At 52.1% G+C, this 57,671-nt stretch carries 52 protein-coding genes (2 of these 52 only partly in view); 20 read left to right on the forward strand and 32 right to left on the reverse strand.

What is annotated here, in order from left to right; all coding sequences use genetic code 11:
* The 9 genes from EGT74_RS22855 to EGT74_RS22895 all read right to left on the reverse strand — a co-directional run.
* Nucleotides 1–65, reverse strand: partial view of a cryptochrome/photolyase family protein gene (locus tag EGT74_RS22855; protein ID WP_123848844.1) — the start only. 1,231 nt of this gene lie to the left of the window's left edge; only the first 65 of its 1,296 coding nucleotides appear in the window; the start codon lies at nt 63–65; its stop codon lies off the left edge, out of view.
* A 157-nt stretch (nt 66–222) separates the two neighbouring features.
* Nucleotides 223–1,053, reverse strand: a complete 831-nt coding sequence (locus tag EGT74_RS22860; RefSeq protein WP_123848845.1) for an aminotransferase class IV — start codon at nt 1,051–1,053, stop codon at nt 223–225.
* A 14-nt stretch (nt 1,054–1,067) separates the two neighbouring features.
* Nucleotides 1,068–1,724, reverse strand: coding sequence for a 3-oxoacid CoA-transferase subunit B (locus tag EGT74_RS22865; protein ID WP_123848846.1), 657 nt, complete (start codon nt 1,722–1,724; stop codon nt 1,068–1,070).
* Between the two features lie 11 nt (nt 1,725–1,735).
* The gene (locus EGT74_RS22870) at nt 1,736–2,428 is read right to left on the reverse strand and encodes a CoA transferase subunit A (protein ID WP_123848847.1); all 693 of its coding nucleotides are present in this window, start codon (nt 2,426–2,428) and stop codon (nt 1,736–1,738) included.
* 18 nt (nt 2,429–2,446) lie between these two features.
* Nucleotides 2,447–2,908 carry a DUF4296 domain-containing protein gene (locus EGT74_RS22875; protein ID WP_123848848.1) on the reverse strand — a complete coding sequence of 154 codons (462 nt, stop codon included), beginning with the start codon at nt 2,906–2,908 and terminating at the stop codon, nt 2,447–2,449.
* Nucleotides 2,909–3,829 carry a type IX secretion system protein PorD gene (gene porD, locus EGT74_RS22880; protein ID WP_123848849.1) on the reverse strand — a complete coding sequence of 307 codons (921 nt, stop codon included), beginning with the start codon at nt 3,827–3,829 and terminating at the stop codon, nt 2,909–2,911. It abuts the gene before it with no gap.
* Nucleotides 3,822–5,027, reverse strand: coding sequence for a bifunctional phosphopantothenoylcysteine decarboxylase/phosphopantothenate--cysteine ligase CoaBC (gene coaBC, locus EGT74_RS22885; protein ID WP_123848850.1), 1,206 nt, complete (start codon nt 5,025–5,027; stop codon nt 3,822–3,824). Before coaBC ends, porD begins: the two co-directional genes overlap by 8 nt.
* A gap of 77 nt (nt 5,028–5,104) precedes the next feature.
* On the reverse strand, nt 5,105–5,413 hold the full coding sequence (locus EGT74_RS22890; protein WP_232825935.1) for a DNA-directed RNA polymerase subunit omega: 309 nt from the start codon (nt 5,411–5,413) through the stop codon (nt 5,105–5,107).
* 1 nt (nt 5,414) lies between these two features.
* Nucleotides 5,415–6,248, reverse strand: a complete 834-nt coding sequence (locus EGT74_RS22895) for an outer membrane protein assembly factor BamD (protein WP_123848851.1) — start codon at nt 6,246–6,248, stop codon at nt 5,415–5,417.
* A gap of 275 nt (nt 6,249–6,523) precedes the next feature.
* Between EGT74_RS22895 and mraZ the strand changes: the two genes are divergently transcribed.
* From mraZ to ftsZ, 13 genes are all read left to right on the forward strand, one after another.
* Nucleotides 6,524–7,033 carry a division/cell wall cluster transcriptional repressor MraZ gene (mraZ, locus tag EGT74_RS22900; protein ID WP_246008282.1) on the forward strand — a complete coding sequence of 170 codons (510 nt, stop codon included), beginning with the start codon at nt 6,524–6,526 and terminating at the stop codon, nt 7,031–7,033.
* An 11-nt stretch (nt 7,034–7,044) separates the two neighbouring features.
* Nucleotides 7,045–7,953, forward strand: coding sequence for a 16S rRNA (cytosine(1402)-N(4))-methyltransferase RsmH (gene rsmH / locus EGT74_RS22905; RefSeq protein WP_123848852.1), 909 nt, complete (start codon nt 7,045–7,047; stop codon nt 7,951–7,953).
* 78 nt (nt 7,954–8,031) lie between these two features.
* Nucleotides 8,032–8,415, forward strand: coding sequence for an FtsL-like putative cell division protein (locus EGT74_RS22910; RefSeq protein WP_246008283.1), 384 nt, complete (start codon nt 8,032–8,034; stop codon nt 8,413–8,415).
* Between the two features lie 84 nt (nt 8,416–8,499).
* Nucleotides 8,500–10,551, forward strand: coding sequence for a penicillin-binding protein (locus EGT74_RS22915; RefSeq protein WP_246008284.1), 2,052 nt, complete (start codon nt 8,500–8,502; stop codon nt 10,549–10,551).
* A gap of 141 nt (nt 10,552–10,692) precedes the next feature.
* Complete coding sequence (locus EGT74_RS22920; protein ID WP_123848854.1) at nt 10,693–12,159, forward strand: UDP-N-acetylmuramoyl-L-alanyl-D-glutamate--2,6-diaminopimelate ligase; 1,467 nt, start codon at nt 10,693–10,695, stop codon at nt 12,157–12,159.
* A gap of 75 nt (nt 12,160–12,234) precedes the next feature.
* Nucleotides 12,235–13,428, forward strand: coding sequence for a phospho-N-acetylmuramoyl-pentapeptide-transferase (gene mraY, locus EGT74_RS22925; protein ID WP_246008285.1), 1,194 nt, complete (start codon nt 12,235–12,237; stop codon nt 13,426–13,428).
* A 77-nt stretch (nt 13,429–13,505) separates the two neighbouring features.
* On the forward strand, nt 13,506–14,870 hold the full coding sequence (gene murD / locus EGT74_RS22930) for a UDP-N-acetylmuramoyl-L-alanine--D-glutamate ligase (protein WP_246008286.1): 1,365 nt from the start codon (nt 13,506–13,508) through the stop codon (nt 14,868–14,870).
* Between the two features lie 17 nt (nt 14,871–14,887).
* A complete protein-coding gene (locus tag EGT74_RS22935) occupies nt 14,888–16,057 on the forward strand; it encodes an FtsW/RodA/SpoVE family cell cycle protein (RefSeq protein WP_123848856.1) in 1,170 nt (389 codons plus the stop codon).
* Nucleotides 16,058–16,129: 72 nt separating this feature from the next.
* Nucleotides 16,130–17,221, forward strand: a complete 1,092-nt coding sequence (murG, locus tag EGT74_RS22940; RefSeq protein ID WP_123848857.1) for an undecaprenyldiphospho-muramoylpentapeptide beta-N-acetylglucosaminyltransferase — start codon at nt 16,130–16,132, stop codon at nt 17,219–17,221.
* Between the two features lie 14 nt (nt 17,222–17,235).
* Nucleotides 17,236–18,603 (forward strand): UDP-N-acetylmuramate--L-alanine ligase, encoded by a 1,368-nt coding sequence (gene murC, locus EGT74_RS22945; RefSeq protein WP_123848858.1) that lies wholly within the window; start codon nt 17,236–17,238, stop codon nt 18,601–18,603.
* Nucleotides 18,604–18,681: 78 nt separating this feature from the next.
* A complete protein-coding gene (locus EGT74_RS22950) occupies nt 18,682–19,698 on the forward strand; it encodes a cell division protein FtsQ/DivIB (protein ID WP_123848859.1) in 1,017 nt (338 codons plus the stop codon).
* 15 nt (nt 19,699–19,713) lie between these two features.
* On the forward strand, nt 19,714–21,129 hold the full coding sequence (gene ftsA, locus EGT74_RS22955; RefSeq protein ID WP_123848860.1) for a cell division protein FtsA: 1,416 nt from the start codon (nt 19,714–19,716) through the stop codon (nt 21,127–21,129).
* A gap of 107 nt (nt 21,130–21,236) precedes the next feature.
* Nucleotides 21,237–23,009, forward strand: coding sequence for a cell division protein FtsZ (ftsZ, locus tag EGT74_RS22960; protein WP_123848861.1), 1,773 nt, complete (start codon nt 21,237–21,239; stop codon nt 23,007–23,009).
* A gap of 102 nt (nt 23,010–23,111) precedes the next feature.
* Here the strand turns inward: ftsZ and EGT74_RS22965 are convergent, their stop codons facing one another.
* The 3 genes from EGT74_RS22965 to EGT74_RS22975 form a co-directional block, all read right to left on the reverse strand.
* On the reverse strand, nt 23,112–24,842 hold the full coding sequence (locus tag EGT74_RS22965; RefSeq protein ID WP_123848862.1) for a DUF4091 domain-containing protein: 1,731 nt from the start codon (nt 24,840–24,842) through the stop codon (nt 23,112–23,114).
* Nucleotides 24,843–24,901: 59 nt separating this feature from the next.
* Nucleotides 24,902–26,869 (reverse strand): KUP/HAK/KT family potassium transporter, encoded by a 1,968-nt coding sequence (locus EGT74_RS22970; protein WP_123848863.1) that lies wholly within the window; start codon nt 26,867–26,869, stop codon nt 24,902–24,904.
* A 159-nt stretch (nt 26,870–27,028) separates the two neighbouring features.
* The gene (locus EGT74_RS22975) at nt 27,029–28,570 is read right to left on the reverse strand and encodes an OmpA family protein (protein WP_123848864.1); all 1,542 of its coding nucleotides are present in this window, start codon (nt 28,568–28,570) and stop codon (nt 27,029–27,031) included.
* 237 nt (nt 28,571–28,807) lie between these two features.
* Here EGT74_RS22975 and EGT74_RS22980 point away from each other — a divergent pair, with 237 nt between their 5' ends.
* The gene (locus EGT74_RS22980) at nt 28,808–29,773 is read left to right on the forward strand and encodes a polyprenyl synthetase family protein (protein WP_123848865.1); all 966 of its coding nucleotides are present in this window, start codon (nt 28,808–28,810) and stop codon (nt 29,771–29,773) included.
* A 130-nt stretch (nt 29,774–29,903) separates the two neighbouring features.
* Complete coding sequence (gene recJ, locus EGT74_RS22985; protein WP_123848866.1) at nt 29,904–31,607, forward strand: single-stranded-DNA-specific exonuclease RecJ; 1,704 nt, start codon at nt 29,904–29,906, stop codon at nt 31,605–31,607.
* 366 nt (nt 31,608–31,973) lie between these two features.
* Here recJ and EGT74_RS22990 read toward each other — a convergent pair whose 3' ends face one another.
* Both EGT74_RS22990 and htpG read right to left on the reverse strand, forming a co-directional pair.
* The gene (locus EGT74_RS22990) at nt 31,974–32,822 is read right to left on the reverse strand and encodes a carboxylesterase family protein (RefSeq protein WP_220392933.1); all 849 of its coding nucleotides are present in this window, start codon (nt 32,820–32,822) and stop codon (nt 31,974–31,976) included.
* A 130-nt stretch (nt 32,823–32,952) separates the two neighbouring features.
* Nucleotides 32,953–34,779: a molecular chaperone HtpG gene (gene htpG / locus EGT74_RS22995; protein ID WP_123848867.1), complete on the reverse strand. Its 1,827-nt coding sequence runs from the start codon at nt 34,777–34,779 to the stop codon at nt 32,953–32,955.
* Nucleotides 34,780–34,967: 188 nt separating this feature from the next.
* Here htpG and EGT74_RS23000 point away from each other — a divergent pair, with 188 nt between their 5' ends.
* From EGT74_RS23000 to EGT74_RS23020, 5 genes are all read left to right on the forward strand, one after another.
* Nucleotides 34,968–38,216: an Ig-like domain-containing protein gene (locus EGT74_RS23000; RefSeq protein ID WP_123848868.1), complete on the forward strand. Its 3,249-nt coding sequence runs from the start codon at nt 34,968–34,970 to the stop codon at nt 38,214–38,216.
* A gap of 163 nt (nt 38,217–38,379) precedes the next feature.
* Nucleotides 38,380–38,733, forward strand: coding sequence for a 30S ribosomal protein S6 (rpsF, locus tag EGT74_RS23005; RefSeq protein ID WP_123848869.1), 354 nt, complete (start codon nt 38,380–38,382; stop codon nt 38,731–38,733).
* Between the two features lie 4 nt (nt 38,734–38,737).
* Complete coding sequence (gene rpsR / locus EGT74_RS23010; RefSeq protein WP_119078554.1) at nt 38,738–39,004, forward strand: 30S ribosomal protein S18; 267 nt, start codon at nt 38,738–38,740, stop codon at nt 39,002–39,004.
* A gap of 6 nt (nt 39,005–39,010) precedes the next feature.
* Complete coding sequence (gene rplI / locus EGT74_RS23015) at nt 39,011–39,457, forward strand: 50S ribosomal protein L9 (RefSeq protein ID WP_123848870.1); 447 nt, start codon at nt 39,011–39,013, stop codon at nt 39,455–39,457.
* A 148-nt stretch (nt 39,458–39,605) separates the two neighbouring features.
* Entirely contained in the window at nt 39,606–40,022 is a 417-nt protein-coding gene (locus tag EGT74_RS23020; protein ID WP_123848871.1) for a hypothetical protein, read from the forward strand.
* A 262-nt stretch (nt 40,023–40,284) separates the two neighbouring features.
* Here the strand turns inward: EGT74_RS23020 and EGT74_RS23025 are convergent, their stop codons facing one another.
* From EGT74_RS23025 to EGT74_RS23110, 18 genes are all read right to left on the reverse strand, one after another.
* Nucleotides 40,285–41,559, reverse strand: coding sequence for an ABC transporter permease (locus EGT74_RS23025; protein ID WP_123848872.1), 1,275 nt, complete (start codon nt 41,557–41,559; stop codon nt 40,285–40,287).
* A gap of 123 nt (nt 41,560–41,682) precedes the next feature.
* Entirely contained in the window at nt 41,683–43,020 is a 1,338-nt protein-coding gene (locus tag EGT74_RS23030; protein WP_246008287.1) for an NADH-quinone oxidoreductase subunit N, read from the reverse strand.
* A gap of 69 nt (nt 43,021–43,089) precedes the next feature.
* The gene (locus EGT74_RS23035) at nt 43,090–44,535 is read right to left on the reverse strand and encodes a complex I subunit 4 family protein (protein ID WP_123848874.1); all 1,446 of its coding nucleotides are present in this window, start codon (nt 44,533–44,535) and stop codon (nt 43,090–43,092) included.
* Between the two features lie 24 nt (nt 44,536–44,559).
* Complete coding sequence (gene nuoL, locus EGT74_RS23040; RefSeq protein WP_123848875.1) at nt 44,560–46,458, reverse strand: NADH-quinone oxidoreductase subunit L; 1,899 nt, start codon at nt 46,456–46,458, stop codon at nt 44,560–44,562.
* A gap of 24 nt (nt 46,459–46,482) precedes the next feature.
* The gene (nuoK, locus tag EGT74_RS23045) at nt 46,483–46,800 is read right to left on the reverse strand and encodes an NADH-quinone oxidoreductase subunit NuoK (protein WP_123848876.1); all 318 of its coding nucleotides are present in this window, start codon (nt 46,798–46,800) and stop codon (nt 46,483–46,485) included.
* Between the two features lie 12 nt (nt 46,801–46,812).
* A complete protein-coding gene (locus tag EGT74_RS23050; protein WP_123848877.1) occupies nt 46,813–47,304 on the reverse strand; it encodes an NADH-quinone oxidoreductase subunit J family protein in 492 nt (163 codons plus the stop codon).
* A gap of 7 nt (nt 47,305–47,311) precedes the next feature.
* Nucleotides 47,312–47,827 carry an NADH-quinone oxidoreductase subunit NuoI gene (gene nuoI / locus EGT74_RS23055; RefSeq protein ID WP_123848878.1) on the reverse strand — a complete coding sequence of 172 codons (516 nt, stop codon included), beginning with the start codon at nt 47,825–47,827 and terminating at the stop codon, nt 47,312–47,314.
* 256 nt (nt 47,828–48,083) lie between these two features.
* Entirely contained in the window at nt 48,084–49,133 is a 1,050-nt protein-coding gene (nuoH, locus tag EGT74_RS23060; RefSeq protein ID WP_181954770.1) for an NADH-quinone oxidoreductase subunit NuoH, read from the reverse strand.
* An 8-nt stretch (nt 49,134–49,141) separates the two neighbouring features.
* Nucleotides 49,142–50,245, reverse strand: a complete 1,104-nt coding sequence (locus tag EGT74_RS23065) for a 2Fe-2S iron-sulfur cluster-binding protein (RefSeq protein ID WP_123848879.1) — start codon at nt 50,243–50,245, stop codon at nt 49,142–49,144.
* Nucleotides 50,246–50,300: 55 nt separating this feature from the next.
* A complete protein-coding gene (gene nuoF, locus EGT74_RS23070; RefSeq protein WP_123848880.1) occupies nt 50,301–51,668 on the reverse strand; it encodes an NADH-quinone oxidoreductase subunit NuoF in 1,368 nt (455 codons plus the stop codon).
* A 47-nt stretch (nt 51,669–51,715) separates the two neighbouring features.
* Complete coding sequence (locus tag EGT74_RS23075; RefSeq protein ID WP_123848881.1) at nt 51,716–52,213, reverse strand: NADH-quinone oxidoreductase subunit NuoE family protein; 498 nt, start codon at nt 52,211–52,213, stop codon at nt 51,716–51,718.
* Between the two features lie 215 nt (nt 52,214–52,428).
* Nucleotides 52,429–53,646, reverse strand: coding sequence for an NADH-quinone oxidoreductase subunit D (locus tag EGT74_RS23080; RefSeq protein ID WP_123848882.1), 1,218 nt, complete (start codon nt 53,644–53,646; stop codon nt 52,429–52,431).
* A gap of 27 nt (nt 53,647–53,673) precedes the next feature.
* On the reverse strand, nt 53,674–54,195 hold the full coding sequence (locus EGT74_RS23085; RefSeq protein ID WP_123848883.1) for an NADH-quinone oxidoreductase subunit C: 522 nt from the start codon (nt 54,193–54,195) through the stop codon (nt 53,674–53,676).
* A 17-nt stretch (nt 54,196–54,212) separates the two neighbouring features.
* Nucleotides 54,213–54,776 (reverse strand): NADH-quinone oxidoreductase subunit B, encoded by a 564-nt coding sequence (locus EGT74_RS23090; protein ID WP_123848884.1) that lies wholly within the window; start codon nt 54,774–54,776, stop codon nt 54,213–54,215.
* A gap of 37 nt (nt 54,777–54,813) precedes the next feature.
* Entirely contained in the window at nt 54,814–55,209 is a 396-nt protein-coding gene (locus EGT74_RS23095) for an NADH-quinone oxidoreductase subunit A (protein WP_123848885.1), read from the reverse strand.
* Between the two features lie 229 nt (nt 55,210–55,438).
* On the reverse strand, nt 55,439–56,572 hold the full coding sequence (locus EGT74_RS23100; RefSeq protein ID WP_123848886.1) for a peroxiredoxin family protein: 1,134 nt from the start codon (nt 56,570–56,572) through the stop codon (nt 55,439–55,441).
* Between the two features lie 97 nt (nt 56,573–56,669).
* The gene (locus EGT74_RS23105; protein ID WP_123848887.1) at nt 56,670–57,065 is read right to left on the reverse strand and encodes a hypothetical protein; all 396 of its coding nucleotides are present in this window, start codon (nt 57,063–57,065) and stop codon (nt 56,670–56,672) included.
* Between the two features lie 134 nt (nt 57,066–57,199).
* Nucleotides 57,200–57,671, reverse strand: partial view of a tetratricopeptide repeat protein gene (locus EGT74_RS23110; RefSeq protein ID WP_123848888.1) — the final stretch only. Its footprint extends 1,250 nt past the window's final position; the window shows 472 of its 1,722 coding nt (coding positions 1,251–1,722); its start codon lies beyond the right edge, outside the window; it ends in the stop codon at nt 57,200–57,202.

Genomic DNA, 57,671 nt, shown 5'->3' on the forward strand with positions numbered 1-57,671 from the left:
GCGTGGTAAAGGGCGGCCTGATCTGTCAGCCGTAAATCGCGGCGGAGCCAGCAGAGAACAACCATGTAACGGATTAATTTTAAGCGGATTTACTCGGGAAAGTTTGATGAAAAAGATGCCGGAATGCAGCATACGGTATTACGTACAGCAACCGCGATTTGTTAGTACTCACAATCATCAGCATTGCGGCCCTGACCTAACAGCCATTGCAGATGAGCTACTTCACAGCATCGACTCATACAACAAATCGTGCAGGATCACCGAAGCGGCATTGCCATAGCTGGTATCGCGGAACTGGCCTACCCATCGCACGCCGTAAATGGCGTTGGTGAGGAATACTTCATCCGCGCTTTCCAGGTCGCTGATGGTCAGCGGCTGTTCTTTTACCTTGAAGGGCATGTCGGTTTGCAGGAGGTGCTTGCGCATTACCCCGCAGACGCAGCCTTCGCTGAGCGGAGGGGTGATCACGTCGTTCCCCTTCACCACAAAAATATTGGCGATGGTAGTATCTGCAATGCGGCCATACTGGTTCAGCAGGATGGATTCGCTGAGCTGGTGCTCTTTGGCGTAAAGGGCCGCCAGCACGTATGGCAGGCAGTTGTTGGATTTAACGTTGGAAAACTTGTCACCGGGTTTGATGGCGTCCGGGAAAACATCGAGGGTGAGGCCGGCATCGTTCAGCTCGAAAATATGCCTGGGCAGTTTCCAGCACTGGATGATGAATTCCGGTGTATGATCAACGGGATCATATAAACCGGTGCCGCTCCGCCAGATGGTGAGCCGCACCCGTGCAAGGTCGCTTACGCCGCTGACGCGGCACAAATCGAGCACCAAGCCCGTAAAATATTCTTTGGTAAAATGCCGCGGAATGTGAAAATGAAGGAGGTGCAGGCTCATCATCAACCGCTCAAAATGAAGATCGGCCAGCAATAACTGCCCCTGGTACACCTTCATGGTTTCAAAACAACCATCGCCATACCTGAAACTGCGATTATCTACGGTCAGCAACGGTTTGTCGGCCGCCATGAATTTTCCGTTATAACACAATTGCATACTGTAAGTTACGATTATAAAACCATTTCAGGAACATCGCCTTTTATCACCAGCCGGCCCGCAGTTTTAGCCTTGATTTCATCCACACTCACTCCCGGAGCACGTTCCAGCAGCTGAAACCCTTCGGGTGTAACATCGAGTACGGCCAGTTCGGTCACGATTTTTTTCACACATTTAACACCTGTTAACGGCAGGCTGCATTGGGGCAGTAATTTGCTTTCCCCTTTCGGATTGGTGTGCATCATGGCCACAATGATGTTCTTGGCAGACGCCACCAGGTCCATCGCCCCACCCATGCCTTTGACCATTTTACCGGGTATTTTCCAATTGGCGATATCGCCGGTGTCAGACACTTCCATCGCCCCCAACACCGTCAAATCCACCTTACCGGCGCGTATCATCCCGAAACTTTCCGCGGAGTCGAAAAAAGCCCCGCCGGGCAATACCGTCACGGTTTCCTTGCCGGCATTGATGAGGTCGGCATCTACGGCCTCTTCATCGGGGTAAGGCCCCATGCCCAGCATACCATTTTCCGACTGCAGCATAATAGAGATCTCCGCGGGCACAAAGTTGCTCACCAGCGTGGGGATGCCGATGCCGAGGTTGACGTACATCCCGTCGCGCAATTCCCGGGCAATGCGTATCGCAATTCCATATTTATCGAGGGCCATAACAGTACATTTTAGATTTTAACGGTTTTGCGCTCTATGCGCTTTTCATATCCGCTCCCCTGGAAAATGCGGTGCACATAGATGCCGGGCACGTGAATGTGATCGGGATCCAGCTCCCCGGGCTGCACCAGCTCTTCCACTTCGGCAATAGTGATATTGCCGGCCTTGGCCATGGAAGTGCTGAAATTACGCGTGGTTTTACGAAACACCAGGTTGCCCATCGTATCGCCCTTCCAGGCTTTCACAATGGCAAAATCGGCGTGCAGCGCCAGCTCCATGAGATAATCCTTTCCGTTGAAGCGGCGGGTTTCTTTTCCTTCGGCGATTTCGGTGCCATAACCGGCGGGCGTAAAAAAAGCGGGAATGCCCATACCGGCCATCTGGATGCGTGTGGCCAGGGTGCCTTGCGGAATGAGGTCCACTTCCAGTTCGCCGGACAATAACTGCCGTTCGAACTCGGCGTTTTCACCTACGTACGACGACATCATCTTCTTAATCTGCCTGGTTTTCAGCAACATCCCCAGGCCGAAATCATCCACGCCCGCGTTGTTGGAAATGCAGGTGAGGTTGTTGATGCCGCTGCGCACCAGCGCCGCAATACTGTTTTCGGGAATGCCGCACAGGCCGAAACCTCCCAGCATAAGGGTGGCGCCGCTGGGTATGTCTTTGACGGCATCATCGGCGTTTGCAATTACTTTCTGCATGTTTTGGTGTTATATGGTTCAGGGCAAAATCAGTCGCATGCTGTCGGTCGGACAATACAGCGAGTCCCAGTGCGTTCTTTTTTCTATGCCGAATTTCCTGTCTGACTCTCTTTTCTCGATCGAATCCATCACGTCCCGCCTGCTTTTCACGATGTCCTGCATCTGTTTGTAGATGACTTCCAATTTATCGGAATGTGCTTCATAGTACCGGTAACTATGCATGAATTCGTCTTTCGAAACCTTGTGCAGTTGCAGTATCTGCACATAATATTTCTTGATGTTCAGTTCCCGTACGGAATCCGCCACCCTGGTGGTATCCACGCCGGGGTCGCGGCCGTAGATCTCCGCATAATTCATATCCAGCAAAATATCGCGCATCTTATCGGGCGGTATCACGTCTGCCGGCGTTTTATCCGCCTGTCCGCAGGCGAACAACACACTTAACAATACAACACCGGCTATCTTTCTGAAGTTCATCATTTATTTTAATTGCTGATATTTATTCGCATTCGGCACATCCAGTTGTGCGAGCATTTGCACCGCCCGTGCTTTTTCCTGCGGCGGCGCTTTGGAAAATATTTTCACCAGTTCATCATTCTTGGCATTGAAGAAAGCCGCCAGCAGCATGGAGTTGGGCAGTTCCTGGTGAATGCCCATCAGCAGGTTGAGGCAGTTCATGATCGATGCGCGGCCTTTGTTGGTGTCTTCATACATCTGGTCGAGGCCGAGGCGGTGATACTGGTACATCACATCATGAAAACGGGCGAACTTTACGTTCATCAGGTTATCCTGCAGCCAGTAGCGGTTACGGTTGCCTTCAAAGGCTTTCCAGCCGGAGATGTCTTTCCCGTCGGGCGCGTTATTGACGATATTGAGCGCCTTTTTGAAGAAATTATCGCCGCCGCGGGGTGAAAACGAATCGTAATCGAGCCCGAGGATGATGTAGTTGTAATAAGCGAGGATGGCGGTGAGATTGGCCACCAGCGGGTCGTTGGCCACTATGCGCTGTTCGTTGAACTCCAGGGGCTGGAATTCCACGTACTTAAACACCACGTTCGGGTCCTGCGTATTGAGGATGCTGGTAACATACCCGGCATTGTACACGGGGCGGGTGGCCTGGATGGTGAGCGTGGCCCGGTAGGTATTGTTGCCGAGTGCGGCGTTGATCGTCAGCAGGAAGTTGCATTCGATGCGTTCCGCGGGCGTGTACGCATCGTCTGACCAGCGGCGATTGTTGATGAATTCGGACATGGCCGTCTGCAGCGTGGAAAACACCTTTCTGTCGGTGCTGTTGCCCAGCTGGGGCGATGCCTGAACGGACACATTGGCTCTTAATTCCTGCGCGCTGGTGCGGAAGCAGGCAAGCAGGCAAAGGGAAAAGAAAACAATCCTTTTAAGCATGTTGCAGATCGATTATGGCCAGAACAATGTTGCGGGCCACCTCCTGTTTCGACTGGAGGGGCAATGCCTGCTCATGCCCGTTGCGGGAGAGCAGCGTTACTTTATTGGTATCGTGGTTAAACCCGGCGCCGGCGTCGTTCAGGGAGTTGAGCACCACCATGTCGAGGTTTTTATCCTGTAGTTTTTTAAGGGCGTATTCCTTTTCGTTGTTGGTTTCGAGCGAAAAGCCCACCAGTACCTGCCCGTTTTTTTTCTGTGCGCCGAGGGAGCGGGCGATGTCGGTTGTTTTTTCAAGCTCCAGGCTCATCTCCTCGTCTTTCTTCTTGATCTTTTTATCCGCCACGTTCCGGGGCCGGTAATCTGCCACGGCGGCAGCCATCACGATGATGTCGGCCGAAGGCGCCAGTTCCGAGCAACGGTCGAACATGTCTGCGGCGGTCACCACCCGGCTGATGCGCACGCCGGTATGCAGGGTGCTCAAATGAGTGGGCCCCAGTACCAGTTCCACGGCTGCGCCTGCTTCGGCAAGTGCCTCGGCAAGGGCAATGCCCATTTTCCCACTGGAATGATTGCTGATGAAACGCACCGGGTCGATCGGCTCCTGGGTAGGGCCGGCGGATACAAGGGCTTTTTTGCCGGCCAGCGGTTTCGTCTGGTTGCCGGCGCTGAAAAAGCTATAGAGGTAGGATACGATGGCTTCCGGTTCCGCCATCCGGCCTTCGCCGAAGAGGCCGCTGGCCAGTTCCCCTTTATGAACGGGCAACTGACGGTGGCCGTAAGAGAGCAGGCGGGCTACATTGGCTTTGGTGGCAGGGTGTAGCCACATGTCCTCATCCATGGCCGGGGCAAACAGTACCGGACAGGTGGCGGACAAATAAACAGCCAGCAGCAGGTTGTCGCAGATGCCGTTGGCCATTTTGGCGATGGTGTTCACGGAGGCGGGCGCAATGAGCATTACATCGGCCCAGCGGCCGAGCATTACGTGGTTGCTCCAGCTGCCGTTTTCACTGATGGTCACCCCTACATCGTTTTTAGATAAGGTGGATAGCGTGAGCGGGGTAATGAAATCGCAGGCCGCCGGCGTCATGAGCACCTTTACCTGGGCGCCTTCCTTTACCAGCAGGCGCACCAGTATGGCGGCCTTGTAAGCCGCGATGCTGCCTGAAACCCCTAATAGAATTTTCTTTCCTTGTAACATGCAACAAAACAAAAGCGGCAGAACAAAACATTCTGCCGCTATGAAGTTAATATATTTCGCGATAAACGATGCGAGGATCAGCTATACAGATCGTCGTCGTTCTTACGGAAGTAAATTTTGTTTTCCAGGAACTCGTTGGTAGCCTGAATAGCAGAATTCGCCAGTCTTTCATAAAAACGGGAGATTTCGATCTGCTCTTTATTCTCATGCACTTCTTCCAGGTTATCCGTATGGCTCGCGAACTCTTCCAGTTTGGAATGCAGCTCTTCTTTTACGGTAATATTGATCTGGTTTGCCCTTTTGGCAATAATGGCAATGGATTCATACAGGTTACCGGTTCTGTTCTTGATGTCAGTCGTGTTCCTGGTTTCTACCCAGGGGTTCATACTACTGGTTAGACTTCTCTTTATTTTGCTCATTTTCCAGGTGTTTAATGTTATTTTTTGCTAAGGTAAAGTATTTTTCCGCATCTGAACGCAATTTGCTGTTGGGGTACCGGTCTGAAAACTCCAGGAATTCGGTCACCACCGTTTCATATCGTTCTTTCTGCTTTACGGGAATGCTGTTTTTGGCGTACAGGTAGTAGGCCTTGATAGCCATGTACTTGTAGTTGTCGCTCTTATCCGAATCGGGGTAGGCCCTCATCAGGCTTTTGAACGACACCCCGGCCGATTTGTAATGCCCCAGGTTATAGTACAGCTCAGCGGCATTATACTCCTTCTGCTCCAGCTTGCGGCGCAACAGTTCTATTACCACATTGGCCTCGGCCACCTTGTCGGAATTCGGGTAGGAATTGATGAAAGTCTGCATGGAAGCGATGGCTTTCATGGTATTGGTCTGGTCCAGCGGCACTTTGGGCGACAGTTTATAGTAGCAGTAGGCCTGCTGGTAGTCTATTTCCTGTGCACGGGGGCTGCTGGGCAGCGCATCCAGGTAGTTTTTGAAGTGAAAAGCCGCCTGGGTATAGTCTTTCAGGTAAAAAGAGCAGTACGCATATTTATAATAAAGCCCTTCAAACTTGTCAGTGCCTTTAAATACGGGGATCATCTCCTCATACAGCGTCTGCGCCATCTGGTACTTCTTCTTTTCGTACATCTTATCGGCATAGGCCAGCTTTTTCTCCAGATCGTTGCTTTTTTCGATCTTCCGGAGCTCCCTGTTACAGGAGACTGCGCCAATAGTAAAGGCCAAAAGGCCGGTAAACAAGAGAATTTTCCTCATAAAAAAAGAATCGCGAAGGTACGAATTAAAAGCAAAAAAAGGTAACACTATAATAGGCGGCGTTAAAATTTTGCAAAAACAGTGATTTTGAGGTTGATTGGGGATTATTCACAGGCAAGCGTCACATTTACACATTTTATCCACATGACTAATATCAATATCCACACCCCTGTCGCATTCAACACCCCTCAACCGCTTTCTGGCAGGCATTATATTCCTGTGGAAAAAATATATAATTCATTTTTTCGGTTAAAAGTGGGAAAAAGTGTTATTTTGTGTTAGAAAATGGAAATCAACACCTAAAACGAAGCATGACGGGTTTTCTCGGAGAATATGAAGCAACGCTGGACGCAAAAGGGCGCTTCCTGCTCCCTGCCGGATTTAAACGGCAGATAGCAGAGAGTGCGGGCAACCAGTTTGTGCTGAACCGCGGCTTCGAAAAGTGTTTGACGTTGTACCCGATGAACGAGTGGCAACCCATACAGGAGAAAATCGGCAAGCTGAATGATTTTGACCCGAAAGTTAGGGAATTCCGTCGCTATTTTCTGAACGGTGCCACTATTCTGGAGCTCGACAGTGCAGGGCGGCTGAACATCCCGAAGAACCTGATGGCGCATGCGGGACTGGATAAGGACATCGTGCTGACGGCCGCCAACAACAAGATTGAGATTTGGGATAAAACGAAATACCAGGAGTTCTTTGATAATTTTTCACCGGAAGCCTTCAGCAGTCTGGCCCAACAGGTAATGGGCGGCGGGGATGGTTCATCAAACCCGGTTCTGTAAAAACGGCAAGTATGGAAACATCCGGATATCACTTGCCAGTTTTGCTCCACGAAGTGGTGGAGAATTTACAGATCCGGCCCGACGGCACCTATATCGACGCCACTTTCGGTGGCGGCGGCCATTCCAGGGCAATCCTGGAACAATTAGGCCCTCAGGGCCGGCTGATCGTGTTCGACCAGGATGAGGACGCCTACCGCAACCGGATTCCGGATGAGCGGGTGGTGTTTGTTCGCGAAAACTTCAGGCACCTGCAGCGGTTCGCCAAACTGCACAAAGCTCTGGACGCGGACGGCCTGCTGGCCGACCTCGGGGTTTCATCGCACCAGTTCGACACCGGCGCCAGGGGGTTTTCCACCCGCTTCGACGGCAACCTCGACATGCGGATGGACACCCGGAACGCCACCACCGCGGCCGATATTCTGCAGACCTATTCGGAGCAACATCTGCACCAGCTGTTCCAGGACTACGGGGAAGTCACCAATTCCCGCACCCTGGCTAAAACAATCGTACAGCTGCGGAAGGCGCACCCACTGAGGACCATCGCAGAATTCAAATCGCTGATCCAGCCCATCGTGAAAGGCAACCCCGCAAAGTACCTGGCCCAGGTGTTCCAGGCACTCAGAATAGAAGTGAACGATGAACTGGGCGCGCTGAAAGACCTGCTCACCCAGTCTTCCACCGTACTGAAGCCCGGCGGCAAACTGGCCATCATCACCTTCCACTCGTTGGAAGACAGGCTGGTGAAAAACTACATGAAGGGAGGCAGCTTCGAAACGGCGGATGAAAATCCTTACAGTTTTGAAACACCGCCGAAGCTGTTCAAACTGATCACGAAAAAACCCGTAACGGCCAGTGAGAAAGAATTAAGGGCTAACCCCCGGAGCCGGAGCGCCAAGTTACGCGTCGCAGAAAAGATATAGCCGTTATTGTTACTTCCATCCTATCCCCTGTTACTAAGAAAAATCAGATATCATATAACTGTTGCTAAACCTTGTAATGTGTTGCGGGAAGAAGAAAAGCATATCAACGAAGAAGCAGGCGCGGAAAGCGCAGCTGAGCTGCCCCGGGAGCCCCGAAGAGAATGGCGCCTCCGGATCAACTACAAGCTGATCACGCAGAACCTGCCCTTCATCCTTTTTCTGGCCGTGATTGCGCTGGTCTATATCGCCAACAGCCACCTGGCCGAAAAAAAGGTCCGTAAAATCAACAAGCTGAGCAAAGAAATAAAAGAACTGAAGTGGGAGTACCTGAGCGTGAGAAGTGAACTGATGTTCCGCAGCAAACTGAGTGAAGTGAGCAAAGCCGTGGAACCGCTGGGATTAAAAGAACTGAGCACCCCACCGCAGCGGATTGAAGTGAAAGCTGCCGAAGCAGCACAATAATTTATTAAAAGATACTGACACCGAACCCGGCAAATGGAGATTAAAAAGGACATACTATGGCGAGCATACCTCTGCTTTATTGGCATGGGTGTATTTGCCGTGGCCATCCTCGGCAAAGTCTTTTTTATCCAGCAGGTAGAAGGAGACAAATGGCGCAGCCTGGCCGACAGCCTGCACACCTCTTTTATGGACCTCGACGCCGACCGCGGCACCATCTACTCCGAAGAAGGCCGCATGCTCTCCACCTCCATCCCCTACTTCGACCTCCGCATCGACTTTAAAGCAGATGGATTGCAGGACCCCAAGAAGAGCATTTTTAAAGATAATATCGACTCCCTGTCGTATTACCTCGCCAATCTGTTCCGCGACCGCACCGCCGCCCAGTACAAAAAAATGCTGAGCGAAGGATTCAAGGACAAAGACCGCTATTTTCTGCTGAAACGCGACATCCGTTTCGACGAATACCAGGCTGTGCGCAACTTCCCCATGTTCCGCCTCGGCAGGAACAAAGGCGGCCTGATTGCCGAAACGAAAAACAAACGCATCAACCCCTTTAAACTCCTCGCCAACCGCACCATCGGCCTGGCCCGCGAAAACGCGCAGAACGTAGGCCTCGAAAGAACCTACGACAGCAGCCTCAGCGGCGTAACCGGCAAACGCCTGATGCGCCGTATCGCCGGCGGTACCTACATGCCCGTGGAAGGATACGATATCGAACCGGAAAACGGCAAAGACATCATCACCACGCTCGACGTGAACATGCAGGACATCGCCGAAAACGCCCTCATGAAGATGATGATCCAGAACGAAGCGCAGCACGGCACCTGCATCCTGATGGAAGTGAAAACAGGCAAAATCAAAGCGATCGCCAACCTCGGCCGCCAGAAAGACGGCAGCTACTGGGAGGATATGAACTATGCCCTGATGGTGGGCGAGCCCGGCTCTACTTTCAAAGTGGCCACAATGATCGCCATCATGGAAGATGGCTACGCCAACACCAACACGCTGGTAGATCTTAACTACGGCAGGTGGCCCATCAACCGCCGTGTAGTGTATGACTCGGAGCCGCACCACCTCACCACCGTTACGGTAAAACGTGCTTTCGAACGCAGTTCCAACGTGGCCATGGCAAAACTCGCCTACCAGTTCTACTATAAAAAACCGAACGAGTTTGCCGCCCATCTGAAAAAACTGCGCCTCGACCAGTTTACCGGCATCGACCTGGTGGGCGAAGGACGGCCGAATATTCCCACCACCGCCAGTAAACACTGGAGTGCGGTGACCCTGCCCTGGATGGCCTTCGGCTACAACGTATTGCAAAGCCCGTTACAAACGGCCATGCTGTACAACGCTGTTGCCAACAACGGCAAAATGATGAAACCTTACCTGGTCAACTCCATCATGGAATATGGCCAGCCCATCCGCCAGTTTGAGCCGGTGGTTCTGAACGACAGTATCTGTTCTGCCCGCACCCTCGCCCAACTGCGGGATATGCTCGAAGGCGTGGTGCTCAACGGTACGGCCGTGAAACTGCAAACGCCTTATTACCGCTTTGCCGGCAAAACCGGTACCGCGCTGGTGGCCAATGGCAACAGGGGGTATGCAGATAAAATTTACCAGTCGTCTTTCGCAGGTTATTTCCCTGCCGAAGACCCGCAATACACTTGCGTGGTGGTGATCAAAAACAAGCCGCACGCAGCCAAGTTTTACGGCGGCACAGTAGCCGGCCCGGTGTTCCGTGAAGTGGCAGACAAACTGTACGCGCTGGCCATCCAAAAACCGCGCTCCCTCGAAGGGAATACTTCGCTCGACACCCTGATGGCTATGAAAGGCGGGAAAGGCAGCGAATGGCGCAGCGTGGCACGCACCCTCAAACTGCCGTTCGAAGGCGCGCTCACGGCTTCCAACTGGGTGAACGCCGACATCAAAAACAACAAGCTCACCTTTTCACCGGTGAAAACGGCTCCCGGTGTAGTACCGGACGTGAAAGGAATGGGCCTGAAAGACGCACTCTACCTCCTCGAAAACGCCGGCCTGCGGGTGGTGATCAAAGGAGCAGGAAAAGTGAATACCCAATCCATCCAGGGCGGAAGCCCGGTCGGGAAAGAACAAACGATCGTGATCGAATTGGGATGAGGGTAAGAAAATGACAGCATGGGACCGTCGTACCGATAAAATACATTAAACACCCGGTTCCGCCGGGCAAATATAAAAGATCAATGGTCTGATGAAACGGAAACGCTTCATCAGACCAGCAAGACAAGAGGAAAAGCATTCATGAAAACGCTGCGCGAAATATTATACAACGTCAACATCCTGCAGGTGCAGGGCAATAACGACATTGCCGTACAGGCTTTGTTTATTGACTCCCGGCAGGTGAAAGCAGGCGGCGTGTTCATTGCCATCCGCGGCGCGGCGGCCGACGGACATGCGTACATTTCCAAAGCCGTAGCGCAGGGCGCTGCCGCAGTGGTGTGTGAAACCCTGCCGGAAACGACGGCTCCGAACGTTTGTTACGTGCAGGTGGCCAACAGCGCGCAGGCCAGCGGCATCATCGCCGGCAATTTCTACGACAACCCTTCGCACCAACTGAAACTGGTAGGCGTAACCGGCACCAACGGCAAAACCACCATCGCCACCATCCTCTTCCGCCTGTTCACACAGCTGGGCTATCATTGCGGCCTGTTGTCGACCGTACAGAACCAGATCGGCGACCGCATCGTGCCGGCCACCCATACCACACCGGATCCCATCAGCCTCAACGCGCTGCTGGCCGACATGGTGGCGGAAGGCTGCCTCTATGCGTTCATGGAAGTGAGCTCACACGCCGTGCACCAGCAACGCATCGCGGGGCTGAAGTTCGCGGGCGGCGTTTTTTCAAATATCACGCACGATCACCTCGACTATCATAAAACCTTCGACGAATACATCCGGGTGAAGAAGAGTTTCTTCGACAACCTTCCGGCTTCGGCTTTTGCCCTCACCAACCTCGACGACAAGCGCGGGAATGTGATGCTGCAGAACACCAAAGCCCGTAAAGCCACCTACAGCCTGCGCAGTATGGCGGATTTCAAAGGGAAAATCCTGGAGAACAGTCTTACCGGTTTGGTGATGACGATCGGGGTGAAAGAAGTTCACTTCCGCCTCATCGGCGAATTCAATGCCTACAACCTGCTGGCGGTATACGGCGCGGCCGTACTGCTGGGAGAAGATAAAGACCGTGTGCTGGCTGCCCTCAGCAATATCCAGGGCGCCGAAGGCCGCTTCGATTATATCATCTCCAAAAACCAGCGGGTGATCGGCATTGTCGATTATGCCCATACCCCCGATGCACTCCTTAACGTGCTGGCTACCATCAAAAACCTGCGCCAGGGCCACGAGCAGATCATCACCGTGGTGGGTTGCGGCGGAGACCGGGATACAGCCAAACGGCCCGTGATGGGAGAAGTAGCGGCAGAGCACAGCGACCGGGTGATATTCACCTCCGATAATCCCCGCTCGGAAGACCCGGCGGAGATCATCCGGCAGATGGAAGCCGGGGTAGCGGCTCCCCAGCGGAAAAAAACAATTTCCATCGCCGACCGCCGCGAAGCCATCAAAACCGCCTGCAGTCTGGCGCAACAGGAAGATATCATTCTCGTTGCCGGCAAAGGCCACGAGAAGTACCAGGAAATCAGCGGCGTAAAACATCCGTTCGACGATAAACAGGTACTGAACGAAACATTTGAACTATTTGAAAAGTAAGATCACGATCCTTTATATATGTTATATTATCTGTTCAATTATCTAAAAACTGAATTCAATTACACCGGAACCGGGATGTGGCAATACATCACCTTCCGTGTAACGATGGCCCTGTTGCTGTCGCTCGTGATCTCATTGCTGCTGGGTAAGCGTATCGTAAAATACCTCCAGCGGAAACAAATCGGCGAAACCGTTCGCGACCTCGGCCTGGCTGGCGAACAAACCAAAAAAGGGACCCCCACTATGGGAGGCCTCATCATCCTGGCCGCCATCATCATCCCCACCCTGCTGTTTGCCCGGGTGCTCAACGTGTACATCCTGCTCATCCTGCTCAGCACCATCTGGCTGGGCCTGATCGGGTTTATCGACGATTATATCAAAGTATTCAAGAAAAATAAAGAAGGCCTCGCCGGCAAGTTCAAGATACTCGGCCAGGTGGGCCTCGGCCTGATCGTGGGCGCTACCCTGTATTTCAACGACAACGTGGTGATGAGCCGCGAAATCATGAGCGACAAAAAACTGGCGCCGTACGAAAGAGTGGTGAGCAGCTCCGAGCGCACAACGCCCGACGGTCAGCGGTTCGTGGACGTAAAAACGCCCATCACCACCATTCCGTTCGTAAAAAACCACGAGTTCAACTATGCAAAGCTGATTTCCTGGATTCCCGGTGCGGAGAAATACACTTTCGTGCTGTACATCCTCGTAGTCATCCTCATCATCACCGCGGTTTCTAACGGCGCCAACCTCACCGACGGGCTCGACGGACTGGCCACCGGCGTCTCTGCCGTGATCGGCATCGGTCTGGGGATTTTTGCGTACGTGAGCGGCAACATCCAGTTTGCGGAGTACCTCAACATCATGTACATCCCCAACCTCGGTGAGCTGTCGATCTTCATCGCCGCCTTTGTGGGGGCCTGCGTGGGTTTTCTCTGGTACAACGCCTACCCCGCCCAGGTGTTCATGGGCGATACCGGTAGCCTTGCCCTGGGCGGCATCATCGCCTCCCTGGCCATCATTGTAAGAAAAGAATTGCTGCTCCCCATCATCTGCGGTGTGTTTTTCGTGGAAAACCTCAGCGTGATGATACAGGTAGCCTATTTCAAATACACCAAACGAAAGTACGGCGAAGGCAGAAGAGTGTTCCTGATGAGCCCCCTGCATCACCACTACCAGAAACTCGGCTATCACGAAAGCAAAATCGCCGTTCGCTTCTGGATTGTAACCGTGATGTGTGTGGTGTTTGCCATCGCAACTTTAAAAATGAGGTAGGATGAAACTTACGCATGTAAGTTCAAAAGACCGGAAAAAAGACATAAATAACTCATGACCCTTACAAAGTAAGCGACATGAGACCACTGAAAGACAAATATGAACTCATGAAACTCGTCATACTAGGAGCAGGAGAAAGCGGAATCGGCGCGGCGTTGCTGGGAAAGAAGCAGGGGTTCGAGGTATTTGTGTCGGACGGCGGGCAGATCAAAGACATTTATAAACAGGAACTGGCCGTCAACCACATCGCGTTCGAAGAAGGCCATCACTCCTGGGATATCATACTCAGTGCGGATGAAATCGTGAAGAGCCCGGGCATTCCGGAAAAGTCGGAGCTGATGAAAAAAGTGCGGGAGCGCGGCGTACCGGTGATTTCGGAGATAGAACTGGCCTGGCGGTACAGTAAAGACAAAAAGATCATTGCCATCACGGGTAGTAACGGTAAAAGCACCACAACGGCGCTCACTTACCACATTTTCAGAACAGCCGGCCTCAATGCCGCACTGGTAGGTAACATCGGCGTAAGCTACGCCCGCCAGGTAACCATCGAGCCCGCTGACTATTACATCATCGAAATCAGCAGCTTCCAGCTGGACGATATCGTGGCGTTCAAACCGGATGTAGCCATCCTCCTGAACATCACCCCCGATCACCTGGACCGCTATGATTATAAAATGGAAAACTATGTGGCGTCAAAATTCCGCATAGCCATGAACCAGACGAAAGAAGATTATTTTATCTATTGCAAAGATGATCCGGAGATCAGGAATTATTTAGCAATGAAACCCATTTATTCAGAACCAATACCTTTTAGCATTATGGAACAATTGAAAGAAGGTGGATTTATCGAGAACGACCAGGTGAACATCAACGTGAAAGACGAACCCGTAATTATGTCTATGTACGACCTGGCATTAAAAGGTAAACATAATTTGTATAATTCAATGGCAGCAGGTATTGCAGGCCGCACCATGGATATACGGAAAGAAAAAATCCGTGAAAGCCTCAGCACCTTCAAAAGTCTGGAGCACCGGATGGAGTACGTGGCCACTGTGCGCGGTGTAGATTTTATTAACGATAGCAAGGCGACCAACGTTAACTCCGTATGGTTCGCCCTCGAAAGCATGGAACGCCCGGTCATCCTGATTATGGGTGGTGTGGACAAAGGAAACGACTACAGCGCCATCCGCGAACTGGTTCGCGAAAAGGTGAAAGCCATCGTTTGCCTTGGGGTCGACAACCGGCCTATCCACGAAGCGCTGTCGAAAGACATGGAAGTGATGGTGAATACCGACAATATGAAAGATGCGGTCAACTCCGCCTTCCAGCTCGCCAGCAAAGGCGATGTGGTATTGCTCTCCCCCGCCTGCGCGAGCTTCGACCTCTTCAAGAACTATGAAGAGCGCGGCCACCAGTTCAAGGACGCGGTGAGAGAACTTTAATTTTTAAAACCATACACGTGAACAACTTACTTCAAAGGACAAAAGGCGATAAGGTGATCTGGACGATCGTGTTCTTCCTGTCTGCAGTAAGCTTGTTGGCTGTGTACAGTTCAACCGGCTCTTTGGCATACCGCGTTTACAGCGGGCATACGGAATACTATCTGTTCAAGCAGCTGTCTGTACTGCTGTTGGGCGTGCTGATCATCTATTTCGCGCACCGGGTGAATTATACCATTTATTCACGCGTGGCGCAGATCGGTTTTCTGCTGTCGATTCCGCTCCTGATCTATACCCTGGCGTTTGGCTCCAACCTGAACGACGCCAGCCGCTGGATCAGGCTACCGGTGATCAACCTCACGTTCCAGACTTCAGACATCGCCAAGCTGGCGTTGTTCATGTACGTATCGCGCCAGCTGTCGCGCAAGCAGCAGGTGATCACGGATTTCAAAAAAGGATTCCTGCCGATCATCGTGCCCGTAGGCGTGATCTGCGCGCTCATCATGCCGGCCAACATGAGTACGGCTTTGCTGCTGGGCGCCAGCTGCATGCTGCTTTGTTTTATCGGCAGGGTACCCCTGAAATTCCTGCTGTCGATGGTGGGTGGCGCATTGCTGCTGGTAGTGCTGATGTTCGCCATTGCCAAGGCTACGGGCGACAAAGGCCGTACCGGTGTATGGGTATCCCGTATCGAAAGTTTTTTCAGCAGCAACGACGAAGATACCCCCTACCAGGTACAGCAGTCGATGATTGCCATCGCAGGCGGCGGCGTGGTGGGCAAAGGGCCGGGTAACAGTACGGCAAGAAATTTTCTGCCGCACCCTTATTCTGATTTTATTTATGCAATTATTCTTGAAGAGTATGGTATCTTTGGCGCCTTTTTGGTGTTGGCGGCTTACCTCATTTTGCTCTTGAGAAGTATCAGGATATTCAAAAACTGTCCGTATGCCTTTGGCGCATTTCTGGCCCTGGGCCTAAGCGTAACATTGGTTATACAGGCCCTGATGCATATGGCGGTAAACGTGCACCTGCTGCCGGTTACAGGTTTAACCCTGCCGCTGGTGAGTATGGGCGGCTCGTCGGTGATATTCACGAGCCTGGCGATCGGCATCATTCTGAGTGTGTCGCGAAATGTGGAAGAAACGGGCGATAAAACTCAGGAGGTTACCAATCCCGCAATTGCGGCATAAAGGAATAATCTGCGTGCGCACGTAAATGTGAGCGCGCCATTTTTATAAAAGGATATTTGATAACGAACTGATTTGGCACACAAAGTAATCATAGCAGGCGGCGGTACAGGAGGTCACATCTTCCCGGCCATTGCCATTGCAAACGCGCTCCGCAAACTGGAGCCGGACATTGATATTCTCTTTGTGGGCGCCACCGGCAAAATGGAAATGGAAAAAGTGCCGCAGGCAGGCTATCCGATCGAAGGATTGGAGATCGCGGGCTTTAACCGCAGCAACATGTTCAAGAACCTGTTGCTGCCGTTCAAGCTGCTGAAAAGCCTCCGCCAGGCCCGCAATATTCTTGCGCGTTTCCAGCCGGATGTGGCCGTGGGAGTGGGTGGTTACGCCAGCTTCCCCATCCTGAAAGCCGCACAGAAGAAAGGTATTCCCACCCTCATACAGGAGCAGAATTCCTACGCCGGCAAAAGCAACAAGTGGCTGGGCCGCAAAGCAACGAAAATCTGCACCGGGTACGAAGGGATGGAAAAATTTTTCCCGGCGGAAAAGCTGTTATACACCGGCAATCCCGTTAGGAGCGCCATTTCACAAAGCGCCGTTGCCAAAGACGAAGCGCTGCGCCACTTCGGCCTGATGATGGGCAAACCCACCATCCTGGCGGTAGGCGGCAGTCTGGGCGCAAAATCCATCAACGAGGCTATCCTGCCCCGCCTGGCGGATTTTGTGAATGCGGACGTACAGCTGATCTGGCAAACCGGCAAACTGTATTACGAACAGGCGAAGGCAGCCGCCGCACCTTTCGCCACGCATGTAAAGGTGTACGACTTCATCAACGTCATGGACTTTGCCTACAAAGCGTCCGATGCCGTGATCTCAAGGGCCGGCGCCCTGGCTATCGCAGAGCTCTGCGTGGTTAAAAAGCCGGTGGTATTTGTGCCTTACCCTTTTGCGGCGGAAGATCACCAGACCATGAACGCCATGAGCCTGGTAAATAAAAAAGCGGCCCTTCTCATCAAAGATGATGAGGCCGGCAGCAGGCTCGTGAACGAAACGCTTAGCCTGGTGCAAAACAAAGCCCTGATGGAGCAGCTGGAAAGAAACATCGCTCCGCTGGGCAATACAAACGCAGATATGACCATAGCCCGGGCAGTGCTCGGGCTCATTTAAATATAAATTCCCGGATGGAATTAAAACAGATACATAGGATCTACTTTGTCGGCATCGGCGGTATAGGCATGAGCGCCATCGCCCGCTTCTTTCATGAAAAAGGAGCGGTGGTGAGCGGGTACGACCGTACCTCCACCCAACTGACGCAACAGCTGGAAGCGGAAGGCATCCGCATTCACTATACGGAAGACCTGGAGCAGATCGACAAAGCGGCGGACCTCGTGGTGTACACTCCTGCCATTCCCGCCACACAGAAAGAGCTTGTGTATTACCGGGAAAACGGCTACGAGGTTGTGAAACGCAGCGATGTGCTCCAGGAAATCACCCGCGAACTGTTTGCCATCACGGTAGCAGGCACGCACGGCAAAACCACCGTATCTACGATGATCGCACACCTGCTGCGGCATAGCGGGTACGGCTGCAACGCTTTCCTGGGAGGCATCAGCTCCAATTACGGTAAAAACTTCTGGAGCAGCGAAAAACCGGTAGCGGTGATCGAAGCGGATGAATACGACCGCTCTTTTCTGAAACTGAGCCCTGACATTGCCGTGCTCACCGCCATGGATCCCGACCACCTCGATATCTATGGCACCGGAGAGGCAGTGGAAGAAGCTTTCATCCAGTACACCGGCAATATCAAACCCAACGGTACCCTGCTGGCCCGGCACGGCCTCGCACGCGGCTCGGAACTGAAGGGAGACAACAAGCTGTGGTACAGCTTGCAGAACGATGCGGCCGACATTTACGCCACCAACATCCGCATGGATAACGGCGGATACGAATTCGACGTGGTGCAGCAGGACTGGATGATCGACAATGTACAGCTGCATATCGGCGGTATGCACAATGTCGAAAATGCGGTGGCCGCCATTGGCGTGGCGCATCTGCTGGGCATCGGCAACGAAAAAATAAGAGCCGCGGTAGCCGATTTCAAAGGCATCCGCCGGCGTTTTGAATACCTGGTGAAAAAGAACAACATGGTGTATATAGACGACTACGCACACCATCCCGAAGAGCTGCGCGCGCTGATCACCAGCGCCAAATCGCTGTTCCGCGGGAAGAAGTGCACCGTCATCTTCCAGCCGCACCTTTTCACCCGTACCCGCGACTTTGCAGACGGCTTCGGCGAAACGCTGTCCCTGGCAGACGAAGTCATCCTGCTCCCCATCTACCCGGCGAGAGAATTGCCGATAGAAGGGGTCACCAGCGACATGATCGCCGATCGTATCAAAGGCCCGCAGGTAAAGATCATGCCACGCGACGAAGTGCCCGCCTGGCTGAAAACACAGGAGCCGGAACTGGTAATAACCGCCGGCGCCGGAGATATCGATTTGCTGAGAGAACCCGTGCGGGAGTTATTGGAAAAAGCACAGGCAAACTAACAGGTAAGCCATGCTCATGTGGTGGGGTTATTGATGAAGTAAGCTGGACATAACATTCTATTAAAAAACGCATACAACATGCAACCGAAAACGAAAACAGCCTTTAAACGCATCGGCCGCATGCTCCTCTGGGGCGGCGCGCTCACGGGCTTTTCCGTATTGCTGGTTGCAGCCGTAAACGACCGCGACAACAGCAAATGCAAAGGCATTAAAGTGACGATGAAAGGAGATGGCGGCAATGCCTTTATCGATAAAAAAGACATCAAAGCCCTCATCAGCGGCGACGGCACGCAAAACCCGGTTGGCAAAACGATCAGCAGCATCAACATCGCCATCCTCGAAAAAACGGTGGAGCGTGACCCCTGGGTACGCAGTGCGGAACTGTTCTTTGATAACCAGCAGCTGCTCAACGTGGAAGTGGAACAGCGCGACCCGCTCGCCCGTGTGTTCACCTTCTCCGGCAACAGTTTTTACCTCGACGGGGATGGGGAGCGCATCCCGGTATCGGACCGCTTTTCGGCCAGGGTGCCCGTTTTTACCGGCTTCCCTACCGATGCGCAGCAGCTGAGGAAAGAAGACAGCCTGCTGTATCTGCAGATGCGCGACATGGCGCGTTTCGTATCGGCCGACACATTCTGGAACGCACAGGTGGAACAGATCGTGATCACCGGCGACCGGAAGTTCGAGATCACCCCGAAATTCGGTAACCACGTGGTGGTGTTCGGGGAAGGGACAGACATCGAAAACAAATTCGCCAAACTGCTCATCTTCTACCGCGAAGGTTTGAGCAAAACAGGATGGAATACATATTCAAGGATAAATATTGCTTACCAGGACGAAGTGATCGGAACGAGAAGAGATGGCAAAAGCGCACCGCCCCCGCCAATGTATAAAGATTCAACCGTAGCCGATGTGGCTGTGGACGATGACCATGCACCGGCACCCGTAGCGGCGGCAACCGCAAAGCCGAAAGAAAAGGCAAAAGAAAACAAACCGGCAGCTGCTAAAAAGCCCGATGCCCGCAAGCCCGCAAAGGCGGCGGCAACAAAGCCCAAGGCAGTATATAAACCAAACAGTAATCGTAATCGCAACTAAAAACAATATAGAACCATGAATCAGGAAGCTCCCATCATTGTAGGTCTCGACATTGGAACCACGAAGATAGCAGCCATCGCAGGAAGGAAGAATGAATACGGGAAATTGGAAATCCTCGGATTCGGGAAGGCCCCATCATTCGGTGTTCAGCACGGTATGGTACTGAATATCGATCAAACAATCAAGGCTATCAGACAGGCTCTGGAAAACTGCTATGCATCTAACCCCAACCTCGAAATTAACGAGGTGTATGTAGGTATCGCTGGCCATCACATAAAAAGTCTTCAGACCCGTGGCGACATCGTTCGCAACGACACGGACGCGGAGATCTCCCAGAAAGACATTGACCAGCTGATCAACGACCAGTACAAAACGGTGATTCCCGCCAGTGACCAGATCATTGACGTGATTCCGCAGCAGTACATCGTAGACAGCCTGCAGAACATCACCTACCCCATCGGCATGAGCGGGGTGAAGGTGGGCGCCAATTTCCACATCATTACGGGCGACAAAAATGCCATCCGTAATATCAACCGCAGTGTGGAGAAGTCCGGCCTGCGGATCAAAGACCTCGTGCTGCAGCCGCTGGCCTCTGCCGCCGCGGTGATGTGCGACATGGACTTTGAAGCCGGCGTTGCGATTGTGGACATCGGTGGCGGCACCACCGACCTGGCGGTGTTCTATGAAGGTGTGCTGAAACACACCGCTGTAATCCCCTACGGTGGCGAAAACATCACGAACGACATCAAAAACGGCCTGGGTGTGCTGAAAACGCAGGCGGAGCAGATGAAGGTGCAGTTCGGTTACGCTTTGGCCGACGAGGCGAAAAACAACGCATACATCACCATTCCCGGCCTGCGCGGCCAGAGCCCGAAAGAAATTTCGGTGAAGAACCTGGCGCACATCATCCAGGCCCGGATGAGCGAGATACTCGATTTTGTGGTATATCACCTCAAACAGATCGGCATGGACAATAAAATGCTGAACGGCGGTATCATCCTCACTGGTGGCGGCTCCCAACTGAAACATCTTATACAGTTAACCGAATACACCACTGGCGTAAGCGCCCGCATCGGCTACCCGAACGAACACCTGGCCAGCGGCCATACAGATGAGCTCACCAAGCCGATGTATGCCACCTGCGTAGGCCTCATTCTGAAAGGGTACAACGATTACGAAAACGACAAAAGAGCCCTCGAGGAGAATTACGTTAAAATCAATACCAGCTACATCGCCAAAGAGAAAGCCGCAAGGCAGCAGGGTGCTGAAGACTGGACGGAAGAAGAGGAAGAAGACATCATACACGAAACGGCGGACGCACGGCAGGACAGGAAAGCGAAAGAAAGAAACGCTTCCCTCAAAGGTTTCCTTGACAGGATGAAAACAAAAATCATCGACATGTTCACCGAAGAGGAAGACGCACGGTTGTAAGGCTGTGGCGTGATTGTTGCAAGTAATAACCGATTTTTTAAATACGAGTCAAAACAGGAGTGTAAGGAACGGTACACCAAATACTAACCCATTTAAAGAGTAGAGTCATGATACATTTTGATCTTCCAAAGGAAAAATCCTCCATCATCAAAGTGATAGGCATTGGTGGCGGTGGAAGCAATGCGGTGAACCACATGTTCAGTCAGAACATAGACGGGGTGAACTTCATTATATGCAATACCGACGCACAGGCGATTGCAAACAGTCCCGTGCCCAACAAGGTGCAGCTGGGGCCCCATCTCACACAGGGTTTGGGAGCAGGCGCCAATCCCCGGATTGGTGAACAGGCTACGGAAGAATCCTTTGAAGAAATCAAAAAAATACTGGAGGTGAATACCAAAATGGCGTTCATCACCGCAGGCATGGGCGGCGGCACCGGCACCGGCGGCGCTCCCATCATCGCCAAAATTTGTAAAGAGCTGGGCATCCTCACCGTCGGCATCGTAACCACTCCTTTTTCCTACGAAGGGAAAAAGAGAATGCTGCAGGCCGAAGAGGGCATCAACCGCCTGAAAGAATATGTGGATACGCTGCTGATCATTTCCAACGATAAGCTGCGCCAGAAATTCGGAGACCTGAAATTCAAGGCCGCTTTCGAAAAAGCAGATAACGTACTGGCCACGGCGGCCAAGTGTATCACCGATGTGATCAACTCCACCGGCCAGATCAACGTTGACTTTGCGGACGTTTGTACCGTTATGCGCAACGGCGGTGTGGCTATCCTCGGCGCGGCCGTGGCGGAAGGAGAATACCGTGCGCAGAAAGCCATCGAGGAAGCGCTTACCTCCCCGCTGCTGAACGACAACGATATCAAAGGCGCCAAATGGATACTCATCAACATTTCATCCGCCGAAGGCGAGTTTGAGCACACGCTCGATGAAATGGATACCATACAGGCCTATGTACAGAGCATGGCCGGCGAAGATTGCGATGTGATCCTCGGTGTGGGCTACGATCAGTCGCTGCAACGCAACCTGGGTGTAACCATCATCGCCACCGGTTTTGAGCAGAACCCCATCCAGCAGCAGAAACCCGCGGTAAACGCGCAACCTGTTGTGAAAGAGGAGCCCAAAATCGTGATGACGCTGGGTAACGAAGGCGACGAGAAAAAAATGAACAACCAGGGCATGCTGTTCAGTGATGAGGCGGAAGAAGTGAAAGACGTGATGGCGCCCCGGCTGGTAGAACCGCAGGTAACGCATCCCGTTTCCGCCGCGGCCTATATACAGCCCACCCCACCCCCTCCTGCCCGCGAAACCTACACGCTTAACATCGAGCCGGTAGAGCCCGCTCCCGCTCCGCAGCCCCAACAACAGGCTCCGCAGCAGCCGGTACAACAGGTACAGCAGGCGCAACAGCAAACCGCTACCAACGCCAGCAACACCGTTTCCGGAGGTTACCTGAGCCGCCCGTCCAATATTTACGTGGAACCGGCCGGTACCAATAACGCCGACGATAAACCTGAAATGAAAATGGTCTTCAGGGAAGAGCCTGCACCGGCCGTACCGGAGCAACAGCCGCAGCCTCAACCGCAACAGGCCCTGCCCCAGCAGCTGCCCGACGAACAGGCGGAAGAACAGAAACGCAAACAGCTGGAGCGTGTAGCAAAACTCCGCAGCATCAGCTTTAACGTGAAAAACATGGAGAACAACCAGGAAATCGAAAACGTTCCTGCCTACCTCCGCCGCAATGTAGACCTGGACAATGGCGCCGGCTCCGCCGAGCAGTTCTATTCCGGCTACACCGTGGGAAACAACCAGGATAACCAGACAGAAATCAATACGATCAATACCTTCTTAGACGGGAAAAAGCCGGATTGATGAATTATAGATGATATTACGTTTGATTGTTTTTTAGTTGTGTTAAAAAAAATCCTCCGATTCCTCGGAGGATTTTTCCTTTATATGCCCGTCTGCATTGAATTACAACCGGTTCAATACGGCATTGGCGGCATTCACCATATCCGCCGCTTTTTTCTGTTTGAGGGCGTTGATCTCGAACGTCTTCAGCACCTTCTCCAGCTCTGCACCTTTCCCGGCGGCTTTCAGCACCCTGATTTTTTCGTACGCCTGTACCCCTTCTATCATCCGCTCAAAACGGATGGAAGAACGCGGACCGGGATATACCAGGTAGGTATCACCAGCAGCCCAGGTTTTAAAACGGGAGTCCTGCAGCGGATCTTTCACCCAGCAGTTGTACGCCCAGCGCAGGTATCCGGAATAGTTTTTAGCAGCAGCGTGCCAACCCAGCCAGGCCGACTCCGCCGGCGGGGAAAATGTAAAGGTGTTCGGGAAACCTTCGGAGCAGCAGGTGTACACCGTGCTGGGCCAGCCTTTGGCGAGGCGTTTTTCTTTTTCCTCCTTCGTAAAATCAAGACCGGAAGCGAGGCAATAATCAAATATATCGTCCACCAGCTCTTTATGGTACAGGCCCGCGAGGGACACCTTGTAATCCTTATCTACACTGCGTATCAGCTTGATAGCACTTTGCATCGATTCCAGGGGGCGTTCGTCCATGGCGATGCAGGTAATGTCGAACCAGCCTTTCGATTTGAGGTGGCGGGCAAAATCCGTCAGCATTGGGCGCCAGTGCTGATCGTATTCCGGCGTACCGGGTTTGGCCGTCAGCACCAGATCTTTGCCCGCTGCCTCATCGTAATAAAAAAACTTCAGGTTCCAGGGTATCATGCTGAAGCTGGCGATCTGTTTGCTGATGCCCATTTCCATCATGAAAGACACCCATTTGTCGAACACCGTATAATCAAAGAGCCAGCTGCCGTCTTTTTTCTTCGTCCATTTGATCATGTCGCCGTAAATATCGTAGGTCTGGCTGTTCCAGGGGTCGTAGATGATGCTGGTGGTGATCACTTTCTGACCGGCATCCGCCAGCATTTTCATGTACGGGCGCATAGCGTCAAAGTGCTCCTTGCTCCACAATTTGGTATTATGTACACGTGCGATCGCATACGGGCTCTGCCAGAGGTCGAGGTGGAAGGCCCAGTCTTTTGGCTGCGGCAACACGCGCTCGGAAACGGTGATCTCATAGTTAAGCGGCGCGGGCAGATAGCCGGATGCGGTTTTTATCCGGATGGAGCCTTTGTAAACACCGGCGGGTGTTTGGGGCGGTACGGTCACGCTCAGCCAAACGGGCTGTACATTATTGGCGTTGATGTCGATGGCAGGAATGATGTCGATCCCATCCGCGACAAGCGAAGAATCAAAATCCTGCGGTCTGCGGTGGCCACAGCCGCCGCCCTCGCTATTGAGCTCATCCGTCATCACGTAGCGGATAAAACCGGGGGTGATGGCCGAAGATGGGATTTTATTGCCTTTTGTGTCTTTCAGGTCGGACTTTTCGATGCTCACCGCCTTGACGGCTTTGGTGGTATAGATCACGAACTGGGTATGTACTTTCTCCCCTCTCCAGGCCTGTGTTTTCCAGGCCGAGCGAAGTGTACCCGCATCCGGCGCAAAAATTTTGTCGTAGCGAACATCGGCACTTCCGAAAAATGCATGGGTCCCTGGTTTCACTGTGCTCCAGGCTACCGGGTCAACAGGCCGGGGATCTGGTAATTCGCTGTAATTGGATTGCTGAGCGCGTGTGCCGGAGGCAATTGCCGCGAGTAGCAGGGCGGCAAAAACGTGTCTGATCATAGCTGATTGCGTGTTAGGAAGCAATAAATATAATATCTATACTGCAACCTTACAAGCAATTAATCTTCGTACCGGTGACGATCTGCTACCCTCCTGAGTTGCAGGTTGGTTACAGGCGCCACCACCAGTGGGAATTTTTCGATCGTCACATAGCTCGAATCGAGGCCGAAGCCGCGCTCTTCAGACAGGCCCATCTTTTTAAGAATGAAGTACAGCCGCATAATGATACGTTCATGCAACGGCAGGTCGTTATCGTGCGAGAGGAATTTTTCCATCACAATAAACTGGAAATCGCCCACCACGTTGTTTTTGCTGAGGGATTCGTAGCGGCTGGTGATATTCACCTCCTTGTTCCGCACCATATCTTCCACCACCATCCTGAACATGAGGTTGATGCGTTGTTCCACCCTGAAACCGAGCCGGAATTCCACCCGGATAACTTCGTTGGGAATGATGGTCTGCACCGTGTATTCGCTCATATACGGCTCATCCACCACGTCCACGTGCACAAACCAGTAAATGTCGGCGCGTTTGGGTTTTTTATTGAGTACGGAATAGATAATCTTATGCTCGATCTCCTTCGGGTTGTCCGCACTGGTCATATAAACCAGGTGGGTGGCGTATTTCGGGATCGAAGAGTCGTTACTGAGTTCCTGCAGGATAGGCAGGTAGTCTTCCAGCTTCACGAACTCCACGTAACGGTTTTTGATTTTGCGGGAACGGAACCAGATGTACATCACCAGGAACAGGCCGCCGGCCACGATCACCGTTACATAACCGCCGTGCATGAATTTCACGAGGTTGGCGAAGAGGAATGAAAATTCGATGGTAAGGTATACGGCGAGATAGAGCCCTATCCATGCCAGCTTTACCCTTCGGGTGTAAAGATAGAATGCGAACAGGCAAGAGGTCATCAGCATACAGATGGTGATGGACAGGCCGTAGGCCGCCTCCATAGCCGACGATTCCTTAAATATCAGTACGATAGCCACACAGCCCACGTACAGCATCAGGTTGATGCCCGGGATAAAGAGCTGGCCCCTTAATTCGGTGGGATAATTGATTTTGAGCTTGGGCCACAGGTTCAGCCGCATAGCCTCAGAAATGAGGGTAAATGAGCCCGAAATGAGGGCCTGGCTGGCGATGATGGACGCGATAGTGGCGATCAGCACGCCAAAGATCACGAACCACTCCGGCATGATGCTGAAAAACGGGTTTTCGCCCGTCAGCACTTTGCCTTTTTGTGTCAGCAGCCATGCGCCCTGGCCTAAATAGTTGAGTATCAGGGATGATTTTACAAAAATCCACGATATCCGGATGTTGCCCCGGCCGCAGTGGCCAAGATCCGAATACAGGGCTTCCGCCCCGGTGGTACAAAGGAACACCGCTCCCAGGATGAGGAAGCCGTGCGGGTATAAAGTCAGTAATTCAATTGCGTAGTAGGGGTTGAAAGCTTTCAGCACGCTCAGGTCGTCCGCGATATGGGAAACACCGAGTACCGCCAGCATACTGAACCAGATGATCATAATGGGGCCGAACATTTTGCCGATGCTCATGGTACCGAACTGCTGCATAAAAAACATACCGCTGATGATGGCCAATACGATTTTCACGATGGTCCATTCCCCGAGATCACGGAAAACAGGCAGAGTGCGCAAACCTTCAATGGCAGAGGTCACGGTGATAGGCGGGGTAATGATACCATCGGCCAGCAGGGCTGCGCCGCCGATCATCCCAAAAACAACGGTCCATTTCCCATGCCGCCGTACGAGGGCATAGAGGGAAAAAATACCGCCTTCCCCCTTGTTATCGGCTTTCAGGGTGAGCAGCACATACTTGATGGTCGTTTGCAGGGTGAGGGTCCAGATAATACAGGAGATACCGCCGATCACGAGCAGCTCGCTGATTTCGTTAGTGCCCACAATTGCCTTGAAAACGTAGAGCGGAGAGGTACCGATATCGCCGTAGATAATTCCTAAGGCCACGATGAGGCCGGCCAGGGTAGCTTTATTGAAGTCTTTAACCACGCTAGATACTATATATAAAGATCAAATGTAGTAATAATTATAATGCAGGGCGGAAAATTCGGCTGGAATTCAACAGCCACGGGAACACAGTGGATTGAAAAAAAAGAGGCCCGCAGAAAGCGGACCTCTTTTTTTAAGTATTTACCAGAGTGAACTGTATTAGTTAGCAGGAGCTAAGTCAACAGTTGAAGATTCACCCGGAGTGTTTTGTTTGATGAAACGACCGCGGTCAATACCTTGTTTGTCAGCCAGGTAGTCGATCACAGCGTCTACACGACGGCTGCTCAGGTCTACACCACCTTTTTTGCCTTTAGCACCAGCGTGGCCGGTAACCAGTACATTACAAGAAGGATTTTGACGCAGGGTGTTTGCTACACTGCCCAGTACAGCTTCCATGTCGCTGGATACTTTGGTAGAGCTGCCTTTGAAAGAAACTGAAGGCAGAACCAGGCTAGCGCAGGTTACTTGAGGAGCAATGTTTTTGCAGCACTCAGGATCCGGGCATTTACCTACGCCGTCAGCGTCAACAGGCTGGCAATATGTCGGAGTGATGAGTTGTTTGTCTTTGTAGTCAGGTACACCGTCACCGTCGGTATCTTTCGCTACACCGTGAGAATCAACAGGAGCGCCGGCAGGAGTGTTCGGCTCGCGGTCGAACTGGTCGGTTACACCGTCACCGTCAGCATCAGGCAGAACGGGTTGGGGCAATTTCATGCGGCGGGGGCTGGTCAGCTCGTTGTAAGCGAAGTCCAGGGGATTAACCCACCAGAGCGGTTCAACACGTTTGTTGGGGTTGCCCAGGTTGAAGTTCAGGCGAACGCTGGTGTAAGAGAAGAAGTCTTTGCTGCCATCGTAAGCACCGGCGGTATAACCGTCCAGGTAGTCGTCGAAGGGCAGGGTCAGTTTTTCTTCAATACCGATGTTAAAGCGTTTAGACACTTTGAAAGCTACGCCGGTACCTACTTCCAGCGCATGACGCAGGAGTTGGTTGTCGTCTTTACGACCGATCTGAACACGGTTTCCTTGTGCAGGAGCGTTTTGTTCGTATTTCTTGTCGTGCAGATTTTTAAGTGCGTCGCGGATGTCTTTTTTCTTGCCGCCAAAGTTGATACCGCTGTAGTTGTAAGCTGCGCCGCTGGCATCCAGGGCGTCAACGTCAACATCAGCCATCATGATACCATAACCAGCCAGAACGTACCAGTTAACTTTGGGCTGTGATTTGTAGAACAGGATGTTGCTCAAAGAAGCAATCACGTCCAAAGAGAGTTGGTGTGTGGCAGTTTTATATGCCGGAACGATGAAGCCATTACGGTTAGCGGTTGCATTGTATGCGCCACCAACTGTGTTAACTTTCTTTTGATAATCCAGACCGTAGTCGAAAGAACCGGTATACTCACCTCTGATAGAGAAGGTATGACCGAGAGCTTTTCTGAGGGAGAGACCACCGCCGAAACCGGGGAGAGCCGCTACGTCACCTTTAATGAAGTGGTAACCACCGTGGAAACCAAGTTCCCACATGTTTCTGGGTTTTGCCGGGTAATCGGACTGATGGTTTCTGAAGCTGTTGAATTGCGCCATATTCTTAGCCGAAACTTTAGAGGAGTCCAGGGCGTCATATGAGGGTTTAACCTGCGCAAAACCTGGAGATGCTGCCAGAAGAGTCATTGCACCTGCCAGTAGTAAGTACTTTTTGCTTGCCATAATTGTTTTTTTATTTAAAAACTGTTAAAGATTTTACAATTAACGCGTTTTTTACCAAGCAAAGGTAAAAATCCTAAATGAATATACAAATTTTTCTTGCGATTTTATTTGTATTGATAACTCCCTCAAAACTAGAGGGTAAATTAAAGAACATTCAGGTAATGCATACAAATTCGGGGCCAAATTTACAAAATGTGGTATTTTCGGCCTAGCTTAGCGAACCTTTTTATTTTATCCATGGAGGAAATTAAACAACTGATCGGGAAGGAATTACAGGATTTCGAAGGAAAGTTTGCGGATGCAGTGAAGAGCAATGTTCCTCTGCTGGACCGGATTATGCACTATATCGTAAAACGGAAAGGCAAGCAGATCAGGCCCATGTTCGTTATTCTTTCAGCCCGCCTTTTCAGCCCGGAAATTAACGAAACCACCTACCGCGCCGCCGCTCTCGTAGAGCTGCTGCATACCGCCACGCTGGTGCACGACGATGTGGTGGACGATTCCCTGGAACGCCGTGGCTTTTTTTCCGTCAATGCCCTCTGGAAAAATAAAATAGCCGTACTGGTGGGCGACTACCTGCTCACGAAAGGACTGCTGTTATCATTGAACAACAAGGACTTCCGCAGCCTCGAAATCCTGACTACAGCTGTTAAGGAGATGAGTGAAGGGGAACTGCTCCAGCTCGAAAAAACCCGTAAACTGGATATTAAAGAAGACATATACTTCGAAATCATCCGCCGTAAAACGGCCTCCCTCCTCGCTTCCGCCTGCGCCGCCGGCTCCTGGAGCACGACGGAAAACGATGATACCGTCGAACAAATGCGCCTCTTCGGCGAAAAAGTCGGAATTGCCTTCCAGATCAAAGATGATTTATTCGATTACGGCTCCGCCAATGTGGGAAAACCAACAGGCAACGACATCCGGGAAAAGAAAATGACGCTCCCGCTGATTTACACCCTCCAGCATTGCCCCCCGGATCAGAAGAGATATATTATTAATATCGTCAAAAACCATAACACCGATAAAGACAAGGTCAACGAAGTGATCTCCCTGGTACGGGAAAGCGGCGGCATCGACTATACCCGGCAAAAAATGCTGGAATACCGTGATGAAGCCCTCGAAATCCTCCACAGGCTCCCGGAAGGCTCTATCCGCAACGGGCTGGAATCACTGGTTCGTTATACGACCGACCGTAAATTTTAGCCGTTTCCTGTCATTTTCCCGGTTTTAGCGAAACATCCCTGCCCGTTGCAGCGATTATACGCTAATGATCCTTATATTACAGTAGACTTGATTGAACACCGGAAGCAATTCCCGTAAGCTAATTTTTTTCATGCAGAAACGCTGGACAGTAAAGAAATATCAACCAAAAGAGGAACAACAGCTGCAGGCCGCTTTGAAAATACATCCCCTGCTTTGCAGATTGCTGGTACAACGAGGGATCACAAAGTATGATGAAGCCAAGCACTTTTTCCGGCCGCAGCTCAGCGATCTTCACGATCCCTGGAGCATGAAAGACATGGATAAAGCCATCCACCGCCTCGAAGATGCTTTTTTCAGAAGAGAGAAAATCCTCGTATACGGGGATTACGACGTGGACGGTACAACAGCCGTAGCCACCGTGTACGGCTTCCTCCAAACCATTTATGACAATATCGAATTTTATATCCCGCACCGCAGCCGCGAAGGATACGGTATTTCGCTGCAGGGCATCGAATACGCCCGGGAAAACGACTTTTCACTGGTGATCGCACTCGACTGCGGCATCAAATCCATCGAATACATTGCCTACGCCCGCTCGCTGGGCATCGATTTTATTATCTGCGACCACCACCTTCCGGATGCGGAAGTGCCGGACGCCGTGGCCATCCTCAACCCGAAACAGGCCGACTGTCCCTATCCCTACAAGGAACTAAGCGGCTGCGGCATCGGTTTTAAACTGATCAGCGCCCTCGCCCAGCAGAAAAACATCCCCATGGAAGAGGTGTACCGCTACCTCGACCTGGTGGCGACCAGTATCGCCGCCGACATTGTGCCCATCACAGGCGAAAACCGCATACTGGCGTTCCACGGCATCCACCAGGTAAACGAGGCGCCCAATGCCGGCATCCGGGCACTCATCGACCTGAGTAAACTGAAAGAGAAACTGACCACGTCCAACCTCGTGTTTGTGATTGCCCCCAGGGTCAATGCGGCCGGCCGGATGGACGATGCCCGCAAAGCAGTGAACCTCTTCATCGAAAAAGATTACGATAAAGCCTATTCCATCGCGGAAGTGCTGCATGGCGATAACCAGGAAAGGAAAGGGGTAGACATGAATATTACGCAGGAAGCCGTGAGCATCATTCAAAACGATGTGGCCCTGCACAGCCGTAAATCTACCGTACTGTTCCAGCCTCACTGGCACAAGGGTGTGGTGGGCATCGTAGCCTCCCGGCTGATCGACAAATATTATTACCGCCCCACCATTATTCTCACGCAAAGCAATGATAAAGTGGCCGGCTCCGCCCGTTCCGTATCCGGCTTTAACGTATATGAGGCTATTCATCAGTGCAAAGACCTGCTGGAAAACTATGGTGGCCACTTTTACGCGGCAGGCATGACCCTCAAACTGGAAAATGTGGAGGCTTTCTGCAAGAAATTCGAAGAGGTGGTGGCGTCTACCATCCAGCCCGATATGCTGATCCCGGAGATCGTGATCGATACGGAAATCAGCCTGTCTGACCTGACTCCCTCATTTTACAATATCATGCGACAGTTTGAGCCGCTCGGCCCGGAAAACCTGCGTCCGGTGTTCCTGGCCAGAAACCTCACCGATACCGGCTATTCCAGGATTGTAAAAGAAGAGCATCTGAAATTGTCCGTCAAACAGGCGAACGGGCCCTCTTTTTCAGGTATCGGATTTTTTATGGCCGATAAATTTGATATCGTAACCAGCAAAAAACCGTTCGACATGGTGTTCACACTGGAGGAAAATGAATGGAACGGAAATACTAGCCTGCAACTGAAGGCGATCGATATTCTTCCGTCGCGCTAAACACCGCAGCTTTCTCCTGCGCAACCATTGGCTGCCCCTGTGAACAGGCTGATGCGACGCGGCCGTGTCATAAAAAAGGTTTACAAACAACTCAACCACTACCCGGATTTTCCGCCTAAAGGCGTCAACCCGGGCCAGGATACGATTGTTCGACTATTTGACAATCAATATTTTAGGAAACCTCCACCGAAGCTTCTCCGTAGCTGAAGCATAGATGGAGCGTACATGAAGCATAGATGGAGCGTAGATGAAGCGTAGATACCCTCAGTTTACAAGAATGAGCAGACCCGGGAAGCCAACCTGACGAGAATAGCAATAAGCTTGTTCTTGATTTAAACAAGCCTGAACGCCGAACATCAAGCCGTGCTATTTCCTCGTTTGCTGGTTCAGCCAGGTGTACAATGCGGGGTCGTTATATGCCTTCGTCCAGGCATCGTGCCCGCCGGTGGGATTTTCCGTGTATTTAATGAGTGTTCCGCCGCAATCTTTCACAGCTTTCACCATTTCCCGGCTTTGGTTGACGTTGACAGTGGGATCATCGGCATTGTGAAACGCCCATACCGGCAAATTCTTCAACGCGCAGGCTTTGGAAACGGCACCACCGCCGCAGATGGGCACGGCCGCTGCAAATTTCCCCGGTGCGCTGGAAGCCCAGTCCCAGGTGCCGTAGCCTCCCATGCTCAGCCCCGTGATATAAATCCGGTTGGTGTCCACATTATACAGCTTCACTACATCCGCATACACGGCCTCCAGACCCTGCACGTCCCACCACTGGTTATCTTTACATTGCGGCGATACCACGATATACGGGAAATTGAGGTTACGGGAGGCTATCGCCGCCAATCCTTCGTTTTTAACCTTGTTCAGGTCGCTGCCCCGGCCGCCAACACCATGCAGGAAAATAATCACGGGCCAGCGGGTCGTTTTTTTCTCATTGTACGTGGCCGGAATCTGCAGCAGGTAATCCGTGACGCTCTTAGGGCTCGTCACTTTCCTGAATGAAATACCGGTTTGTTGCGGTTTGAAGTTACTGGTATCCACTGTTTCAGGTGGATTGGTATTGGAGCCTCCCGGGTTCTGCGGCGCCGGTTCTGCCACTCCTCCCTGTTTGGAACAGGCCACCGTAGCCAGCAGCGCAAAGCCCAACATGGCCATCACACTTGTCTTGCAGCTGAAGTTTTTCGTCATCAGGAATTGCTTGATATGGTTATGCATGACTGGTTTTTCTGAGCTGCAGCAAGTGCAATTGTTATACCAAAAAAGAAGCCGGCAGGGGCTAAAAACCGCTGCCAGCTTACATAAATTAATAATTCATCAGGAATCGTCATATACAATTTCCTTACGCTTATTCTGTTCCCATCAGCTCCACGCTTCTCTGCACAAACGCCGTCAGGTCGGCCCCTGTCAATAAATTTTGGGAGAGCAGCGCCAGGTCGGCCAGGTTGCGCACCTGCTTCTGCTGACGGTCACCGTTCCCTTCTTTGAGGATTTGCTGATAAATGGGATGATTGGCATTCACCGTCATGGTGATTTCATCGGGCATACCCGCAGCCCAGCTGCTCATGGAACCTCCCATGGCCGCCATATCTTTCATGCGCCGCATGAATTCGGAACGGGTAACGATCACCGGCTGCTCGGCCGTGTTGAGGCCCTTCAGCTCCACCTTGATATTGGGCTGCGGCAGTTGCTGACCGAACAGGTCTTTCAGCTTGCCTTCCTGCTCTTCGCTCAACACGCTCTGTGTTTGCGCCTCGTTGTTGATCAGGTTGTCGGCAATGTCGGCATCCACGCGGGTGAACTGTACGTTTTCCCACTTCATTTCCATCTGGTTGATGAAACCGGCATCCACCAGCGTATCGAGCTTCACTACCTTATACCCCTTGGCCTGCGCGGCTTTGATATAACTATCCTGCTGCACCGTATTGGTGGCGTACAGTATCACCAGTTTGTTTTCTTTATTTGTTTGCAGCGCGGCGGCGGTAGTGCGGTATTCTTCGAGCGTATAATACTCCGTTCCGCTCACATCGCCCATGATATGGAACTTGTTGGCTTTATCGAGGAATTTGTCTTCCGTCATCATCCCGTACTTCACGAACAGGCCGATGTGTTCCCATTTTTCTTCGAAGGCTTTCCGGTCGGTGCGGAACATTTCATCCAGCTTGTCGGCCACCTTTTTAGTGATGTGGGCATTGATCTTTTTCACATTGGGATCGCCCTGTAAATAGCTGCGGCTTACGTTCAGCGGGATGTCCGGTGAATCGATCACGCCATGCAGCAGCATCAGGAATTCGGGCACGATGTTTTTTACTTCATCGGTCACAAATACCTGGTTGCTGTAAAGATTGATCTTGTCTTTCTGTATCTCGTACGATTTGGTGATTTTCGGGAAATACAAAATGCCCGTGAGGTTAAACGGATAGTCCACGTTCAGGTGAATCCAGAACAGCGGCGCCTCCGCGAAGGGATACAATTCTTTATAAAAGTTCTCGTAATCTTCCTTGCTCAGTTCGCTGGGCTTTTTAACCCACGCCGGTGTGGTGTTGTTGATCTGCTGATCCTGGAATTTGATGGGAACCGGCAGGAAGCGGCAGAATTTTTCGAGGATGGTGCGGATGCGGTGTTCATCAAGGAATTCTTCGCTTTCCTCGTTGATATGCAGCACGATGTTGGTGCCGCGGCTTGTTTTCTCCGTTTCTTCAAGCTGGTATTCAGGGCTGCCGTCGCATTCCCAGCGAACGGCCTGTGTGTCAGGCCGCCAGGATTTAGTGAAAATTTCCACCTGGCCGCTCACCATGAACGATGAATAAAAGCCCAGCCCGAAATGGCCAATGATGTTGGCGCCGTTTTCCTGGCCCTTGTATTTTTTCACGAATTCCTCCGCACCGGAAAACGCTACCTGGTTGATGTATTTGTCTACTTCCTCCGCCGTCATGCCCACCCCCTGGTCTGCAATCGTGATGGTCTTTTTTTCTTTGTCGAGGGTTACCGTAATATCCAGGCTGCCCAGCTCTCCTTTGAATTCACCGACGCTGGCAAGGGTTTTCAGTTTCTGCGTGGCATCCACGGCGTTGCTCACCAGCTCGCGCAGGAAAATGTCGTGGTCCGAATAAAGGAATTTTTTAATGATGGGGAAGATGTTCTCTGTTTGTACACGTATGGCACCTTTCTGCATATTATTTGAGTTTTTAACGGGAAACATTTGTCAAAGGCTGTGCCACGGCTCTTCCGGCTGACAAGATGACCGTGTCCGCGATATTAACAAAAACATCATTATCAATTGCATGCCGGATAACGGAACTGGCGTAAATTAGGGTAATAAAAAAATCACCCCCAAGTCACCCCTAAAAAATCATCATTCTTATGATCAAACCTTTACTCCTGGCACTTTTACTGGCCCCCATACTGGTGTTTTCCCAGGCTACGAATCCTGCTCCGCAGGGCCTTCCCTATTTCCAGGACTTTTCAGGCCTGGCCCACAGCGCCATGGTTTTCCCCGCGGGCTGGCAGGGATGGACACTGAGCGGTGCGCCGGGCGGCAGTTTCAACACAGCCCCGGCGGCAACGGACAAGGCATTGACGCCCAACAGCAGCGCCTCCAGCACCGCCAATGGCGTGCATAATTATAACGGTAAAATCGGGTTCCTCAACAGCGGTTCGGTGGATAACGCCGTGGTGCTGAGCGTCAACACCTCGGGCAACACCGGCGTGAAAGTGGGATTTTTGGTGATGACGCTGCGAAACCCTTACGACGGCGCGAGCAACACGCGGGTGAATGAAGCCGTGCTGCAATACCGCACCAATGTCACCGGCGCCTTTACCAGCCTGCCTGCCACCCTGTACCAGAATAACGCGGTGCAGCAGACCGGCTCCGGCATCACTCTCCCGCAAAACCCGGTGTACCACGAAGTGCTGCTGCCGGCGGAGTGTGAAAACCAGCCGGTAGTACAGCTGCGCTGGGTCAACCGCCAGATCAGCGGCGCGGGCTCACGGCCTTCCTTTGCTATTGACAGCGTTACCGTGGCGGGCGTGAGCGGCGACGTCACACCGCCGCAGATCAGCAGCCTTAATCCAGCAAACGGCGCCACCAATGTGCAGCCGGGCATTCCGCTGGTGATCAATTTCAACGAAAACATTAAAAAGAATACCGGCACGGTAAGCGTCCACAACCGTACCCAGGGCACCATACAGGTAATCGACATCCTTTCCCCCGCCGTAACGGTGGCTGGCAACAGCCTCCGCATTGCCGCCGGCACACGGGGCAACCGGGAATATTACGTAACCCTCGACAGTAATGCCATCCAGGATTCCAACGGCAACGCCTTTGCGGGTATTGCCGACAGCACTGTATGGCGCTTTAGCACCGGCCCGCAGCTGCTCGGCTTTGACTTTACCACCTGCACCGGCAGCCTCCCGGATGGTTTTACCCAATACAGCGTGACCGGCGCCCAAACCTGGGCCTGTACAACGTTCGGCCAAACGGGGCCCGGCGTACAGATCAACGGCTTTGCTTCCGGGGCGCGGGAAAATGAAGACTGGCTGATATCACCCGTATTCGACTTCAGCGCGTTCGATTTCCCCCTGCTTTCCTTTGCCAGCCGCAGCGCATTCGCCGGCCCGGCACTGGAGCTGCGGATTTCCACCAACTACAGTGGCAGCGGAGATCCGCGGGCCGCTACGTGGACGACCATCAACGGCGGTTTCCCCGAAACCGCGTCGGACGTCTGGAAAACCTCTTCCAGTATCAATCTCGCTGATTTCAAAGGCACCGATGTTTACATTGCCTGGGTGTACACTTCGTCACCCACCCTGCAGGCCAGCCGGTGGACGCTCGACGATGTGCTCCTCACCAACTCCCCCACCCCGCCACCGCCCACGGTAACCACCGCTCCGCAACTGCTTGATTTCGATTACGTGAAAGCCGGCAATAAATCCGCCCCGCAGTCCTTTACCTTCTGGGGCAACGATCTCACCGGGCCCCTCCAGGTAACCGCCCCGGCGGGTTTTGAAATCTCGAACGACCAGGTGCAGTATTTCCCCACGCTGACTTACAATACCACCGGTCCGGTGACCGTATGGGCCCGGTTCGCACCTACGGCAGCCGATCAAAATTACCGTGCCGCCATCAGCTTCAGCTCACCCGGTCTGAACGTGCAACAGGTAACGCTCGCCGGCACTTCGCTGCGCACGCTGAAAGTGGTGAACTGGAACATGGAATGGTTCGGGCATCTGCAGTTCGGCCCCACCGACGAGGCACTGCAACAGGCCAACGCCTTGAAAGTGTTCAGGCATGCGGACGCCGACCTGTACGCCCTCAGCGAAGTGGTGGACACCATCCGCCTGAAGGCCTTGGTAGATTCACTCCCCGGCTACCGGTACACCGTTTCCGATTTCGGGTCGCGGGTAGATAGCCTGACGGCTCCCAAATACGACAGCGCCCAGAAACTGGCCTTTGTATACCGCGATTCGCTGGTGAAGAGCGTGCGCACATACGGCGTGCTCCGGAAAGGCGGCAGCCCGGTGGCGTACAACAACTGGTCGTCCGGCCGCTTCCCCTACCTGCTGGAGGCCGACGTGAACCTCAATAACGATACCGCCCGCATTCATTTCATCGTGATACACGCCAAAGCCAATACGGGCGACGCGGCAGACAAGATAGAAAGCTGGCATCGCCGGAAGGATGGGGCCAAAGAGTTAAAAGATACGCTGGACGTGCACTTCCCGTATAAGAACGTGCTCGTGCTCGGGGACTTTAACGACGACTTCGACCGGACCATCACCACGGAAATGCCGGATACCACTACCTCGTATATCGACTTCAAGCTTGATACGGTGAACTATACGCCGTTTACTTATCCCCTCAGCCTGGCGCGGCAACGGTCTACCGCCTCCTTCGCCGATATGATCGACCATGCCATGGGCACCAACGAAATGCAGTATGCTTACGTGCCGCAATCTGCCAAAGTGCTGCGGAGCGTGGAAAGCATCGTGCCCTCATATGCCACCCGCACCTCCGACCACTTCCCCGTCGCCACACGCTATGATGTGCGGGTACTGGCCCACCCGGTGGTGATCAGCCATTTTTCCGCACGGCCTGAAAACGGCGGGGTGGAACTAAACTGGCAAACGGAGCGGGAAATCAATAACGACCGGTTTGTGGTGGAAAGAAGCCGTAACCGGCGCCACTTTACACCTACAGACACGGTGCCTGCCGTGGCGCCGAACGGCGGGGGCGCTGCTTACCTGAGCCAGGACGATACGGTGCTGCCCGGCCAATGGCATTACCGGCTGAAACAGGTAAGTAAAGACGGGACCGTACGGTACAGCTCCGTGCAAAGTGTGCTGGTATTGGGCCGCGAGGCCTGGTTCCGCCTGCTGTGCTTTATGCTGGGCCGCCAGCTGTACATTTACCTCGATGCCCCGAATCACGGACCTGCCACCCTTCAATTAGTTGATATGCAGGGTGTTATCAGGTACCAGGGTCAAACGGTGTTTGCCAAGGGCCGCAATGTGAAAACGGTGGATGTGGGGCATATGCCGGCGGGCGTTTACCTGCTGAAGGTGCAGAGCGGCAACCGGGTGGAGGTAAAGAAAGTATTTGTATATCATTGATAAACAGGACATTGAAATCAAACCCGGGAAACTGCTATGTTTCCCGGGTTTTTTTATCCGGAAACGGGCTTAAATTCAGGCCCATAAAGCGGATAATCTAAAAAATACCCCTATCTTTGCACTCCGATTTTTATTTTTTATTACAAACTAACAAGGGAAAATTATGTCAAACTACGAATTGATGGTGATCTTTACCCCTGTGCTTTCTGAGGAAGACTACAAAGCTGCTCAGAAAAAATTCGCTGACCTCGTTACAGACAACGGCGGTGAATTGGTGCACGAGAATCCCTGGGGTTTAAAATCACTGGCGTACCCAATCCAGAAGAAAACCACGGGCATGTACCTGGTTCTGGAGTTCAAGGCGCCATCCGACTTCAATGAGAAGCTGAAAATTCAGCTGAACCGCGATGAAAATGTATTGCGTTACATGGTCACCAAACTGGACAAGCACGCTCAGGCGTACAATGCCAAAAAAAGAGGTACCTACGATGCTGAACCTAAACCCGTAGAAGCTTAAAGTTATGGCAGTTAAACAAGAGATCAAGTACTTAACCGCGGTTAAGCAAGAGAAGCGCCAGAAAAAATACTGCCGCTTCAAGAAATTGGGTATCAAGTATGTAGATTACAAAGATGCCGAGTTTTTGAAAAAATTCCTGAATGATCAGGGTAAGATGCTGCCTCGCCGTATCACCGGTAACTCGCTGAAATTCCAGCGCAAGGTGGCCGAGGCGATCAAAAAAGCTCGTCAAATGGCTTTATTGCCTTATGTTACTGACCTTTTAAAGTAAGAAACAATGCAAGTAATCTTAATACAAGACGTAGATAACCTGGGACAGAAGAATGAACTGGTAACCGTGAAAAACGGTTACGCCAGGAACTTCCTGATTCCCCAGAAGTTTGCCGTAGAAGCAAGCACTTCCAACCTGAAGCAGCTGAACGAGCGCGTGAAAGTGCAGAAAGTGAAGGAAGAAAAAATGCTGGCTGAAATCGCGAAAGTGGTGGAAGTTCTGAAAGCTTCTCCAGTGAAGATCGGTGCCAAAACCGGTACTTCCGGCAAAATCTTCGGTAGTGTTACCGGCGTTCAGATCGCCCGTGCTATCAAAGAACAAAAAGGATATGAGATCGACCGTCGCCGCATCCACATCATCGGCGATGTAAAAGAACTGGGTTCTTACAAGGCCCGCCTCGATTTCGGTAAAGGCAACGACGCCGAGCTGGAATTTGAAGTGGTGTCCGAGTAATCTCCCGCTGATATGCTTTAAAAAGGTTGTTCCTCCGGGAGCAGCCTTTTTTTATGCCCCTCCTTTCCGCCCGTCCCGCAACAATTCGCGGCTGTGTGTTGTTGTTTATGGTGTCATTTCAATCACTCCCCTTCAAAACAATCCTGTCATGAAACAGATCTTAGCTATCCTTGTTCTCGTGGTGCTGACCGGCTCCGCCGTTGCACAAAGCAATCCCGCGGCTGTGGCTCCCAAAGTGCTCGACGCCGCAAAATCCTCCCAGGGTTTTGACGTAAAAGGCATCGCCACCAGCATCCTGGGCCAACTCACGCCTGCCCTGGGCCTGAGCGCCGTACAGAAACCAAGCGTGCTCAACGCCGTGACCAGTTTCCTGAAAGACAAATCAGGCATCCTGGGCCTCGCCAAAACAGACAAAGCCGCCTACGCCACCAAATTCGCCGGCCTGCAAAACGGGTTGTTCGGAAAGTTGAAAACGATTTTATCGGTTGCCCAGTACGCCAAATTCCTGGGCCTGAAACCGAAAACAAACGATGCGACCAATGCCCTGTCGCAGTTATTCTTTTAATGAGTTGATCAGTAAAACCGGAACGGGCGCCGCGGATGCAGCGCCCGTTTTTTATGTGAAAGGCGTACGTTTTATCGGGCAGCTGCATAAAAAGACGAGCGTCCTTTTGGAGGTATGCTACTCCGTTGTCCAAATGCCGCTTTGCCGGGAAGATGCATGCACAATGTCGCAGTAGTATTAAAAAGAACGGGCACCCCTGTACCGGAGCGCCCATTCTGGTGCGGTTCCGCCTTAGGGGCCGGAACGCACATGGGATGGAATATCATTCATACCGCAATGCCACAATCGGGTCGAGGCGGGAAGCTTTGATAGCGGGATAAATACCTGAAATAAGCCCCACTACCGCGCAGGAGGTAATGCCGATGCCGATCCACAACCACGGCACCACAAAGTTGGAGCCCAGCGCCAGCGACATGATATTGCCCACCAGCATGCCCAGGAACACACCCAGCGCGCCGCCAAGCACACTGATGATGATCGCCTCGAACACGAACTGCTGGCGGATGGTGGGGGCCGTAGCACCCAGGGCTTTGTTTACGCCTATTTCGCGGGTCCGCTCAGCCACGGAAACGAGCATGATGTTCATGAGCCCGATGGCGGAGCCGAACAGCGTGATCAAACCGATGATCGCCGCGGCGGCCGTTACCGTGCTCAGGTTGCGGAACAGCATTTCGGCCACACTGTCGCTACGGCTGATATAAAAGTTATTTTCCTCGTTCACCGCCATTTTCCGGACTACCCGGAAAACGCCCGTCGCCTCCCCGATGGCGGCGTCGAGCTTTGAAATATCGTCTACGTTCACATTGATCTGGTAAGTGGCATTGGGGCGGTTGAACACCCGACGGGTGCTGCTCACGGTGGTTACCACCACATTGTCCGCACTGAACACATTACTGCTGCCTTTGCTTTTGAGAATACCGATCACCCTGTACCGCACATTCCCCACACGAACGGCGGAGTTCAACGCGCTTTCGGGCTTTCCGGAAAACAGTTTTTTCACTACATCGCTGCCGAGCACTGCCACATTGCGGCCCGATTCCATATCGGCGCTGTTAAAATTACGCCCCATCGACAGATCGTAATTATTCAGCTGAAGGTAATTTTCATCCCCGCCCACCACCTGTACGGTAGGGTTGGTTTTCTTGTCGTCTTTATACACCGTCATGTTGCCGCCTGCCCTGAATGATACGCCCACGGTGGCAGGGAAAGCATACCTTTCCTTGAACTCCATGGCTTCCCGGTAGGTAATGAGTTTATTCCGGTTGGAGCTGCGCACCCTCATTTTACGGCTGGAACCGCGGGTGGCATTGCCGGAGCCACCCATGCGGATGATCATTTCGCGGTTGCGGATGGAGAAACCATTGGCGCCCATGCTGGCAAAACTATCGTAGATCTTGCCCTTCATGGCGTCGATGGCCGTCAGGATGCCCACCAGGGCCATAATGCCGAAGGCAATGATAGCGATCGTCAATCCTGCACGCAGGCGGTTTGCACTGATGGAGCGGAATGCAAGGGAAAATATATCTCTGACTTTCATAACAACGGTTAATTAAAGTTAATGTAATTCCCCGTCAAAAATGCCCCGGCGGGATGAGCGGCATAAAAAAGAAAAGCGCCCCCTGTGGGAGGCGCTTCCGATATCTTGACCGGTAATGCCGGCTTACAGGAATTGCAGTATCAGACCGGGGAAAACACCCAGGATGATCACCACGGCAACTGCTGTCACGAGCAGGCCTTTATAGCCGCCGGTAATGGGCGCGTTCGTTTCGGCGTCGCCGGTTTTGAAATACATCGCCATAATCACCCGGAAGTAATAATAGGCGCTGATGGCGGCGCACAATACCCCCACGATCACCAGCCACAACAGGTTGCCCTGCTGCACGGCGGCGGAAAGCAGGAAATATTTCGCGAAGAAACCGGCGGTGAGGGGAATGCCAGCGAGGGACAATAAAAACACGGTGTTGGCCAGCGCCAGCAGCGGCTGGGTACGGGCCAGGCCGTTATATCCTTCGAAGGTATAATCTTTCAGTTTCAGCAGAATGGAGAAAATGCCGATGGTAGCCACACTGTAGGCGATGGCATACAGCATGATACCCTGCGTAGCCGTTTCGTTGAACGCCACAACGGCGAACAGCATAAAACCGGCCTGTGCGATACTGGAGTATGCCAGCATTCTTTTTACGCTCTGCTGGAACACGGCCGTAAAGTTACCTATGAGCAAAGTGGCGGCGGTGATGATGGCGAGGATCAGCTGCCAGTGGCCGGTGATGGAACCTTCGCTGAAGCTGACATGAAACAGGCGGATGAATGCCAGGAAACTCGCAGCTTTCACGATGGTAGCCATGAACGCGGTAAACACGGTAGGTGAACCATCGTATACATCGGGCGTCCAGAAGTGGAAGGGCGCGGCGGATACTTTAAACGCCAGGGCAAAACCGGTGAGCAGGATGCCGCACAGGGCCAGCGGCGACAAATCGCCGGTACCGAGGCCCATTTCACGGATGTTGAAAGAACCGGTAGCGCCATACAGCAATGCAATCCCCATCAGCAGAATGCCGGTGGTGAAAGAGCCCGTCAGAAAATACTTCAGGGAAGCCTCATTGCTTTTCAGGTTCTTTTTATCTGCGCCCGCCAGAATGTATTGCGGAATGGAAATAATTTCAATGGCCAGGAACAGCATCAGCAGGTTGCTGAAAGATGCGGTGAGGGTGATGCCGGCGAGGATGAAAAACACCAGCGCGAAATAATCGGCCACATCTTCGCCCACCTTTTCGAAGGCGCTGCCGCAAAGCAGGAAGTACAGGAAAGTACAACCGATGGCGATGCCGTTGAACAAAACGGACACGGAGCTCACCTCCAGCATGCCGTACAGCACGGTGCTGCTGCCGCCGGCCAGCTGACCGTCGTACCAGTTTGCAATAAAAGCGATAATGGTACCGGCAATGGCATAATATTTAATGTGCTGCTTGTTCTTCACAAACAGTCCGGCAAACATCATAACAATCCCAAATACAGCCGTAGAAATTAATGCGTTCATATCTTAACGTTACAGAATCTCTATTTTAAATTATTTCACCCACGCCGTTGCGTTCACAATTGCCGTAGTGCTGTGCACCAGTTCCAGTAAAGGTTTGGGGTACACACCCAGGAAAAAGATCACGACGATCACGGCCCCGATAGCCAGCATTTCACCGGATTTCAGATCGGTGGTGGTGGCCGTCAGTGCGTTGGCTTCGCCGAAAATCACTTTCTGCAGCATCCGGAGCATGTAAACGGCGGCCAGGATAATGGCCAGACCGGCGATAGCGGCAAACCATGCGTTATACTGAAACAGCCCGCTGAACATCAGGAACTCACCGATAAAACCATTGGTCAGCGGCAGCGCGATATTGGCCAGACTCACCACCACCAGCACGATGGCCAGTTTCGGCGCGTACGAGGCAATGCCGCCCATCTCGCTCATATTTTTAATGTTGAGACGGTTCTGGATGATCTCCACCACTATCCACAAACCGATGATATTGATACCGTGGTTGAACATCTGTACCTGTACACCCTGCATGCTCTGCTCGTTGTTGGCGAAAATCGCAGCGCTCATCAACCCGATATGCGCGATGGAAGAGTACGCGATCAGGCGTTTGAGATCAGACTGCATGATGGCGATGCACGAAGCGTAGATGATACCGATGATGGACAATACGATGGCCACTTCCTGCCACATGAACGCGCCCTGGGGCAGCACCGGCAGCAGCCAGCGGATAACGCCGAACAGGCCCATCTTCACCATGATGCCGCTCAGCACCATCGTAACGGGGGTAGGCGATTGTTCGTAAGTGTCGGGCTGCCAGGTGTGAAAGGGAAATACCGGCATCTTGATGGCGAAGGCCACAAAGAAAAGCCAGAACAACCACGACTGGTCCTGCGTGCTCAGTTGCAGCGATGTAAAGGACGTCCAGCTGAAAGAATGATCCGGCGTCTGGAAATAAATATAGATAATGCCTACCAGCATCAGCAGGGAACCTGCAAACGTGTAAACAAAGAATTTAAATGTAACGGGCACCGCTCTTTCGCCGCCCCACATGGAGCAAAGGAAATAAACGGGAATCAGCGCCAGTTCCCAGAATACGTAGAACAGCAGCGCGTCGTAAGCGGTAAACACGCCGATGAGGCCGGCCTGCGACAGCAGCATGAGGCCGTAGAAGGCACCCGGTTTCTCGTAATCGCGGTTGTACACCGTAATGAAGATGAGCGGAAATGAGATGGCCGTGAGCAGGCACAGCATGGTGCCCATACCATCCAATCCTACATTAAATTGACTGCCCAGCTGGGGAATCCAGCTTTGGGTGAACTGCAGGCTTTCCGGCGCAGCGCTGAACTGCTGCCATGCAATCACTGCAACTACCAGCGAGGCTAATGAAGATAACAAGCTGAATACTTTAGCAGCCGGCCCTTTCAGCCCGAACGTGATCAGCCCTGTTACCAAAGGAATCAATATGAGTAATACTGTCAACATATCTTTATCTTAATCCGCTATCGATTATAAAAACAAACTGATCACCAACAATACGATCATCCCGATCACCATGGCGAAGATGTAGAAACCCACCTGGCCGTTCTGCAACAGCCTCATCCGGCCGCCGCCCCATTTCACGCCCCGGCCAACGCCATTCACCACGCCGTCGATACCGGCTTTTTCCACCACGTTCTGGAAGAAAGCGCTCAGCGCCATCAGGGGTTTCACGATCACGGCATCGTACAGCTCGTCCACATACCATTTATTTTCCAGCACTTTGGCGATACCGGTGTTTTCGGCACCGCTGTCCTGGTAGTTGCTGAACCTGCTGCGCGCAAACAGGATCATCACGATCACCAGTCCGGTGCTCAGGCCCATCAGTCCCCATTCGAGACTGTGGCTCAGGTGATGCGCGTGCAGGTAAGGCGCGGAAGGTTCGAAGATGGGCGCCAGGTAACCGGACAGGAAGTGCGGTACACCGAATACTTCAGGCATGCCCACATAACCGCCGATCACAGACAGCACCGCCAGCACGATCAGCGGCAGGGTAATAGCAGCGGGACTTTCGTGCAGGTGATGTTCCTGTTCATGGGTACCGCGGAATTTACCGGTGAAGGTGATGTAATAGAGGCGGAACATATAGAAAGCCGTCATCAGAGCGCCGATGAGGGCCAGTGCGTACATGATTTTATTGTAGCCGAAGGTATGGGCGAGGATTTCGTCTTTCGAGAAGAAACCGCTCAGGCCGGGAATACCTGCGATGGCCAGGCAGCCGATCAGGAAGGTGATGTTGGTCACGGGCATCCATTTTTTGAGGCCGCCCATTTTGCGGATGTCCTGCTCGCCGCCCATGGCATGGATTACGGAGCCGGAGCCAAGGAACAACAGGGCTTTGAAGAAAGCGTGCGTCATTACGTGGAACACGGCGGCAGTGTAAGCGCCCACGCCGAGTGCCAGGAACATATAACCCAGCTGGCTTACCGTGGAGTAGGCCAGCACTTTTTTGATGTCGTTTTGTTTCAGTGCGATGGATGCGGCCAGCAAAGCCGTTACCAGGCCTACCACGGCGATAATGGCCTGGATGTGGGGAGCCAGCGAATAAATCACGTTGCTGCGGGCCACCATATAAATACCCGCGGTCACCATCGTAGCGGCGTGGATAAGGGCCGACACCGGGGTGGGGCCTGCCATCGCGTCGGGCAGCCAGGTGTAGAGGGGAATTTGTGCGGATTTACCCATGGCGCCGATGAAAAGCAGCATGGCGATGGCGAACAGCACATTGCTGTTGGCGCCAACGGCCGGCACCTGCGCAAACACTTCGGTAAAGGTTACTGAACCGAACTGCTGGATGAGCAGGAAGATGCCGAGCAGGAAACCGAGGTCGCCGATGCGGTTCATGATGAACGCTTTGTTGGCGGCTTTATTATAGCTGATATTTTTGAACCAGAAACCGATGAGCAGGTAAGAGCAGAGCCCCACACCTTCCCAGCCGATGAACATCATCACATAGTTGGCGCCCAGCACCAGTATCAACATGGAGAACACGAACAGGTTGAGGTAAGCGAAATAACGGGCGAATCCCTCGTTGCTTTCCTCATGCATGTAAGAAGTGGAGTAAATATGAATGAGCGAGCCCACGCCGGTGATGATCAGCAGGAACAAAGCGCTCAGCTGGTCTACCTGGAAGGCGAAGGGAATGTGCAGGCTGCCCACGTTAATGAAATCAAACAGTGTAACCACCTGGGGGGTGAAGCCCGGTGTGCGCACTTCAAAGAAAATGAGCAAACTGATCACAAACGCCGCTACCACACTTCCGCTACCTATAACGCCTGTCAGCGATTTAGATAAATACCTCCTGCCCAATCCATTGATCAGGAACCCTAACAACGGTAAGAACGGTACCAGCCAAACAAGATGTATCATCGATCTATACTATTTTTAAATTCCTTAGTTTTTCAATCTGCTGAGAATATTGATGTCTACCGAATGCGTGTTGCGGTACATCATCACGATAATGGCCAGGCCCACTGCTACTTCGGCGGCGGCCACCACCATCACAAAAAACACGAAGAGCTGCGCAGCGGCGGCATCTATACGGCCGGCATCCACCCACATTTTGGAGAAGGCTACCAGCAAAAGGTTCACGGCATTCAGCATCAGTTCTATGCACATGAAAATAATGATCGCGTTCCTGCGCATGAGTACGCCCATTATGCCAATGCAGAAAAGGGCTACGCTGAGGAAGATGTAATATTGAACCGGCATCGAGATGATTTTTTATTTTTTACCAATCACAACAGCTCCTACCATCGCGCTGAGGAACAGTACGCTGCTCAGCTCGAAAGGCACTACATAACTGGTGAACAATGTTTTACCGAGGTTGGCCACGAGGCCGATGTCTGTGGAAGCTGGCTGAATCGCGGGCATGCTGGCGTCGCGCAGGGCGGCTACCAGTACCAGCAACAGCGCACCGCCGCTGATGGCGCCGGCGTATTTCAGCCAGTTGCGCTTCTGCGGCTCAATATCCGCATTCAGGTTCATCATCATCAGCACGAAAAGAAACAGTACCATGATGGCGCCTGTGTAAACGATCAGGTGCACCACAAACAGGAACTGTGCGTTCAGCATAATGTAATGGCCTGCAATGGCAACAAAGCAGGTGATCATGCACAGCACGCTGTTAACTGGGTTCTTGCTTAAAATCACTCCCAACGCCCCTGCTAAGGCAATGGCGGAAAGCACGATAAAAATAATCTGTTGTATGTCCATTCTTCCTTTACTTTTTTACAGTGATGGGATTATTAGGATCGGGGATCAGCAGATCATCTTTCCCGTAAATAAATCCTTTACGCTGGTAATTGGCGGGAGCAAAGGTTTCCGTCATGTAAATGGCCTGTTTGGGGCAGGCTTCCTCGCAGAAACCACAGAAAATGCAGCGCAGCATGTTGATTTCATAACGGGCTGCATACTTTTCCTCACGGTACAGGTGCTCTTCACCCGGCAGTCGCTCGGCAGCTTCCATGGTGATGGCTTCAGCAGGACAAGCCACTGCGCAAAGGCCGCATGCCGTACAGCGCTCACGCCCTTCCTCATCCCTGTTCAAAATGTGCAGGCCACGGAACACCGGGCTGAAGGGACGCGTCTCTTCAGGATAGTTAACCGTTGCCTTCTTTTTGAATATATGCGAAAGGGTGATACCCATGCCTTTTACGACTGCCGGCAGGTACAATTTCTCCCATAAATTCATGGGCCTCCTGTCTACCGGCTGTGCCCTGTTGGTTAGTGTTTGCATATAATGAGTTTCATCAGTTCATTTAGTCTTTTTCAATAGTCTGATGGAATGTTATTTCATCAGTTCATTTAGTCTTTTTCAGTAGTCTGATGGAATGTTATTTCATCAGTTCATTTAGTCTTTTTCAGTAGTCTGATGGAATGTTATTTCATCAGTTCATTTAGTATTTTCCAGTAGTCTGATGGAACATTGTTTCATCAGCGCTTAATGTCTACTTCAGCGGCGAGATGATTGTTAAGCATCAACGCCTTATGTTTTATCCCTGGCGGTACAAGATCACCGCACCGGTCACCAGCATGTTCAGCAGCGCGAGCGGGATGAGTACATGCCATCCGAGTTTCATCAGCTGGTCGTAGCGGAAGCGCGGAACAGTCCAGCGTACCCACATGAATATGAAGATGAACACGAATGTTTTCAGGAACAGTGCAAGAATACCCAGGATGGTCACCATGTTCGGGCTCAGGCCGAGGCTGTCCATGTAGGGGAATGAATACCCGCCCCAATACAGCGTAGCCATCAGTACGGAACTCATAAACATGTTGATGTATTCGGCAAACAGGTAGAAGCCCAGCTTCATGGAAGAATATTCGAGGTGGAAGCCGCCGTTCAGCTCGTTCTCTGCTTCCGGCAGGTCGAACGGCGTACGGTTACACTCGGCGAATGCGCAGATCAGGAAGATCAGGAAGCCGAGCGGCTGCAGCAGCACATACCAAACGCCTTCGCGCTGTTGTTCCACGATGTCTTTCAGGCTGAGGGAGCCACTGATCATAAACAGGGCGATCAGGGAAAGCCCCATCGGCAGCTCGTAAGAAATCACCTGCGAGGCACCGCGGCAGGCGGAGAGCAGGGAGAATTTGTTGTTGGAAGCCCATCCGCCGATCATCACACCGTACACACCCAGGCCGATCACCATCAGTATCCACAGCAGACCGATGTTGACATCCGCCACCTGGAGACTGACTTCGCGGCCGGCAATGGTCAGCACATCTCCCCAGGGAATTACCGCACTGGTGAGGCAGGCGGTGAACATGGCGATGGAAGGGCCGAGCACGAACAGGAAACGGTTGGAGTTGGTGGGAATGATCTCTTCTTTAAAGAACAGCTTGCCACCATCCGCCAGCGGCTGCAGGATACCGAAGGGACCTGCACGGTTGGGACCACGGCGGTCCTGGATCCAGGCCGCAACTTTACGTTCGCCGTATGTTTCGTACATGGCAATCAGCAGCGATACAGCAAGCACCGCAGATATGAGCACGATTTTTTCGATAATAAAAGCCCAGTCAATTGCTATATTAAGTAAGGTCATATCTCGCTTTATTGAACGCCATTAAGTTTAGGAAAATCGGTGGAATGGGCAGGGCCGTCGATCTTGCTGAGGTCTACCTTCGGCTGGTTCACTTCACTCACGCTGTGGATGTTCATCAGCAGTTTCGGATCACGGCCGCTCATCACTTCTTTGATGGTTTCCTGCGGTTTGTGCACACCTACGTAGTGACCCTGCGAAATAACGCTGTGGCGCGCTACGGTGCGGGGGCCTTCCACCACCCAGTCTTTCACGTCTTTCTTCTCGAAACGGCAGGTATCGCAGATGAAATCTTCCACTTCACCGTATTTATCTTTTCTCGCAGTCACCCGGAATATCTCATCGCCGCGCATCCAGAGCACGGTTTTACCGCAGCACTTTTCGTTTTCGCAGTTGCGGTGCGCATCTACCGGTTTGAGGAACCAAACGCGGTTTTTGAAGCGGGCCGTTCTGTCGGTCAGTGCGCCAACGGGACAAACATCAATCACGTTGCCGATGAAGTCGTTATCGAGGGCGTTTTGGATATAGGTGCCGATCTCGGACGCCTCGCCGCGGTGGAGTACGCCGTGCTCACGTTTGTTGGTGAGCTGGTCGGCCGTAAACACGCAGCGGTAGCACAGGATGCAACGCGTCATGTGCAGTTTGATATGATCGCCGATATCGATTTTTTCGAAAGTTCTGCGTTTGAACTCGTAGCGGGTGGCTTCGGCGCCGTGCTCGTAGCTGAGGTCCTGCAGGTCGCATTCACCGGCCTGGTCGCACACGGGGCAATCGAGGGGGTGATTGAGGAGCAGGAATTCCACTACGCCTTTGCGGGCGTCGAGCACTTCGGGCGAAGTGATGTTGGCCACTTCCATCCCGTCCATGACCGTTGTGCGGCAACTGGCCACCAGTTTGGGCATGGGGCGCGGGTCCGCATCGGAGCCTTTGGACACTTTAACGAGGCAGGTACGGCATTTACCGCCGCTGCCCTGCAGTTTGGAATAATAACACATGGCAGGCGGCACCACATCGCCTCCTATTTTCCTCGCGGCGTTCAGGATGGTAGTGCCCGGCTCCACCTCTACCGGGATGTTATCGATCGTAACCTTGAATAATTTCTTTTCTTCCGCCATTGTACTAAAACTTTGCATTCCCCGGAAAGCCATTCACCGGGAGAAAATGATTGTATTAAACGGCAGCAGCCGCAGCTACTACCGGCAAGGGATCTGCATAATGTGCCAGCCCGAAGTTGCGGCGCTGCGCTTCTTCCGGGTTGTTCACGTGCCATTCGAACTCGTCACGGAAGTGACGGATGGCAGCGGCTACAGGCCACGCTGCAGCGTCGCCGAGGGGGCAAATGGTATTGCCTTCGATCTTGCGCTGGATGTCCCACAGCAGGTCTATATCGCTCATTTTGCCTTTACCGTTCTCGATGTTCATCAGCACACGCTTCATCCAGCCGGTGCCTTCACGGCACGGGCTGCACTGCCCGCAGCTTTCGTGATGATAGAAACGCGCCAGGCTCAGGGTGTGGCGCACCACGCACTGATCTTCATCCAGCACGATAAACCCGCCGGAGCCCATCATGGAACCGGTGGGGAACCCGCCGTCGTTGAGGCTTTCGTACGTCATCATACGCTGTTCGCCTTTGGCCGTTTTCAGCAGCAGGTTGGCAGGCAGGATGGGCACGGAAGAACCGCCGGGGATACAGGCCTTGAGGCGTTTCCCGTTAGGGATGCCGCCGCAGTATTCTTCAGAATAAATAAATTCTTCTACAGAAATCGTCATGTCGATCTCGTACACGCCGGGCTTGTTGATATTGCCGCAGGCGGAGATCAGTTTGGTACCGGTAGATTTGCCGATGCCGATTTTGGCATATTCGTCACCTCCGATATTGAGAATGGGCACTACCGCCGCCAGCGTTTCCACGTTGTTCACCACGGTGGGGCATTGCCACAGGCCTTTAACGGCCGGGAAGGGCGGCTTGATGCGCGGGTTGCCGCGTTTGCCCTCGAGCGATTCGATCAGCGCCGTTTCTTCGCCGCAGATGTAAGCACCCGCACCACGCTGTACGTATATGTCGAGATCGAAACCGCTGCCCTGGATGTTTTTACCCAGCCAGCCGTTTTTGTGCGCATCGCGGATAGCCTCTTCCAGGATATCGGGAATCCAGGCGTATTCGCCACGGATATAAATGTAAGTGCGGTTGGCGCCGAGGGCATAGCTGGAAATCAGCAGGCCTTCGATCAGCAGATGGGGCAGGAACTCCATCAGGTAACGGTCTTTAAACGTACCCGGCTCGGATTCGTCCGCGTTGCAAACCAGGTAACGGGGCACGCCTTCCGGTTTGGCCAGAAAGCTCCATTTGAGGCCGGTTGGGAAACCCGCGCCACCGCGACCGCGCAGGCCGCTCTTTTTCACTTCTTCTGTTACCTGGTCCGGGCTCATGCTCTTCAGGGCTTTTTCAGCAGCGGCATAACCGCCGTTCTGCCGGTATACGTCGTAATACCGGATGCCTTCTATATGCGCCTTATCTAACAATAATTTACGTCCCATTTTCTCTTTATATTGGTCTGCCCCGTTGGGGAGCAGGATTGATTTTATTAATTACCGGCCTGTGCACGGCACTCGGCAATAATCTGGTCTACCTTTTCTTTCGTCAGGTGTTCTTTATAAAATTTACCCAGCTGCATCATCGGTGCATACCCGCAGGCGCCGAGGCATTCCACGGTTTTGAGGGTAAACAGGCCGTCGGGCGTAGTTTCCCCGTTTCCGATGCCTAGCTTTTCCTTGATGTATGCAATGATGTTGTCGGAGCCATTCAACATACACGGGCCGGTCTGGCATACCTCGAAGAGGTATTTACCAACGGGCTTCAGGTTGTACATGGAGTAAAAGGTGGCCACCTCGTACACTTCGATGGACGTGATCTGCAGCAGCGAGGCCACATAGTCCATGGTTTCCGCACTCAGCCAGCCGCCGAACGATTCCTGCGCCAGGTGCAGCACCGGGATCAAGGCGCTCTTCTGCTTCCCTTCCGGGTAGCGCGCAATGATTTCTTTTACTTTATTCAGCTTCTCTTCAGAAAATTGAACGGCCATTTATCAAACGTCTTTTTTATAAACTTCAGAATATTGTGTTCCGGCAGTTGTACTGTCGTCAGACGGCACTTTGCCAATGCTGTAAAATTGTTGCCCGTGTTTTCAGGCCGGTCCTTACGGAAGGTGGACGATACAGTTACGCCGGCGAACAATCGTATGCATATTTAAAAACAAAGAGCTTTCAGGTATAGTACAAATAAAGAACAGGCGCCCGGTTATGCATCCAGTTCGCCTGCAATCAGGTTGAGCGAGCTCAGGCAGATGATGGCATCGCTCAGCATCGCACCTTTCACCAACTCGGGATATGCCTGGTAGTACACAAAACACGGCCGGCGGAAATGCAGGCGGTAAGGAGAGCGGCCACCGTCACTGATGAGGTAAAAACCAAGCTCGCCGTTGGCGCCTTCCACCGGGTGGTATAACTCGCCGGGCAGAATGTCCGTCTCACCCATCACGATCTTAAAGTGGTAGATGAGCGCTTCCATTTTTGTATATACGTCGTCTTTGTCGGGCAGGTAATAGGCCGGCACATCCGCATGGTATACGTGCTCCGGCAGTGTTTTGATTTTTTCCATGGCCTGGCGGATGATGCTGAGGCTTTGCCACATTTCCGCGTTGCGCACCAGGAATCGGTCGTAAGTATCGCCGGTGGTGCCTACAGGGATGGAGAATTCAAAATCCTGGTATGAGCAGTACGGGTTAGCCACGCGCACGTCGTAATCGACGCCGGCAGCTCTCAGGTTGGGACCTGTAAAGCCGTAGTTCATCGCTCTTTCGGCGGTGATGGCGCCCACGCCCTGCGTACGCTCGATGAAAATGCGGTTGCGGGTGAAAAGCGATTCGAACTCTTTCAGTACCGCCGGATATTCAGCCAGGAATTTTTCGATTTTCTGGAAGGCCACGGGCGTGAAGTTTCTTTCGAAACCGCCTACGCGGCCGATATTGGTAGTGAGGCGGGAACCGCAGATCTCTTCATAAATCTCGTACACCAGTTCGCGGTACTGCATCACATACAGGAACCCTGTAAACGCCCCGCTGTCTACCCCGATTACGGAGTTACAGATCAGGTGGTCTGTAATACGGGCCAGCTCCATGATAATCACGCGCAGGTAGTCTACCCTTTTCGGGGTTTGGATACCCAGGAGTTTTTCCACGGTGAGGTGCCAGCCGATGTTATTGATAGGTGCAGAACAGTAGTTCAGCCGGTCTGTTAAAGGAGTGATCTGGTAATAGGGCCGGCGCTCTGCAATTTTTTCAAATGCGCGGTGAATGTATCCCACGGTGGGGGTGGCAGACACGATGCGCTCGCCATCCATCTCCAGCACATTCTGGAACACCCCGTGCGTAGCGGGGTGCGTAGGTCCCAGGTTGAGCGTGTTGGTTTGCTTCTCTATGGAGCCTTCCGGTAATTTTATATGTTGCTGCTCTGACATAATCCTAGCTAAATAAAATTCAATTGATTAAATCCCCACGTTCCCGCCGCGGCCAAACATTTCATCATCTTTGTCCACGCGCGTCTGGTCTTCCAGCGGGAATTCCTTGCGCATCGGGAAGTAGTCCATTTCGTCTACGTTCAGGATGCGGACCAGGTTGGGATGGCCAACGAAGTCGACGCCGAAAAAGTCGTAGGTTTCCCGTTCCATCCAGTTGGCGGTAGCGTAAAGGCTGGTGGCCGTATACACCTGCGGCGTGGTGATGTCGGTAAACACTTTAAAACGGAGGCGCACATTATGTACGAAAGTGTGCAGGTGGTACACTACTGCCAACTCCTCCCCTTTTTTATCGGGATAATGTACAGCGGTCAGGTCCGACAGAAAACGGAACTGCAGGTCCTCTTCATCATAAAGGAACTGCATCACTTTGAGGTTGAGCTCTTTAGGCGCGTAAAACGACATCATTCCGAAGGATTCTTCGAAATTTGTGAGCGCATCCCCGAATTTTTCTACCAGCCTGTTTTTTATATGCTCGTTCGTCAAAGACATGTATAAGCTATTAACGTTTATTCTATTCCGTATGAGTTCATCAGATCTTTATACCGCTCAGAGTGACGGCGGCGGAGGCTTTCCTGGCCAACCAGGTCCTGGATGCGCATCACGCCGTCCAGGATAGCTTCCGGGCGGGGCGGGCAGCCGGGCACATACACGTCTACCGGTATTACCTGGTCTATCCCCTGTAAAACGGAATAGGTATCGAAAATACCGCCGCTGCTGGCGCAGGCGCCAACGGCTATTACCCAGCGGGGCTCCGCCATCTGCAGGTATACCTGGCGTAATACGGGCGCCATTTTTTTGGCGATGGTGCCCATCACCATCAGCAAATCGCACTGGCGGGGCGTGAAACCCAGCCTTTCGGAACCGAAACGGGCCAGGTCGTAGTGAGCGGCCATCGTAGCCATAAATTCAATGCCACAGCAGGAAGTGGCGAACGGCAGCGGCCAGATGGAGTTCTTACGGGCAAGGCCGATCACCTTGTCGAAAGAAGTCGCAAAAAAACCTTCGCCGGTCAGGCCTTCCGGCATTTCCACCAGCTTCACTTTATTATTGAACTGAACAGGACGAGACATAATCTTTACCCTCCTTAATTAATAGTTAACTTAAAAATTAATCTTCCCAACGCAGCGCGCCCTTCTTGACGATGTAAAAGAACCCGCCCATGAAAAAGGCCACAAAGGCCACCACGGCAAGGAAACCATCCCACCCGAGCTCCCTGAAATTAACAGCGTACGGGTAGAAAAAGATCACCTCCACGTCGAACAGCACGAACAAAATAGCTGTCAGGAAGTACTTCACCGCAACGGGCTGACGGGCGTTGCCCATCTGCTCAATGCCGCTTTCAAAGTTGATCAGCTTGTCTTTGGTTTTTCGCTTGGGACCGAGTAAGTGTGTGGCAATCATAGTGATTCCAACAAAGCCCAAAGCCGCAATCAGTTGCAAAACGATAGGGAAATAACTGAAAGGAGTGTTATTAGCAGTCAAAAAATCAGAGGCAAAAAACATAAGCTTCCCAATATAAATTGTCCGAAAGCGCAAAAATACTGCAAGTAAAGCATAATTCAAATCCACGACGACCTAAAATCTAATCTTTTTTTTGTATATGTAATATAATAAGATATGAACGATTGGGTTTCCGTGGTTTCCGGGGACACAAACAATGGTTAAAACAGGAAATATGTATCATCATTACCCCAGCTGCTCCGGCGGCCATTCCGAGGCTGCAGGCGGGTATTTATAAGGAACCGTTTTTAAAATAGGCGCCCAGCCACTCCTCAATGGCAGCGGCATTCAATTTACTGCCGATAATTGTTCCGCTCGGGTCAAGCAAAAAACTGGCTGGAAAATCCGATACCCCGTACTTTAACCTGGCAACACTCCGAGTTCTGTCTGTTTCGTACAAATGTACCCAAGGCAACTTTTCTTTGCGCAGGTATGCCAGCCAGTCATCTTTCAAATAGTCCATTGACACGCTTATTATTACAAGCCCTTTGTTTTGATATGTTTCCCAGATCCGTCTAAGTATCTGATTTTCAGCATGGCATTTCAAACAATTGCTTAGCCAGAAATCCAGGACAACGAACTTCCCTCTGAAGCTATCTGAAGTAACTAAAACGCCGCCGGAATCGGGCAACTCAAAGGAGGCTCCCTGTTTTCCGGCCACTGCATTTCTTTGAGCAACCAGTTTTTGAAAGAACGCCTGTGCGTAACTAAATGATTTCCCTTTAGTTGTCAGCTTTTCGTATAACCGATGTTTGGTGTCTTCATCAAAATAAGTGGTATACCGGTCCAAAATAAAGCCGGATGCTAAAGAAGAACCATTATTTGTTAAAATACTGTCGTACAGTGGGAGAAGGTAAGGCTGAAGCGGATAACGGGAATTTTTGGCCTTGATTATTCCCAGTTCTCTATCACTTTCGGCAATGGCAGTTAATTTGTCAGCCAATTGATTCAGGAAATCGTTCAATACTTTGTTGGGCGCCGCGCCTGCCACCTTACTGCTGTTAAATTGCTCTTTTGAAGCCTCAATCCGAACAGTACAGGTAGTATCCACAAGAATAGCCAACGGCTGAAAACCTCCTTTCTTTTTCAATTCGTATGTAGAATACAACAAATACCTGGTTGGACGCAGAAATTCGCATCTGATCTCGAACTTCCCGTGGATAATAACAGCCGAATCCGACTGCCTGGTTTCATTGTTGTACAATACGATCTTATAACCATCAAGGTATTTTGATTCACCAATAAACTCACCTTTAAAAGTAATAGTTTGATTAGCATGGCTATGCCCAACAGCGTTTTGTTGAACCAAAGCCAACATCATCAAAAGAAAAAAAATTGTTACCGAACGTAGTAAGTTCTTCCTCATGATTTCTCAATTTGGAATGGGCAAATGAAATAAGGTTAGCGATCTAACTTATCGCTAACCTTGTTTCCTTAAGAGATGTAAAAAGCGGTTTTAGGGGTTATTCACATGGCCCGCCGCCGAATACTGAGCACCGGTTATTGTAGCAAATCTGATCCCAGGGACAGTCTGAATTTTCCCTGCACTCAGCACCTTGCCAGTAGCTAATGCAGAACCCATGGAGGCAATAGAAGCCGTCGGGGCACGCTGCTGCTTTCAGATTGCTCACAATGATTTCTCTGACATTTAAAGTTTCCTCACGCGCTTCCGGATTTTGCGCTGCAATATCCTGTTGTATCTGATCATTGGGCACTTCTTCCTGCTGGCTTACGCTTGTTAAGATTTCGTAGGTAAGCTGTTTTACTTTGTTCTCTGCACTTTGGGCACGTACAAGGGTAACTTGCATCATCATCATAATTATGAGTAATGATGCGAATCGGGCAAACATGTGTTTCATAGAATCCATTTAAAGGTTAAACAATATCCTAATATAGCGATTTTACGCAAATGAAATGGGATAAATTTTGGTCACGCCCTTGCCGTACCTGGCTAACAGGCCTTATTCTTTATAAAAGAATAACCACTGTCACTTTATCGGCCTGCTCTGGGTGCGCTGTTTTTACTTGCCATTACGTCTTTGATCTGCTTCAGCGGTTCGCTGGCCGGATCAAGCGGCGCCAGTTTATCCATATATTTTTGCATGTTGGTTTTATCGTCCTTATTGTAGTAATATACCATTAAATAAGTGTACGCCTTGATCAGGCCGGCCTTATTTTTCGCCGGATCGCCTTCGGCCATGGAAATGTACTTTTCAAAATACGGAAGGGCTACCCCGGATTTAGCTTCCACGTCCTTTGCGGCATTTGCCATGCCTTGCCAGTAGTGCCCGGTGGTAAGGTCTGGATATTCCGTGGCCAGTTTGCTAAAAGCCGCAACTGATTTGGCCAGAATGGAGGTATCCGTGGTAGTGCCTGCAGATGCCAGATAGTAATTAATCCCTACATTATACAAATCCACTGCTGCCGGTTTTTCCTTCTTCTCTACTTTAAGATCGGCGTACTTC

Source organism: Chitinophaga lutea (genome assembly GCF_003813775.1).
In the GTDB taxonomy this organism is placed as follows: domain Bacteria; phylum Bacteroidota; class Bacteroidia; order Chitinophagales; family Chitinophagaceae; genus Chitinophaga; species Chitinophaga lutea.

Coding starts and splice junctions, on each gene's coding strand:
- EGT74_RS22870 (WP_123848847.1), bottom strand. CDS start 2,428: ATGCAGAAAGTAATTGCAAACGCCGATGATGCCGTCAAAGACATACCC.
- EGT74_RS23085 (WP_123848883.1), bottom strand. CDS start 54,195: ATGTCTTTGACGAACGAGCATATAAAAAACAGGCTGGTAGAAAAATTC.
- EGT74_RS23105 (WP_123848887.1), bottom strand. CDS start 57,065: ATGAAACACATGTTTGCCCGATTCGCATCATTACTCATAATTATGATG.
- nuoK (WP_123848876.1), bottom strand. CDS start 46,800: ATGCCGGTTCAATATTACATCTTCCTCAGCGTAGCCCTTTTCTGCATT.
- nuoF (WP_123848880.1), bottom strand. CDS start 51,668: ATGGGACGTAAATTATTGTTAGATAAGGCGCATATAGAAGGCATCCGG.
- mraY (WP_246008285.1), top strand. CDS start 12,235: ATGTGGCAATACATCACCTTCCGTGTAACGATGGCCCTGTTGCTGTCG.
- rpsR (WP_119078554.1), top strand. CDS start 38,738: ATGGCAGTTAAACAAGAGATCAAGTACTTAACCGCGGTTAAGCAAGAG.
- EGT74_RS22920 (WP_123848854.1), top strand. CDS start 10,693: ATGAAAACGCTGCGCGAAATATTATACAACGTCAACATCCTGCAGGTG.
- murD (WP_246008286.1), top strand. CDS start 13,506: ATGAGACCACTGAAAGACAAATATGAACTCATGAAACTCGTCATACTA.
- EGT74_RS22875 (WP_123848848.1), bottom strand. CDS start 2,908: ATGATGAACTTCAGAAAGATAGCCGGTGTTGTATTGTTAAGTGTGTTG.
- rsmH (WP_123848852.1), top strand. CDS start 7,045: ATGGAAACATCCGGATATCACTTGCCAGTTTTGCTCCACGAAGTGGTG.
- EGT74_RS22980 (WP_123848865.1), top strand. CDS start 28,808: ATGGAGGAAATTAAACAACTGATCGGGAAGGAATTACAGGATTTCGAA.
- murC (WP_123848858.1), top strand. CDS start 17,236: ATGGAATTAAAACAGATACATAGGATCTACTTTGTCGGCATCGGCGGT.
- EGT74_RS23100 (WP_123848886.1), bottom strand. CDS start 56,572: ATGAGGAAGAACTTACTACGTTCGGTAACAATTTTTTTTCTTTTGATG.
- porD (WP_123848849.1), bottom strand. CDS start 3,829: ATGCTTAAAAGGATTGTTTTCTTTTCCCTTTGCCTGCTTGCCTGCTTC.
- nuoL (WP_123848875.1), bottom strand. CDS start 46,458: ATGATACATCTTGTTTGGCTGGTACCGTTCTTACCGTTGTTAGGGTTC.
- rplI (WP_123848870.1), top strand. CDS start 39,011: ATGCAAGTAATCTTAATACAAGACGTAGATAACCTGGGACAGAAGAAT.
- EGT74_RS23030 (WP_246008287.1), bottom strand. CDS start 43,020: ATGATGTTTGCCGGACTGTTTGTGAAGAACAAGCAGCACATTAAATAT.
- EGT74_RS23095 (WP_123848885.1), bottom strand. CDS start 55,209: ATGTTTTTTGCCTCTGATTTTTTGACTGCTAATAACACTCCTTTCAGT.
- htpG (WP_123848867.1), bottom strand. CDS start 34,779: ATGCAGAAAGGTGCCATACGTGTACAAACAGAGAACATCTTCCCCATC.
- recJ (WP_123848866.1), top strand. CDS start 29,904: ATGCAGAAACGCTGGACAGTAAAGAAATATCAACCAAAAGAGGAACAA.
- coaBC (WP_123848850.1), bottom strand. CDS start 5,027: ATGTTACAAGGAAAGAAAATTCTATTAGGGGTTTCAGGCAGCATCGCG.
- EGT74_RS23035 (WP_123848874.1), bottom strand. CDS start 44,535: ATGTTGACAGTATTACTCATATTGATTCCTTTGGTAACAGGGCTGATC.
- EGT74_RS22860 (WP_123848845.1), bottom strand. CDS start 1,053: ATGCAATTGTGTTATAACGGAAAATTCATGGCGGCCGACAAACCGTTG.
- EGT74_RS22915 (WP_246008284.1), top strand. CDS start 8,500: ATGGGTGTATTTGCCGTGGCCATCCTCGGCAAAGTCTTTTTTATCCAG.
- EGT74_RS22895 (WP_123848851.1), bottom strand. CDS start 6,248: ATGAGGAAAATTCTCTTGTTTACCGGCCTTTTGGCCTTTACTATTGGC.
- EGT74_RS23050 (WP_123848877.1), bottom strand. CDS start 47,304: ATGGACATACAACAGATTATTTTTATCGTGCTTTCCGCCATTGCCTTA.
- ftsZ (WP_123848861.1), top strand. CDS start 21,237: ATGATACATTTTGATCTTCCAAAGGAAAAATCCTCCATCATCAAAGTG.
- EGT74_RS23020 (WP_123848871.1), top strand. CDS start 39,606: ATGAAACAGATCTTAGCTATCCTTGTTCTCGTGGTGCTGACCGGCTCC.
- nuoH (WP_181954770.1), bottom strand. CDS start 49,133: ATGACCTTACTTAATATAGCAATTGACTGGGCTTTTATTATCGAAAAA.
- nuoI (WP_123848878.1), bottom strand. CDS start 47,827: ATGCAAACACTAACCAACAGGGCACAGCCGGTAGACAGGAGGCCCATG.
- EGT74_RS23075 (WP_123848881.1), bottom strand. CDS start 52,213: ATGGCCGTTCAATTTTCTGAAGAGAAGCTGAATAAAGTAAAAGAAATC.
- EGT74_RS22865 (WP_123848846.1), bottom strand. CDS start 1,724: ATGGCCCTCGATAAATATGGAATTGCGATACGCATTGCCCGGGAATTG.
- EGT74_RS23025 (WP_123848872.1), bottom strand. CDS start 41,559: ATGAAAGTCAGAGATATATTTTCCCTTGCATTCCGCTCCATCAGTGCA.
- EGT74_RS23080 (WP_123848882.1), bottom strand. CDS start 53,646: ATGTCAGAGCAGCAACATATAAAATTACCGGAAGGCTCCATAGAGAAG.
- EGT74_RS22890 (WP_232825935.1), bottom strand. CDS start 5,413: ATGAACCCCTGGGTAGAAACCAGGAACACGACTGACATCAAGAACAGA.
- EGT74_RS22975 (WP_123848864.1), bottom strand. CDS start 28,570: ATGGCAAGCAAAAAGTACTTACTACTGGCAGGTGCAATGACTCTTCTG.
- rpsF (WP_123848869.1), top strand. CDS start 38,380: ATGTCAAACTACGAATTGATGGTGATCTTTACCCCTGTGCTTTCTGAG.
- EGT74_RS23090 (WP_123848884.1), bottom strand. CDS start 54,776: ATGTCTCGTCCTGTTCAGTTCAATAATAAAGTGAAGCTGGTGGAAATG.
- EGT74_RS23065 (WP_123848879.1), bottom strand. CDS start 50,245: ATGGCGGAAGAAAAGAAATTATTCAAGGTTACGATCGATAACATCCCG.
- EGT74_RS22965 (WP_123848862.1), bottom strand. CDS start 24,842: ATGATCAGACACGTTTTTGCCGCCCTGCTACTCGCGGCAATTGCCTCC.
- EGT74_RS22990 (WP_220392933.1), bottom strand. CDS start 32,822: ATGCATAACCATATCAAGCAATTCCTGATGACGAAAAACTTCAGCTGC.
- EGT74_RS22950 (WP_123848859.1), top strand. CDS start 18,682: ATGCAACCGAAAACGAAAACAGCCTTTAAACGCATCGGCCGCATGCTC.
- ftsA (WP_123848860.1), top strand. CDS start 19,714: ATGAATCAGGAAGCTCCCATCATTGTAGGTCTCGACATTGGAACCACG.
- EGT74_RS23000 (WP_123848868.1), top strand. CDS start 34,968: ATGATCAAACCTTTACTCCTGGCACTTTTACTGGCCCCCATACTGGTG.